This is a genomic window from Modicisalibacter sp., from assembly GCF_055145905.1.
On sequence record NZ_JBSREH010000029.1, the window covers coordinates 1 to 54,066 of the forward strand.

General features: G+C 68.0%; 57 protein-coding genes and 1 other RNA gene (1 of these 58 only partly in view). 26 read left to right on the forward strand and 32 right to left on the reverse strand.

Annotated features, from left to right (window positions below):
- Positions 1–372 precede the first annotated feature (372 nt).
- Both ACTCB7_RS09470 and ACTCB7_RS09475 read left to right on the forward strand, forming a co-directional pair.
- The gene (locus tag ACTCB7_RS09470) at positions 373–825 is read left to right on the forward strand and encodes a helix-turn-helix domain-containing protein (protein WP_224416317.1); all 453 of its coding nucleotides are present in this window, start codon (positions 373–375) and stop codon (positions 823–825) included.
- Positions 825–998, forward strand: a complete 174-nt coding sequence (locus tag ACTCB7_RS09475) for a hypothetical protein (protein WP_463006472.1) — start codon at positions 825–827, stop codon at positions 996–998. The genes ACTCB7_RS09470 and ACTCB7_RS09475 overlap by 1 nt, the downstream gene beginning before the upstream one ends.
- A 288-nt stretch (positions 999–1,286) precedes the next feature.
- Here ACTCB7_RS09475 and ssrA read toward each other — a convergent pair.
- Positions 1,287–1,665, reverse strand: a transfer-messenger RNA (tmRNA) gene (gene ssrA, locus ACTCB7_RS09480).
- Between the two features lie 58 nt (positions 1,666–1,723).
- Entirely contained in the window at positions 1,724–2,203 is a 480-nt protein-coding gene (smpB, locus tag ACTCB7_RS09485; RefSeq protein ID WP_224416315.1) for an SsrA-binding protein SmpB, read from the reverse strand.
- Positions 2,204–2,332: 129 nt separating this feature from the next.
- Here smpB and ACTCB7_RS09490 point away from each other — a divergent pair, with 129 nt between their 5' ends.
- Both ACTCB7_RS09490 and ACTCB7_RS09495 read left to right on the forward strand, forming a co-directional pair.
- Positions 2,333–2,770, forward strand: coding sequence for a type II toxin-antitoxin system RatA family toxin (locus tag ACTCB7_RS09490; protein WP_463006473.1), 438 nt, complete (start codon positions 2,333–2,335; stop codon positions 2,768–2,770).
- The gene (locus ACTCB7_RS09495) at positions 2,763–3,062 is read left to right on the forward strand and encodes an RnfH family protein (RefSeq protein ID WP_463006474.1); all 300 of its coding nucleotides are present in this window, start codon (positions 2,763–2,765) and stop codon (positions 3,060–3,062) included. The genes ACTCB7_RS09490 and ACTCB7_RS09495 overlap by 8 nt, the downstream gene beginning before the upstream one ends.
- 1 nt (position 3,063) lies before the next feature.
- On the opposite strand, the gene ACTCB7_RS09500 is transcribed toward ACTCB7_RS09495, so the two are convergent.
- Positions 3,064–3,543 (reverse strand): outer membrane protein assembly factor BamE, encoded by a 480-nt coding sequence (locus ACTCB7_RS09500; protein ID WP_463006475.1) that lies wholly within the window; start codon positions 3,541–3,543, stop codon positions 3,064–3,066.
- Positions 3,544–3,615: 72 nt separating this feature from the next.
- Between ACTCB7_RS09500 and fur the strand changes: the two genes are divergently transcribed.
- A complete protein-coding gene (gene fur / locus ACTCB7_RS09505; RefSeq protein WP_463006476.1) occupies positions 3,616–4,047 on the forward strand; it encodes a ferric iron uptake transcriptional regulator in 432 nt (143 codons plus the stop codon).
- A 120-nt stretch (positions 4,048–4,167) separates the two neighbouring features.
- On the opposite strand, the gene ACTCB7_RS09510 is transcribed toward fur, so the two are convergent.
- Positions 4,168–4,362, reverse strand: a complete 195-nt coding sequence (locus ACTCB7_RS09510; protein WP_463006477.1) for a hypothetical protein — start codon at positions 4,360–4,362, stop codon at positions 4,168–4,170.
- A gap of 251 nt (positions 4,363–4,613) precedes the next feature.
- On the opposite strand from ACTCB7_RS09510, the gene ACTCB7_RS09515 reads away from it, so the two are divergent.
- On the forward strand, positions 4,614–4,826 hold the full coding sequence (locus ACTCB7_RS09515) for a hypothetical protein (RefSeq protein WP_463006478.1): 213 nt from the start codon (positions 4,614–4,616) through the stop codon (positions 4,824–4,826).
- A 39-nt stretch (positions 4,827–4,865) separates the two neighbouring features.
- Here the strand turns inward: ACTCB7_RS09515 and ACTCB7_RS09520 are convergent, their stop codons facing one another.
- Positions 4,866–5,063 (reverse strand): hypothetical protein, encoded by a 198-nt coding sequence (locus ACTCB7_RS09520; protein WP_463006479.1) that lies wholly within the window; start codon positions 5,061–5,063, stop codon positions 4,866–4,868.
- A gap of 299 nt (positions 5,064–5,362) precedes the next feature.
- Between ACTCB7_RS09520 and ybiO the strand changes: the two genes are divergently transcribed.
- Positions 5,363–7,720, forward strand: a complete 2,358-nt coding sequence (gene ybiO / locus ACTCB7_RS09525; protein WP_463006519.1) for a mechanosensitive channel protein — start codon at positions 5,363–5,365, stop codon at positions 7,718–7,720.
- A gap of 89 nt (positions 7,721–7,809) precedes the next feature.
- Here the strand turns inward: ybiO and ACTCB7_RS09530 are convergent, their stop codons facing one another.
- From ACTCB7_RS09530 to hemC, 5 genes are all read right to left on the reverse strand, one after another.
- The gene (locus tag ACTCB7_RS09530; RefSeq protein WP_463006480.1) at positions 7,810–9,177 is read right to left on the reverse strand and encodes an NCS2 family permease; all 1,368 of its coding nucleotides are present in this window, start codon (positions 9,175–9,177) and stop codon (positions 7,810–7,812) included.
- A gap of 223 nt (positions 9,178–9,400) precedes the next feature.
- Positions 9,401–10,624, reverse strand: a complete 1,224-nt coding sequence (locus ACTCB7_RS09535) for a heme biosynthesis HemY N-terminal domain-containing protein (protein WP_463006481.1) — start codon at positions 10,622–10,624, stop codon at positions 9,401–9,403.
- Positions 10,621–12,036 (reverse strand): uroporphyrinogen-III C-methyltransferase, encoded by a 1,416-nt coding sequence (locus tag ACTCB7_RS09540; protein WP_224420242.1) that lies wholly within the window; start codon positions 12,034–12,036, stop codon positions 10,621–10,623. Before ACTCB7_RS09540 ends, ACTCB7_RS09535 begins: the two co-directional genes overlap by 4 nt.
- A gap of 6 nt (positions 12,037–12,042) precedes the next feature.
- On the reverse strand, positions 12,043–12,831 hold the full coding sequence (locus tag ACTCB7_RS09545) for a uroporphyrinogen-III synthase (RefSeq protein ID WP_463006482.1): 789 nt from the start codon (positions 12,829–12,831) through the stop codon (positions 12,043–12,045).
- On the reverse strand, positions 12,831–13,796 hold the full coding sequence (gene hemC / locus ACTCB7_RS09550) for a hydroxymethylbilane synthase (protein WP_463006483.1): 966 nt from the start codon (positions 13,794–13,796) through the stop codon (positions 12,831–12,833). Before hemC ends, ACTCB7_RS09545 begins: the two co-directional genes overlap by 1 nt.
- Before the next feature lie 268 nt (positions 13,797–14,064).
- Between hemC and argH the strand changes: the two genes are divergently transcribed.
- The 7 genes from argH to ACTCB7_RS09585 are packed head-to-tail and all read left to right on the forward strand — an operon-like array spanning position 14,065 to position 20,210.
- Positions 14,065–15,471 (forward strand): argininosuccinate lyase, encoded by a 1,407-nt coding sequence (gene argH / locus ACTCB7_RS09555; protein ID WP_463006484.1) that lies wholly within the window; start codon positions 14,065–14,067, stop codon positions 15,469–15,471.
- Positions 15,468–15,683, forward strand: a complete 216-nt coding sequence (lptM, locus tag ACTCB7_RS09560) for an LPS translocon maturation chaperone LptM (RefSeq protein ID WP_463006485.1) — start codon at positions 15,468–15,470, stop codon at positions 15,681–15,683. The genes argH and lptM overlap by 4 nt, the downstream gene beginning before the upstream one ends.
- Before the next feature lie 5 nt (positions 15,684–15,688).
- Positions 15,689–16,957: a diaminopimelate decarboxylase gene (gene lysA, locus ACTCB7_RS09565; RefSeq protein ID WP_463006486.1), complete on the forward strand. Its 1,269-nt coding sequence runs from the start codon at positions 15,689–15,691 to the stop codon at positions 16,955–16,957.
- The gene (gene dapF, locus ACTCB7_RS09570) at positions 16,957–17,793 is read left to right on the forward strand and encodes a diaminopimelate epimerase (RefSeq protein ID WP_463006487.1); all 837 of its coding nucleotides are present in this window, start codon (positions 16,957–16,959) and stop codon (positions 17,791–17,793) included. Before lysA ends, dapF begins: the two co-directional genes overlap by 1 nt.
- 59 nt (positions 17,794–17,852) lie before the next feature.
- Positions 17,853–18,572 (forward strand): DUF484 family protein, encoded by a 720-nt coding sequence (locus tag ACTCB7_RS09575; protein WP_463006488.1) that lies wholly within the window; start codon positions 17,853–17,855, stop codon positions 18,570–18,572.
- Positions 18,556–19,485, forward strand: a complete 930-nt coding sequence (locus ACTCB7_RS09580; protein WP_463006489.1) for a tyrosine recombinase XerC — start codon at positions 18,556–18,558, stop codon at positions 19,483–19,485. The genes ACTCB7_RS09575 and ACTCB7_RS09580 overlap by 17 nt, the downstream gene beginning before the upstream one ends.
- Before the next feature lie 20 nt (positions 19,486–19,505).
- Positions 19,506–20,210, forward strand: coding sequence for an HAD family hydrolase (locus ACTCB7_RS09585; protein ID WP_224416300.1), 705 nt, complete (start codon positions 19,506–19,508; stop codon positions 20,208–20,210).
- A 51-nt stretch (positions 20,211–20,261) separates the two neighbouring features.
- On the opposite strand, the gene yihA is transcribed toward ACTCB7_RS09585, so the two are convergent.
- The gene (gene yihA / locus ACTCB7_RS09590) at positions 20,262–20,846 is read right to left on the reverse strand and encodes a ribosome biogenesis GTP-binding protein YihA/YsxC (protein ID WP_463006520.1); all 585 of its coding nucleotides are present in this window, start codon (positions 20,844–20,846) and stop codon (positions 20,262–20,264) included.
- A 443-nt stretch (positions 20,847–21,289) separates the two neighbouring features.
- Between yihA and ACTCB7_RS09595 the strand changes: the two genes are divergently transcribed.
- The 4 genes from ACTCB7_RS09595 to ACTCB7_RS09610 all read left to right on the forward strand — a co-directional run bounded on the left by ACTCB7_RS09595 (position 21,290) and on the right by ACTCB7_RS09610 (position 24,915).
- Positions 21,290–21,922, forward strand: coding sequence for a thiol:disulfide interchange protein DsbA/DsbL (locus tag ACTCB7_RS09595; RefSeq protein WP_463006490.1), 633 nt, complete (start codon positions 21,290–21,292; stop codon positions 21,920–21,922).
- A 69-nt stretch (positions 21,923–21,991) separates the two neighbouring features.
- Entirely contained in the window at positions 21,992–22,801 is an 810-nt protein-coding gene (locus ACTCB7_RS09600) for an endonuclease/exonuclease/phosphatase family protein (protein ID WP_463006491.1), read from the forward strand.
- Between the two features lie 150 nt (positions 22,802–22,951).
- Positions 22,952–23,509, forward strand: a complete 558-nt coding sequence (locus ACTCB7_RS09605; protein WP_463006492.1) for a TRAP transporter small permease subunit — start codon at positions 22,952–22,954, stop codon at positions 23,507–23,509.
- Positions 23,509–24,915: a TRAP transporter large permease gene (locus ACTCB7_RS09610; protein WP_463006493.1), complete on the forward strand. Its 1,407-nt coding sequence runs from the start codon at positions 23,509–23,511 to the stop codon at positions 24,913–24,915. Before ACTCB7_RS09605 ends, ACTCB7_RS09610 begins: the two co-directional genes overlap by 1 nt.
- Positions 24,916–24,966: 51 nt before the next feature.
- On the opposite strand, the gene nuoN is transcribed toward ACTCB7_RS09610, so the two are convergent.
- From nuoN to ACTCB7_RS09680, 14 genes are all read right to left on the reverse strand, one after another.
- On the reverse strand, positions 24,967–26,415 hold the full coding sequence (gene nuoN, locus ACTCB7_RS09615; RefSeq protein WP_463006494.1) for an NADH-quinone oxidoreductase subunit NuoN: 1,449 nt from the start codon (positions 26,413–26,415) through the stop codon (positions 24,967–24,969).
- Positions 26,412–27,959, reverse strand: a complete 1,548-nt coding sequence (gene nuoM / locus ACTCB7_RS09620; protein WP_463006495.1) for an NADH-quinone oxidoreductase subunit M — start codon at positions 27,957–27,959, stop codon at positions 26,412–26,414. The genes nuoN and nuoM overlap by 4 nt, the downstream gene beginning before the upstream one ends.
- 67 nt (positions 27,960–28,026) lie before the next feature.
- The gene (nuoL, locus tag ACTCB7_RS09625; protein WP_463006496.1) at positions 28,027–29,886 is read right to left on the reverse strand and encodes an NADH-quinone oxidoreductase subunit L; all 1,860 of its coding nucleotides are present in this window, start codon (positions 29,884–29,886) and stop codon (positions 28,027–28,029) included.
- Positions 29,887–29,896: 10 nt separating this feature from the next.
- Positions 29,897–30,205 (reverse strand): NADH-quinone oxidoreductase subunit NuoK, encoded by a 309-nt coding sequence (gene nuoK / locus ACTCB7_RS09630; protein WP_163649662.1) that lies wholly within the window; start codon positions 30,203–30,205, stop codon positions 29,897–29,899.
- Positions 30,202–30,747 carry an NADH-quinone oxidoreductase subunit J gene (nuoJ, locus tag ACTCB7_RS09635; RefSeq protein ID WP_463006497.1) on the reverse strand — a complete coding sequence of 182 codons (546 nt, stop codon included), beginning with the start codon at positions 30,745–30,747 and terminating at the stop codon, positions 30,202–30,204. The genes nuoK and nuoJ overlap by 4 nt, the downstream gene beginning before the upstream one ends.
- A 21-nt stretch (positions 30,748–30,768) precedes the next feature.
- Positions 30,769–31,308, reverse strand: a complete 540-nt coding sequence (nuoI, locus tag ACTCB7_RS09640; RefSeq protein ID WP_463006498.1) for an NADH-quinone oxidoreductase subunit NuoI — start codon at positions 31,306–31,308, stop codon at positions 30,769–30,771.
- 16 nt (positions 31,309–31,324) lie between these two features.
- Positions 31,325–32,305 (reverse strand): NADH-quinone oxidoreductase subunit NuoH, encoded by a 981-nt coding sequence (gene nuoH / locus ACTCB7_RS09645; protein ID WP_163649659.1) that lies wholly within the window; start codon positions 32,303–32,305, stop codon positions 31,325–31,327.
- Positions 32,302–35,049, reverse strand: coding sequence for an NADH-quinone oxidoreductase subunit NuoG (gene nuoG, locus ACTCB7_RS09650; RefSeq protein WP_463006499.1), 2,748 nt, complete (start codon positions 35,047–35,049; stop codon positions 32,302–32,304). Before nuoG ends, nuoH begins: the two co-directional genes overlap by 4 nt.
- 45 nt (positions 35,050–35,094) lie before the next feature.
- The gene (nuoF, locus tag ACTCB7_RS09655; RefSeq protein WP_463006500.1) at positions 35,095–36,453 is read right to left on the reverse strand and encodes an NADH-quinone oxidoreductase subunit NuoF; all 1,359 of its coding nucleotides are present in this window, start codon (positions 36,451–36,453) and stop codon (positions 35,095–35,097) included.
- Positions 36,450–36,953: an NADH-quinone oxidoreductase subunit NuoE gene (gene nuoE, locus ACTCB7_RS09660; protein WP_163649656.1), complete on the reverse strand. Its 504-nt coding sequence runs from the start codon at positions 36,951–36,953 to the stop codon at positions 36,450–36,452. Before nuoE ends, nuoF begins: the two co-directional genes overlap by 4 nt.
- 2 nt (positions 36,954–36,955) lie before the next feature.
- Positions 36,956–38,734, reverse strand: a complete 1,779-nt coding sequence (gene nuoC, locus ACTCB7_RS09665) for an NADH-quinone oxidoreductase subunit C/D (protein WP_463006501.1) — start codon at positions 38,732–38,734, stop codon at positions 36,956–36,958.
- Between the two features lie 44 nt (positions 38,735–38,778).
- Positions 38,779–39,459 (reverse strand): NuoB/complex I 20 kDa subunit family protein, encoded by a 681-nt coding sequence (locus ACTCB7_RS09670; RefSeq protein ID WP_463006502.1) that lies wholly within the window; start codon positions 39,457–39,459, stop codon positions 38,779–38,781.
- 95 nt (positions 39,460–39,554) lie between these two features.
- Complete coding sequence (locus ACTCB7_RS09675) at positions 39,555–39,962, reverse strand: NADH-quinone oxidoreductase subunit A (RefSeq protein WP_224416286.1); 408 nt, start codon at positions 39,960–39,962, stop codon at positions 39,555–39,557.
- 200 nt (positions 39,963–40,162) lie between these two features.
- Complete coding sequence (locus ACTCB7_RS09680; RefSeq protein WP_463006503.1) at positions 40,163–40,594, reverse strand: YqaA family protein; 432 nt, start codon at positions 40,592–40,594, stop codon at positions 40,163–40,165.
- 63 nt (positions 40,595–40,657) lie between these two features.
- Between ACTCB7_RS09680 and thiD the strand changes: the two genes are divergently transcribed.
- The 3 genes from thiD (at position 40,658) to dtd (ending at position 42,938) form a co-directional block, all read left to right on the forward strand.
- The gene (gene thiD, locus ACTCB7_RS09685; protein ID WP_463006504.1) at positions 40,658–41,470 is read left to right on the forward strand and encodes a bifunctional hydroxymethylpyrimidine kinase/phosphomethylpyrimidine kinase; all 813 of its coding nucleotides are present in this window, start codon (positions 40,658–40,660) and stop codon (positions 41,468–41,470) included.
- Between the two features lie 111 nt (positions 41,471–41,581).
- The gene (locus ACTCB7_RS09690) at positions 41,582–42,427 is read left to right on the forward strand and encodes a universal stress protein (RefSeq protein WP_463006505.1); all 846 of its coding nucleotides are present in this window, start codon (positions 41,582–41,584) and stop codon (positions 42,425–42,427) included.
- Positions 42,428–42,500: 73 nt separating this feature from the next.
- A complete protein-coding gene (dtd, locus tag ACTCB7_RS09695; RefSeq protein WP_463006506.1) occupies positions 42,501–42,938 on the forward strand; it encodes a D-aminoacyl-tRNA deacylase in 438 nt (145 codons plus the stop codon).
- A gap of 106 nt (positions 42,939–43,044) precedes the next feature.
- On the opposite strand, the gene ACTCB7_RS09700 is transcribed toward dtd, so the two are convergent.
- Positions 43,045–44,964, reverse strand: coding sequence for an ABC-F family ATP-binding cassette domain-containing protein (locus tag ACTCB7_RS09700; RefSeq protein ID WP_224416281.1), 1,920 nt, complete (start codon positions 44,962–44,964; stop codon positions 43,045–43,047).
- A 48-nt stretch (positions 44,965–45,012) separates the two neighbouring features.
- Here ACTCB7_RS09700 and ACTCB7_RS09705 point away from each other — a divergent pair, with 48 nt between their 5' ends.
- The 3 genes from ACTCB7_RS09705 (at position 45,013) to ACTCB7_RS09715 (ending at position 47,653) form a co-directional block, all read left to right on the forward strand.
- On the forward strand, positions 45,013–45,564 hold the full coding sequence (locus ACTCB7_RS09705; protein ID WP_463006507.1) for a TIGR02444 family protein: 552 nt from the start codon (positions 45,013–45,015) through the stop codon (positions 45,562–45,564).
- A 139-nt stretch (positions 45,565–45,703) separates the two neighbouring features.
- Entirely contained in the window at positions 45,704–46,330 is a 627-nt protein-coding gene (locus tag ACTCB7_RS09710) for a TRAP transporter small permease (RefSeq protein WP_463006508.1), read from the forward strand.
- 39 nt (positions 46,331–46,369) lie between these two features.
- A complete protein-coding gene (locus ACTCB7_RS09715; protein ID WP_463006509.1) occupies positions 46,370–47,653 on the forward strand; it encodes a TRAP transporter large permease in 1,284 nt (427 codons plus the stop codon).
- Positions 47,654–48,037: 384 nt separating this feature from the next.
- On the opposite strand, the gene dctP is transcribed toward ACTCB7_RS09715, so the two are convergent.
- A complete protein-coding gene (gene dctP / locus ACTCB7_RS09720) occupies positions 48,038–49,063 on the reverse strand; it encodes a TRAP transporter substrate-binding protein DctP (protein ID WP_463006510.1) in 1,026 nt (341 codons plus the stop codon).
- A 190-nt stretch (positions 49,064–49,253) separates the two neighbouring features.
- Between dctP and ACTCB7_RS09725 the strand changes: the two genes are divergently transcribed.
- Positions 49,254–50,018 carry an FKBP-type peptidyl-prolyl cis-trans isomerase gene (locus tag ACTCB7_RS09725; RefSeq protein WP_463006511.1) on the forward strand — a complete coding sequence of 255 codons (765 nt, stop codon included), beginning with the start codon at positions 49,254–49,256 and terminating at the stop codon, positions 50,016–50,018.
- A gap of 53 nt (positions 50,019–50,071) precedes the next feature.
- Here the strand turns inward: ACTCB7_RS09725 and ACTCB7_RS09730 are convergent, their stop codons facing one another.
- A complete protein-coding gene (locus tag ACTCB7_RS09730) occupies positions 50,072–50,593 on the reverse strand; it encodes a hypothetical protein (protein ID WP_463006512.1) in 522 nt (173 codons plus the stop codon).
- 124 nt (positions 50,594–50,717) lie between these two features.
- Here ACTCB7_RS09730 and ACTCB7_RS09735 point away from each other — a divergent pair, with 124 nt between their 5' ends.
- Positions 50,718–51,635, forward strand: coding sequence for an AEC family transporter (locus tag ACTCB7_RS09735; protein ID WP_463006513.1), 918 nt, complete (start codon positions 50,718–50,720; stop codon positions 51,633–51,635).
- Between the two features lie 238 nt (positions 51,636–51,873).
- Here the strand turns inward: ACTCB7_RS09735 and trmB are convergent, their stop codons facing one another.
- The 4 genes from trmB to ACTCB7_RS09755 form a co-directional block, all read right to left on the reverse strand.
- A complete protein-coding gene (gene trmB / locus ACTCB7_RS09740) occupies positions 51,874–52,602 on the reverse strand; it encodes a tRNA (guanosine(46)-N7)-methyltransferase TrmB (RefSeq protein ID WP_463006521.1) in 729 nt (242 codons plus the stop codon).
- A 13-nt stretch (positions 52,603–52,615) separates the two neighbouring features.
- Positions 52,616–53,413, reverse strand: a complete 798-nt coding sequence (locus tag ACTCB7_RS09745) for a thiazole synthase (RefSeq protein ID WP_463006514.1) — start codon at positions 53,411–53,413, stop codon at positions 52,616–52,618.
- A gap of 77 nt (positions 53,414–53,490) precedes the next feature.
- Positions 53,491–53,691, reverse strand: a complete 201-nt coding sequence (thiS, locus tag ACTCB7_RS09750; RefSeq protein ID WP_463006515.1) for a sulfur carrier protein ThiS — start codon at positions 53,689–53,691, stop codon at positions 53,491–53,493.
- Positions 53,692–53,769: 78 nt separating this feature from the next.
- A protein-coding gene (locus ACTCB7_RS09755) for an alanine/glycine:cation symporter family protein (RefSeq protein WP_463006516.1) crosses the window boundary here: on the reverse strand, positions 53,770–54,066 show its 3' end. Its footprint extends 1,185 nt past the window's final position; only the last 297 of its 1,482 coding nucleotides appear in the window; its start codon lies off the right edge, out of view; it ends in the stop codon at positions 53,770–53,772.

Below are 54,066 nucleotides of genomic sequence, written 5' to 3' on the forward strand. Positions count from 1 at the left end.
TCGGCGCTGTATTGCCTGCGTTTCCTGCTCATGATCAGGTTCTCCTGTCGGAATGATCAGAGCTTAGCGCCTGGTCCGAATTTCGGGGTCCACTTCAGGTGTGGCTGTCCGAACAACCGCCCTCGTGTTTACCTGGTGGAGCTGATGACCGCCCCCCTTGAAGGGAGAAGATTCCCAATTTACCGAAGACCGGACAGGGAGACTTGCCCAGGCCGTGGCTCCCTGTGTGAATTCACTTCCCTGAGCATGCCAGCCAGGCGACCAATCGCTCGTTTCGGATATTGCGAATTTTGTTTATTTCGAATAGCCTGGCAAGTAACGCTAGAACACGAAACGGCAGCCAGCAGTAGCGGGCTGCGTGGAGGTCATGCCATGAACACCGCCACCCAAGATACAGTGCCCGACAACCTCGAGCTCACCCGTCTGGCCAGGGCCAGCGCCACCGAGCTCAGCCAGCTGCTCCGCGAGCGTCCCGAGAGTGACCGGGCGCATATCAAGCTGGATGGAGCAGACCTGGTGCTGCCCCGTCAGGCGCTGGTGCTGCTGCGTGACCTGCTGACCGAGATGGCCCAGGGCAATGCCGTGACTATCCTCCCGACCCATGCCGAGGTGACCACCCAGGAAGCCGCCAACATGCTCAATGTCTCGCGGCCGCATCTGGTCAAGCTGCTCGAGGAGGGCGTGATACCCTTTACCCGGGTGGGCACGCATCGCCGGATTCGCCTGCAGGATCTGCTGGCCTACAAGCGCCAGCAGGAGGAGGCCTCCGAGGCCGCCCTGCAGGAACTGGCCGACCAGGCTCAGGATCTGGGCATGGGCTACTGATGCGCTTCGTGGTCGTCTACGACGCCTGCGTGCTCTATCCCGCGCCCTTGCGGGACCTGCTGATGCGCCTGGCCACCACGGGGCTGTTCGCCGCACGCTGGACCGAGCAGATCCACGATGCGTGGACGCGCAACCTGCTCAAGAAGCGCCCCGAACTGGAGTTCGTCTCCTGAGCCACCGAAGTACTCAGAGTGGCGCAATCATCGCGTCAGCGATCACATTCTGACCACCCCAGGTTGAAGTTTGAAGTGGTCCAATTGGAGCCACGGCCCCGGCTGGCGCGGTTACTGGCGGGGCTGGGGGCATCAGGGTATCGACTTCGATGTTGCGCCCCCAGATACGCCCCCTTGCATGGGGACATGTCAAGAAGTGCCATGAAACGTCCAGACACAAGAAAGGGGCCCGGAGGCCCCTTCTCATGCGGTTTCTGAAGTTTTGTGGCACCTTCTGAAACCCTTGTTTGGTGGAGGCGGCGGGAATTGAACCCGCGTCCGCCGGCACTCGCCCATTGGCTCTACATGCTTAGTTCCGTCTTTTGTTTTAGCGTTACTAGCTCCGACGGGCAGGATCCAGCAACGCGAGCCTTCTTAAGTTTGACGATTGACGTGAAGGCGCCGCCAATCGCGATCCCATTACTTTGCGCTCATCTCCCGTCCACGATGAATGGGCACATCGCTTCGGGGCCAGGCTAACACCAGCAGGTTTTAAGCTGCCAGCGCGCCCTGAGCGTAGTTTTCGTCGTTTGCGACTATTTAATCGTGATGTTGGATTTACGAGATACATCACGCTCTCGGCATGCACCGCAGGGATTGCAACCGGCGTCGAAGCCATGTCGCCCCCGTTGAACTTTCGTACTCTAGCAGATGGGGACCCGGTCACGCCAGTTCAAGGGGCGCGATCAATTGTTTTCGCGCATGATCCGCGCCTTCTGGCGGTTCCAGTCGCGCTGCTTCTCGGTGGCGCGCTTGTCGTGGAGCTTCTTGCCCTGCACCAGCGCCAGCTCGCACTTGACGAGGTTCTTCTTCCAGTACAGCTTGAGCGGCACGCAGGTGTGGCCCTTGTCCTGGGTGCGCGAGAAGATCCTGGCGATCTCCTTGCGGTGCAGCAGCAGCTTGCGGGTCCGCGTCGGGTCGGCCAGCACGTGGGTACTGGCGGTGTTGAGCGGCGTGAAGTGACTGCCCAGCAGCCAGGCCTCGCCATCCTTGATCAGGATGTAGGTGTCGGTCAGCTGGGCCTTGCCGGCACGCAGACTCTTGACCTCCCAGCCAGCCAAGGCCAGGCCGGCCTCGAAGGTCTCTTCGATGTGATACTCGAAGCGTGCCTTCTTGTTCAGGGCGATGGTGTTGCCGCCCGGCTTGTTGGCTTTCTTTTTGGCCATGGGTCCTCTGTGTTCGCTGAGTCCTGTCGACAGCCCTCCAACATGGGGCAAGGCGTGTTACCATTCAAGGGCTTGGCGTGATGATTCCCATGATACGCGCAAGCCCGAGTCAAGTCAGCGGAGAGGTGCATGCCCACGGTCAATCGGTCCGCACTGGTGCGGCATTCCGCCCAGGCCATGTTCGATCTGGTCAACGATTTCGAGCGTTACCCGGAGTTTCTGCCCGGCTGCCGCCGCGCGCGGCTGATAGAGAGCGACCAGGAGCACCTGGTCGGCGAGCTGACCCTGGCCAAGGCCGGCGTCGAGCAGAGCTTCACCACCCGCAACGACCTCTATGCGCCCGAGCGCATCGAGCTGTCGCTGGTCAGCGGCCCGTTCCGGCGCCTGCAGGGCCAGTGGCTGTTCATGCCCATGGGCGAACAGGCCTGCAAGGTGGCGCTGGAGATGAACTTCGAGTTTTCCAACCGCCTGCTCGGCATGGCCTTCGGCAAGCTGTTCAGCCAGATGGCCGGGCAACTGGTGGAAGCGTTCACGCGCCGGGCCGACGAGGTCTACGGACGTGGCTGATGCCGTGCGGGTCGAGGTGGCCTTCGCCCTGCCTCAGCGCCAGGTGATCGTGCCGCTGACGCTGCCGCCGGGCACCTCGGCGCGCGAGGCGGTGCGACGGGCGCATCTCGAGAGCCACTTCGCCGACCTGCCGACCGAGACGTTTTCCGAGGCCGAACTGGGCATCTTCGGGCGGCGCCTCGACGCCCCCGAGCAGTACACGCTGACGAACGGCGACCGCGTCGAGCTCTATCGCCCTCTGCGCATCGATCCCAAGCAGGCGCGCCGGCTGCGCGCCGCCCGCAAGCGCTGATTCATTCGGCGGCGGGCGTGGCCCCCTCGACCGCCCCGGTCGCCGGCTCGCCGCCCTGCGGCACGCGGTTGGGCGTGGTGTCGAGCAGATTGCCGGGCAGGGCGTCTTCCTCGATGGCCGGCCCCGCACTCGACTCGGCCTTGAGCTCCACCTCCTTGTCGATGTCGCCGCTGGTGCGCATGTCGACCAGCCGATCGTCGGCGAAGGTCAGGGTCAGGCGCTTGTAGACCTTGCCGCCGTAGGCCTTGTCGAGCAGGAAGACGTAGTCCCACTGGCTGGCGCTGAACGGCGTCTCGAGCAGCGGGCTGCCCATCACGTACTGGACCTGCTTGCGGGTCATGCCCGGCTTGAGCTGGGCCAGCATTTCCTGAGTGATGAGATTGCCCTGTGGCAGGTCGCGCTTGTAGACGCCGAAGTAGCTGCAGCCGGCCAGCAGCCCCAGGGCGAGCGAAAAGATGACTATTTTGATCAGGTTTTGCATTTGGCCCCGTTCTTCACTATCGTTGCTCTGGCCGATCATACCCGACCCACCACGATACTGCGAAGAGTTACCATGGCCGATCAGAACCATGAGCTGCGCCGTGCAGGCCTGAAGGTCACCCTGCCGCGCGTGAAGATCCTGCAGATTCTCGAGCGATCGAAGGACATGGAAACCCACCTCAGCGCCGAGGACGTCTACAAGGCGCTGCTCGATGCCGGTGAGGATGTGGGTCTGGCCACGGTATACCGCGTTCTGACCCAGTTCGAGGCCGCCGGCCTGGTGGTGCGCCATCACTTCGACGGCGGCCACGCCCTGTTCGAGGTCTCCCAGGAGGAACACCACGACCACATGGTGTGCCTGGAAAGCGGCAAGATCGTCGAGTTCTTCGACGAGGCCATCGAGCGCCGCCAGCAGGAAATCGCCGAGGAACACGGCTACGAGCTGGTCGACCATGCCTTGGTGCTGTACGTGCGCCCCAAGGACGCCGAGGCCCCCCACCAGTAGGCAGCAGGCCGGCCATCCCCCGGCAGGTGGCGGGCCGCTCACGCGCGCTTGCCTTGATCCTCGCCGGGGCACCCCCACTGTCTATCCCGCTCGACCCCACCGATGACGGCCAAGCCGGTGTCACCGCGACAGATCCGTCCCCAGCAAATGCCCCAGCGCCTGCGTGTCACAGGCCGCGTGCGGCACCACGACACTCTCGAGATCCACCGCCCGGCAGCGCGGGCAGGGCTGCACGCCCCGCGAGCCGCGCCGCTCCACATAGACCAGCGCCTGACAGTGGCGGCACAGAAACAACGCCCGGCGTGATTCGATCATGACACCTCCCCCTGACACCATCCCTTGTTCATGCCGGTCTCGGCCGGCTTGATATCTTCAGTGTGTCAGGCCCCGTGCGGGCGTCGAGATGAAAACCGTGACGCCGGCGACATGAACCGAATCGACTTATTACCTGTCGCAGGACTGAGAAGGGTGGCTGCGTCGGCATGATCGACGCTCGCCCGGCGTTCAATGGCCCGGCGCGGATATGCCACACTGTTCCCGAACCGTCATGGAAGGAGTTCGCCATCATGCTCAAGAAAACGATCACCTGGCGTGAGGTGCCGGGCGCCGGCGACAGCGAGCCGCGTTACGAGGTCTACGACAGCGATACCGGCACCGTCATCGGCCTCTACGACAGCCGCGAGGCCGCCCAGGCCGAAGTGGAGTCCATGAACCAGTCCGATGTGGAAGGCCGGGGAAGCGGCCATCGCAAGCAGGAAGCCGATCCCGCCGGCGGCTGACGGCGAGTGGCCGGGCATTCCCCGGCCCTCTGGGGGCGATCAGGAGGCGGCACGTCCCGCCGTTTCGCGCCAGGGCGCCTTGCCCGCCGCCATGACCTTCTCGAGATCATCGCCGTGGCACTTGAAGGCCCGACAGTCGGCACAGCGAATCTCCTGTTCGCTGTCCGCGGGCATCGGCAGCAGGAAGCGCTCCCCGCCGCACACATTGCATTGCAGTTCCAGCGTTACCGTCAGCATGGTCATCCCTTTCCGTTGTTGATGTGTCGCGTCCCTGGGTACGGCGCAGTCGGCCGTCCATTCCCGCCAACCCGCCACGCGACGGGTTGAACTCGGCGGCCCTACGTACAAGAATTGTACAATATACAGCCAAACGGGCCCCTTCGCTATCGCCGCCAGTATCCCGACGCCCCGTGACAGGGCCGTGAAACCCGCGATCGTGGCTCGGGCCGAGGGGGCGGCGATGTTATCATCAGGGCCTGCTAATTCCACAAGACAAGAATGGCGAGACGCGCCACTTCACATGGAGGTTCGACGTGCTGAAACCATCCCTGCGTTCCTGGCTGGGGTACGGCCTGTGGCTGGCCCTGGTGCTGTTCACGCTACCGGCGCTGGCTCAACCAGCGGCGTCGGCATCCCCCGATGCCGACGCCGGTCCGGCCTACAGCACCCTGGCCGACCTGCTCGAGAATGATGCCTCGCGCCAGCAGCTGATCGAGGAACTGCGCCGCCTCGCCGACACCACCGGGGCCGCCGGGCAGGCGTCGGGAGCAGCGACAACCTCGCCCGCCGCGGCGCCCGAGAACGTCAGTCTGGCCCGGCATATCGCCGAGATGACCAGCGACATAGCCAGCGACGCCGGCACCCAGCTCCATAATCTGGGCCGGGCACTGATGGGCATTGTCTCGCCACAGGATCATGCCGGTCCGGGTATCGACCTGGCGGCGCTGAGCAGCGCGGCGATCAACCTGACCCTGGTGATCGTCGCCACCTTCGCGGTGTTCTTCCTGCTGCGCCGGCTGATGCATCCGCTGTTCGTGCGCATCAGCCACTGGTCCCAACAGGGCGAAGGCCGCAGCGCCCTGCTGCGCCTGGTGGTGGCCGTGGCCATCGCCGCGCTGGTCGACGTGGTGGTGATCGCCCTGGGCTATGTCGGCGGCAACCTGATCGCCACCTTCGCCATCGGCGAGAGCGGCAGCCTCTCCACCCAGGCCTCGCTGTTCCTCAACGCCTTCCTGGTCATCGAGCTGGTCAAGGCCGCCCTGCGCATGCTGCTGTCGTCGCACTACGACGGCCTGCGGCTGATTCCCACCAACGCCGCCACCGCCGCGCACTGGAACCGCTGGCTGGCCACGCTGACCGGCTTCGTCGGCTACGGCATGCTGGTGCTGGTGCCGATCGTCAACTTCAACCTGTCGCCGGCGCTGGGCAAGGGGATCGGCCTGCTGGTCATGATCCTGGCCTTCATCTATGCCACCACCATGGTGCTGCGCAATCGCCAGGCGATGCGCGAGGCGCTCGACGCCAAGGCCGAACAGGCCACCATGAGCCCCAGCCGGGTCGGCCTGCGGCTGCTCGGCCGGGTCTGGCACTGGCTGGCCATCGCCTACTGCCTGATGGTGCTGCTGGTGAGCATCGTGCGCCCCGAGTCCGCCCTGCCCGACGTCGCCATCGCCACCCTGCAGTCGCTGGTCATCGTCGGCGTGGGCCTGCTGATCTCGGGCAGCCTGACCCAGATCATCGGCCGGCGCATTACCCTCTCGGATGAACTGCGCCGCCGGCTGCCGCTGCTCGAGGTGCGTCTCAACGCCTACATTCCCACCTTCCTCAAGGTGATCCGCACCATCATCCTGGTCGTGGTGGCCATGCTGGTGCTCAATGCCTGGGGCGCCTTCGACCTGGCCGCCTGGTACGCCACCGAGGCGGGCCGCGGCATCGTCAGCAAGGTCATCGACGTCATCGTCATCCTCGCCGTCGCCGCGGCCGTGTGGATCGCCCTGGCCAGCCTGATCGAACATCGCCTCAATCCGGAAACCGGCAGCGGCGAGCCCTCGGCCCGCGCCAAGACCCTGCTCAGCCTGTTCCGCAACGCCCTGGCGATTGCCCTGGTTACCATGACGGCGATGATCGTGCTCGCCGAGATCGGCATCAACATCGGCCCGCTGATCGCCGGTGCCGGGGTGATCGGCCTGGCCATCGGTTTCGGCGCCCAGAAGCTGGTTCAGGACATCATCACCGGGGTATTCATCCAGGTGGAGAACGCCATGAACACCGGCGACGTGGTCACCGTGGGCGGCGTCACCGGCACCGCCGAGCGCCTGAGCATCCGCTCGGTGGGCATCCGCGACCTGGCCGGCACCTACCATATCGTGCCCTTCTCCAGCGTCGACACCGTCTCCAACTACATGCGCGAGTTCGGCAACCACGTCGGCGAGTACGGCATCGCCTACCGCGAGAGCATCGACGACGCCATCGCCCAGCTGGAACTGGCCTTCGAGGATCTCAAGGCCAGCGAGCACGGCAACAAGCTGCTGGCGCCGCTGACCGTGGCCGGCGTGACCGCCCTGGCCGACAGCTCGGTGAACATCCGGGTGGTGATCAAGACCACGCCGGGCGACCAGTGGGGCATCGGCCGGGCCTACAACCGCCTGGTCAAGCTGCGCTTCGACGCTGCCGGCATCGAGATCCCCTTCCCGCACACCACGCTGTATTTCGGCGAGGACAAGGACGGCAGCGCCCCGGCGGCCAACATCCGTCTGGTCGAGAATCGCCGCCAGGCCGCCGACACCACCCGCAGCGAGCCCGCGACCGACGACAACGCCCCGGTCTACCGGGTCAGCGATCCCTCGCACAAGAAGCCGGACGAGGACGACGTGGACTCGCCGCAGGAGCGTTGATCACGCCGACCCGGCCATCACATCGACCCAAAAAAGGGGCTGCCTTCGGGCCGCCCCTTTTCATTGTCCACCCGGTGTGGCGCGCCAGGTTACTGAGTGGTCACCAGCATCACCGCGCTGAGAATCGCGGTGACCCACATCGCCGGCTTGATCGCCGTCAGCCGCCCGGTACACAGCTTGATGATCACGAAGCTCAGGAAGCCGAAGGCGATCCCCAGAGTGATCGAATAGGTCAGTGGCATCAGGATGATCGCCAGGAAGGCGGGGAAGGCCTGGTCGAACTTCTCCCATTCGATCTGGCGTACCGGCGCCATCATGAACAGCCCGACCATTACCAGCGCCGGCGCGGTGGCGACCGCCGGCACCAGCGACAACAGCGGCGAAAGGAACAGAAACGGCAGGAACAGCAGGCCGATGACCACCGCCACCAGCCCGGTACGCCCGCCCTGGGCAACGCCGGCGCCGGACTCGATGAAGGTCTGGGCGGCGCTGGTGCCCAGCGGCGCGGCGATCATCGAGGCGAAGGCGTCCACGGTCATCGAGCGCTTGAGGTTGCGTGGATTGCCGTCCTCATCCTTGAGATCGGCGGACTCCGCCAGCGCCAGGAAGCACGACAGCGAATCGAAGAAGTTGGTGAACAGCATGACGAAGATGAACGGCAGGTAGCCCACCTTCAGCGCCCCCCACACATCGACCTGCAGCACGGCGCTGAAGTCCGGCCACGACGCCAGGCCGTTCCACTGCACCACGACGTCACCGCCCCACAGCCGCCCCATCGGCAGCGCCAGCAGGGTGGTGAAGGCAATCCCCAGGATCAGCGCGCCGTTGAGGCGCAGGATGGTGAAGATCGCCGTGGCCATCATGCCCAGGAAGAAGGTGATCAGCGCCGGGTCGAGATCGCCCAGCGAGACCAGCGTCGCCGGGTTGGCGACCACGAAGCCGGCGTTCTTGAAGCCGATGAAGGTGATGAACAGCCCGATGCCGCAGGTAATGGCGAAGCGCAGCGAATCGGGGATCGCCTCGATGATCGCCTTGCGGACGTTGAACATCGCCAGCACCGCGAACATCACCCCGGACCAGAACACGCAGCCCAGCGCCGTCTGCCAGGGCAGCCCCGCCCCCTGGACCAGGGTATAGGTGAACAGCGCGTTCATGCCCATCCCCGGCGCGACGAGAATCGGATTGCGCGCATAGAGCCCCATCGCCAGGCTGCTCATGAAGCTGATCATCACGGTGGCGGACAATGCCGCCGAGAACGGGATACCGGCATCGCTGAGGATCGCCGGGTTGACGACGATGATGTACATCCCCGCCAGAAAGGTGGCCAGGCCGGCCAGCAGTTCGGTCCTGAGCGTCGATCCACGACGCTCGATGTTGAAGTAGCGCACCAGGAAGGACGTGCGCCGCGAGTCGAGGGAACGAGACGCCTCGAGAGACGCCGAAGTGCCTTGTTGCATGGGTCGGGTTCCATTGTTGTTGTCGATCGGATGCAAGAGCGCCTTACAGCGTATGCGATATTTGACCATTTGGACAAACAAAGGGCACAGACTTTCGTATACAAACATCGCGACGATCTGGTGGCGGCCCACCCCGGGAATGACGAGGGCGCCCGGGCAAGGAGGGGGCTGAACAAAAAAGGGCGCCCACGAGGGGCGCCCAGGAGAGCAATTCGCGGTCGCGTCAGGGGTTCTGGTCGCTGGGCTGCGGCAGCGCCGGCAGCGACTTGTCGAGCAGCTCGACGCTCTGACGGTAGTAGAGCTGGCTCTTGTTGTGGTCGCCAAGGTTGGCGAACAGCCGCGCCAGCTCGGCGCACACCACGCCGCTGGGGCGCTGGCGCTGGCTGGCCTCGAAGTACTCCTGCGCCTTGCCCCAGTAGGCGTTGCGCAGCGACAGGCGCCCCAAGGTCAGCAGCAGGTCGGGGTCATTGGGCCGTTCCTGCAGCCACTTCTCGGCATAGGCTAGCTGGCGGCCGGCATCGACGTTGAGCAGGCCGTAACGCAGCACCAGACGGCTGTCCCAGTGCTCCTTGAGGGTCTGGCGCAGCAGGCGCTCGGCGATGCCCTCCTCCTTGCCGCGGACCAGGGCTTCGGTATACAGGCCGACCAGCTCCACGTCGCCGCGCAGGTAGTCGGGCATCTCCGCCCACAGGTTGCGCACCCGCTCGACATCGCCGGGCCGGCGGGCCGCCTGCAGGATCAGCTCGCGATAGGCGCGCTGCTCCATGTGGCGGCGCTCGTCGTCGCCGACCAGCTGCTGACGCGCCAGGCGCGGCATCAGGCGACGAATGCCGTCCCAGTCGTTGACGCTCAGGTAGGCCTGCTTGAGCAGCTTGAGCACCTGCGGATGATCGGGCAGCTGCTTTTCCAGGCGCGTCAGGGTGGCCAGCGCCTCCTCGAACTGCTGGCGGTCGAGCATCAGCTGCGCCTGGACCAGCCCCACGGCGGCATCCGAGCCCTCGGTGCTGAAATGAGCCCGCTTGAGCAGCGCGTCGGCCTGGTCGTGGCGCCCCTGGTAGTGAGCCGCCAGGGCCGCCGAGAGGTAGTTGACCAGCGGCGTGCTGGAGTCGTCCGCCGCCTTGGTCAGGGACTTCTCGGCCCGCTTCCAGCGGCCCTCGGCGAGCGCCACCAGACCGCGCACGGTGCGGCGCATGGCGTTGCGCTGACGGGTGCGGGTGTTCCACACCTTGAGCCGGCTGACCGGACGCCGCAGGCGCATCAGCAGGCGCAGCACGAAATGCAGCACCACGAACACGGCGAACAGCAGCACCAGGCCGAACCAGAACGAGGTCTGGAAGGAGGTATCACCCACGCGCACCAGCCAGTAGCCGGGCACCGACTGCATCAGCTGGCCGAACAGCGCACCGATCGCCAGGCCGAAGACGACGACGAGAATCAGTTTCCTCATGCCGCGCCGCTCCCGGCGTCATGACGACGCTCCATGAAATCGCGCAGCTTCTGCAGCGAGGCGCTGATGTCCGGCAGTTCCGGGCGAATGGTCTTGTCGCCGAGCGAGCCGAGCTGATCCAGCGCGCTGCTCACGCCCTGGTTGCCGGTGTCGTAGTAGCCCTGAATCAGCGAGCGCGCCTTGTCCAGGCTGGCGCGGTACAGCTTGGGATCGCTCTGCAGCAGGGCCAGCTGGGCCTGCTCGAGCTGGAGACGCACGTTCTGGCGCAGGTAGGACTCCTGCTCCGGCGTGATCAGCGCCTCGAGTGCCTGATCGTGCTTGCGCACCACCACCAGGTCCTTGAGCTCCTTGCCGAAGTGCACCAGTTGCTGCTGCCAGCCGCCCTTCACCGGCGAGGTGTCGCCGGCCTGAGCCGCCTGCTGCTGGATATCCTGTTCCAGCGGCAGCTTGGCCAGCTGCTCCTGCAGCGCCATCAGCGTCAGGTAGACACCGGTGCGGTCGATCTGCGGCACCGAGTTCAGTTCACCGAGCTCCGACTGGATGGCGCGACGCACCGGGGTCAGCGCCGGATTGTCGAGCTGGGCGAGGCGCTTGTCGGCGGTCTGCAGCAGCGAGACGGCGCCCTTCACGTCACGCTCGAGCTGCAGGCGCTGATTGGCCAGGCCCAGCAGGTATTCCACCTCGGCGAAGCGCCACTCGCTGGCGTCGGTCTGCTGCTTGCTGGCCAGCTGGGCCAGCACCTTGTCGAGGGTGGCGTTCATTTCCTGACGGTACTGCTGGAAGTCGTCGCGGATCGCCTGCACGGCCTGGCCGCGCTGGCTGTCGCGCTGCTCGAGCTGGCTGCGCAGATCATCGAGCCCCTGGCGGTTCTGCGACACCTGGTCGAGCGCACTCAGACGCTGCTGCTGTTGCTGAAGCTGCTGCCAGCCCCACCAGCCGCCGACGCCCACACCGGCCGCCAGCACCACCACCAGCGCCAGGGCGATGCCGCCGGCCTTGCCGCCGCTTCCGCCGCCCGAAGACCGCGCAGTACCGCCATTGCCGGTAGGCGGCGGCGTAGCCTTGCCGTTGCCGGCGGTCTTGCCGCTCTCGCCCTTCGCCGGGGTCTGTTTCGCGCCCTGCGATGAGCCGCTGGACTTGCCGCCCGATGCCTTGTCCGCGGCGGCTTTTCCGTTCGAGGCGCTCTTGGCGTTGTTCGTCTTGCCCGCGGCAGACGTGTTCGTCGAGGCCGGCTTCGTCGACGACGACGCGGCGGCCTTGTCGCGACCACGGTCGGACGAGGCCCGCTCGGCCTTGCCATTGCCCGGCGCGGCGGACGTGTCGCCGGACGGCTGGTCACCGCCGGCCGCCGTGTCCTTGCCCCCGCCGGACGGCGAACGCGGTTCGTCCTGATCGTGTTCTTGCTTGCTCATCTGTCGCTAGCCCTTTTCAAGATCATCATGATCGGCGCCATTGAGGTTGCAGACGTCGGCCACGGCGGCTGCCAGCGCGGCCGGCGAGGCGCCTTTCGCCATCACGGGGCGCAGGAAACCCAGGTTGTCGGCCAGTGTAGCCAAACGTCGACTGGAAACGATTAGCGGTTGGTTCAACGCTGCCTTGTGACACCATCCTGCCAGATGTTCGAGCAGTTCGCCGCTGGTCACAACCAGCGCCGCGAAATCCCCCTCGCGCAGTCGTGCCTGCATCGCCGGCTCGGGCGGCCGTAACTCGCGGCGATACAGCGCCAGCCGGGTGACCCGCGCCCCGCGCTGCGACAAGGTGTCGCCCAGGGTGGGCCGACCGCCCTCCCCGGCCGCCAGCAGCACCCGCTGGCCCTCGAGAGAAGCCAGCGAGGGCAGCGCCAGCAGTGCCTCACTGGTAGTGCCCGCCGCGGCCGGCGGCAGGTGGACGCGCACGCCGAGCTCGCGATGCAACACCTCGGCACTGCCGGCGCCGAGCGCATAGAAGCGCGGCCCCAGCGGCAGCTGTGGCCAGTAGCGGTCGAGCCCCTCGGCCAGGCAGCGGGCCGCGAACGGACTGACCACGATCACCCGGTCCATGTTGTCGAAATCGAGCCAGGCCTGGCGGGCCACCGGCGTCTCGGGCAGGGCCTCCAGGCGCATCGCCTCGAGCCTGACCGGTTCGGCGCCGCGCGCCTCGAGCGCCCGGGCCAGCGGCACCGCGCGCTCCCCCGGCCGGGTGATCAGCACACGCGGGCGTGCCGCCATCAGGGTTCGCCGTAGACCTGGGCCAGAATCTCGCCGGCGCCCTGGTCGAGCAGCTCCTCGGCGATGCGGATGCCGAGCGTTTCAGGCTCGGTGGCCGCGCCACGGCCCTCGGTACGCAGCACGCGAGTGCCGTCCGGGGTCCCCACCAGCGCACGCAGCCACAACGTACGTCCGTCGTCCTCGAGCACCGCGTGGCCGGCGATGGGCACCTGGCAGCCGCCCTCGAGGCGCGTGTTCATGGCCCGCTCGGCGCGCACCCGGGTGGCCGTCTCGGCATGGTCGAGCGGCGTCAGCAGCGCCAGCAAGTCCGGGTCATTGGTGCGGCATTCGATGCCCAGCGCGCCCTGGCCGCAGGCCGGCAGGCTGATCTCGGGCGGCAGCTCGCGGGTGATCCGCTCGCCGAGCCCCAGCCGGCGCAGCCCGGAGGTGGCGAGGATGATGGCGTCGAACTCGCCGGCATCCAGCTTGCCCAGGCGCGTCTGCACGTTGCCGCGCAGGTTGAGAATCTCGAGGTCGGGGCGTGCCTCGCGGATCTGCAGGCCGCGGCGCAGGCTGGAAGTGCCCACACGCGCCCCCTCGGGCAGGGCGTCGAGGTCGGTGTAGTCGTTGGAGACGAAGGCGTCGGTGGGCTCGGCCCCCTCGAGGATCACCGACAGCCCCAGCCCCTCGGGGAAGTGCATCGGAACGTCCTTCATCGAATGCACGGCGATATCGGCGCGGCCGTCGAGCATGGCGTCTTCCAGTTCCTTGACGAACAGCCCCTTGCCGCCGACCTTGGCCAGCGGCGCGTCGAGGATCTTGTCGCCCCGGGTGGTCATCGCTACCAGCTCGACGTCGAGCCCCGGGTGCAGCGCCTGGAGCCGCTCGCGCACATGTTCGGCCTGCCACAGGGCCAACCGGCTCTGGCGTGTGGCGATGCGAAGGGTCTGGATCGCGGGCACGGTGATCTCCCTGAAAGTCGGCATGATTCGGTGGGCAATGCGGCGGTCACGGCGGCACGCTCGGCGCCATGCCGTCACCTCGGCCCAAACTGTCATCATAAAGCAGTCGCGGGACAAGGAAAAATGCGCCGGGGCGAGCGGTCGCGCGCCGGGGTGATCGCGGCTTGCCGCCAGGTCAGCCCCGCGCCCGCTCCCCCGGCTTCGCCAGCCCGCGGGGCGCGCTCGCCAGGCGCGCTGACTCTGGTACACTCGGTGCCAGACTTTCACGCAATCAAGCAGGATCGCATCCCCGATGAGTCAGCAGACCAATCAATCCTGGGGGGGGCGCTTCAGCGAACCCACCGACGCCTTCGTCGAGCAGTTCACCGCCTCGGTGAACTTCGATCGCCGCCTCTTCCATCACGACATTCGCGGCTCGATCGCCCACGCGACCATGCTCGCGCGGGTCGGCGTGCTGACCCTCGACGAACGCGACGCGATCATCCAGGGCCTCGGCGAGATCGAGCGCGAGATCGAGGAGGGCGCCTTCCCCTGGTCGGTGGCGCTCGAGGACGTGCACATGAACATCGAGGCACGCCTGACCGAGAAGATCGGCATCACCGGCAAGAAGCTGCACACCGGGCGCTCGCGCAACGACCAGATCGCCACCGACATCCGCCTCTACCTGCGCGACGAGATCGACGCCATCGATGCCGAGCTGGCGCGCCTGCGTGACGGGCTGATCGAGCTGGCCACCCGCGAGGCGGACACCATCATGCCCGGCTTCACCCACCTGCAGACCGCCCAGCCGGTGACCTTCGGCCACCACCTGCTCGCCTGGCAGGAGATGGTGGCCCGCGACCACGAGCGCCTGCGCGACTGCCGCAAGCGGGTCAACGTCATGCCGCTGGGTGCCGCGGCACTGGCCGGCACCACCTACCCCATCGATCGCCACGTCACCGCCGAACTGCTGGGCTTCGAGCGTCCGGCCGAGAATTCGCTGGATGCGGTCTCGGATCGCGACTTCGCCATCGAGTTCGCCGCGCTGGCCAGCCTGCTGCTGATGCACCTGTCGCGGATGAGCGAGGAGCTGGTGCTGTGGACCAGCGCCCAGTTCGACTTCATCGACCTGCCGGATCGCTTCTGCACCGGCAGCTCGATCATGCCGCAGAAGAAGAACCCCGACGTGCCCGAACTGGTGCGCGGCAAGAGCGGCCGGGTCTACGGTCACCTGATGAGCCTGCTGACGCTGATGAAGTCCCAGCCGCTGGCCTACAACAAGGACAATCAGGAGGACAAGGAACCGCTGTTCGACACCCTCGACACCGTCAAGGGTTGCCTGCGCGCCTTCGCCGACATGATTCCGGCGATCGAGGCCAAGGCCGACAGCATGTACGAGGCGGCCCGCCGCGGTTTCTCCACCGCCACCGACCTGGCGGACTACTTGGTGCGCGCCGGGGTGGCCTTCCGCGACGCCCACGAGATCGTCGGCCAGTCGGTGGCCTACGGTATCGAGCAGGGCAAGGATCTCTCCGAGATGACCCTCGAGGAGCTGCGCCAGTTCTCGGACGCGATCGGCGAGGACGTCTTCGAGGTACTGACGCTGGAAGGCTCGGTGGCCGCGCGCAACCACATCGGCGGCACCGCGCCGGACCAGGTCCGCGCCGCCGCCCAGCGCGCCCGCGACGCCCTGAGCGCGCTCATGGAGGAGCGGGCGTGACGGCCCGGCGCCTGACCGCGGCACTGCCGGCGCTGCTGCTGGCCGCCGGGGTGCTGGCGGGCTGCGGCCAGAAGGGGCCGCTGTATCATCCCGGCGACGAGCAGGCCGCCCGGCAGTACGATCCGGCGGACGCCTACACCCCGGACGACGAGACCCAGGCACCGGACGCCGCTCCGGACTCCGGTGCATCGAGCGAACACAGCGGGACATAAGCAGCATGGATCATTTCGACTACCGTGACGGCCAGCTTCATGGCGAGGACGTGCCGCTGGCGACAATCGCCCAGCGCTTCGGCACACCCTGCTACGTCTACTCCCGGGCCACGCTGGAGCGTCACTTCCGCGCCTACAGCGAGGCGCTGGCCGGGCACCCGCACCTGATCTGCTACGCGGTGAAGGCCAACTCCAACCTGGCCGTGCTCGACGTGCTGGCGCGGCTCGGCGCCGGTTTCGACATCGTCTCGGTGGGCGAGCTAGAACGGGTGCTGGCCGCCGGCGGCGACCCGTCCCGGGTGGTGTTCTCCGGCGTCGCCAAGGAACGCCACGAGATGGCCCGCGCGCTGGAAGTGGGCATCAAGTGCTTCAACGTCGAGTCGCTGCCCGAGCTGGAGCGCCTCGACGAGGTCGCCGGCGAGTGCGGGACGATCGCGCCGGTGTCGCTGCGCGTCAATCCCGATGTCGACGCCCGCACCCATCCGTACATCTCCACCGGGCTCAAGGCCAACAAGTTCGGCATTCCCGTCGACGACGCGCCGGCAGTCTACGCCCGCGCCGCCGAGCTGCCCAACCTGCGGGTGGTGGGGCTGGACTGCCACATCGGCTCGCAGCTCACCGAGATCGCCCCGTTCCTGGACGCCCTCGACCGGCTGCTGGTGCTGCTCGAGCGGCTCGAGGCCCAGGGCATCACCATCGAGCACCTCGACCTGGGCGGCGGCCTGGGCGTTCCCTACCAGGGCGAACAGCCCCCGGCCCCGTTCGACTATGCCCGCGCCCTGCTCGAGCGCCTGGCCACCTGGAAGGAAGGCCGGGACCTGACCCTGCTGTTCGAGCCGGGGCGCTCCATCGCCGCCAACGCCGGCGTGCTGCTGACCCGCATCGAGTATCTCAAGCCCGGCGAGACCAAGCATTTCGCGATCGTCGACGCCGGCATGAACGACCTGATCCGCCCGGCGCTGTACCAGGCCTGGCAGGCGATCCTGCCGGTGGACACCCGCGCCCCCCGCGAGCGCGCCACCTACGACGTGGTCGGCCCGGTCTGCGAGACCGGCGACTTCCTGGGCAAGGATCGCGAGCTCGCCGTGGCGCCGGGCGACCTGCTGGCGGTACGCTCGGCCGGGGCCTACGGCTTCGTCATGGCCTCCAACTACAACAGCCGCCCGCGCCCGCCCGAGGTCATGGTCGACGGCGACCGCAGCCATCTGGTGCGGCGCCGCGAGACCCTCGAGGAGCTGTGGGCGGGCGAGGCACGACTGCCGGAGAATCGCTGATGCGGGTGTACTTCACCAAGATGCACGGCCTGGGCAACGACTTCATGGTGGTCGACCTGGTCACCCAGCGGGCACGCTTCGACGCCGAGCAGATCCGCCGGCTCGCCGATCGCCACTTCGGCATCGGCTTCGACCAGTTGCTGCTGGTCGAGCCGCCGCGCGACCCGGAGATGGACTTCCGCTACCGGATCTACAACGCCGACGGCAGCGAGGTGGAGAACTGCGGCAACGGCGCGCGCTGCTTCGCCCGCTTCGTGCGCGACCAGCAGCTGACCCACAAGCGCGAGATCCGCGTCGAGACCCTCGGCGGTCCGCTGACGCTGCTGGTCACCGAGGACGAGCGCGTGCAGGTCGACATGGGCGCCCCGCGCTTCGCCCCCGAGGCGCTGCCCTTCACGGCCGACGCCGACCGGGTGCTGCATGCCCTCGAGGTGGACGGCGAGCGTCTCGAGATCGGCGCGGTCTCCATGGGCAATCCCCACGCCGTGCTGCGGGTCGATGACGTCGACAGCGCACCGGTGGCCCGCCTGGGGCCCCGGATCGAGCATCACCCGCACTTCCCGCGCCAGGTCAACGTCGGCTTCATGCAGGTGGCCTCGCGCCACGAGATCCGCCTGCGCGTGCATGAGCGCGGCGCCGGCGAGACCCTGGCCTGTGGCACCGGCGCCTGTGCCGCCGTGGCCAGCGGCATCCGCCAGGGCCTGCTGGAGAGCCCCGTGACGGTACACCTGCCGGGCGGGTCGCTGACCATCGAGTGGGCCGGCGATGAAACGGCGCCACTGCTCATGACCGGGCCCGCCGAGCGCGTGTTCGACGGCCGCGTGAACCTGCGCTGATCCTGCGCGGCAGGATCGCAACGCCCCGACTTTCCGCGAAACTGACGAGGACGCCACCCATGCCTCCCGCGAAAGCGCCCGAACCCCGGCAGACCCTCGACCCCGATATGGTGGCGCAGTGGCTGGCCCGTCACCCCGACTTCTTCGTCGGCCGCGAGGGTCTGCTGCAGCAGCTCAAGGTGCCGCACCCCGACGCCCGTAACGGGGCCGTCTCGCTGCTCCAGCGGCTGGTGCTCGACCTGCGCGAGCGGGCCGAAGGTGCCGAGCGCCGTCTCGAGCAGCTGCTCGATTCGGCCCGCCACAACGAGTCGCAGTACCGGCGGACCCGTGAGCTGATCCTGGCGCTGCTCGAGGCCGAGGACAGCGACGCCCTGGGCGAGACCCTGGCCACCCAGCTGGCCGAACGCTTTCGCACCCAGGCCGTGGCGCTGTGGTGCGCCCCCTCGCTCACCGACTGCGACCCCGCACCGCCGCAGCCGCCGCGCTTCGTGCTCGACGAGGCCAGCGGTGCCCGCCTGGCGGCGCTGCTCGACGGCCGGGCCAGTCGCTGCCGGCGCCTCTCGCGTACCGACTGGAAGCGCCTGCTGCCGCATATCGACCCGCCCTCGCAGGCCGGCTCCTGTGCCGTCACCCGGCTGACGCTGGGCGAGCCGCAGGGTTACCTGATCCTCGCCAGCCATGACGCCGAGCACTTCCGCGCCAGTCTGGACACCCTGTTCACCGAGTACCTCGGCGAGGTCGTCACGCGACTGATGGTGGCCCATGCCCGCCCCGACTGACGACCTGGACGCCGCCGTCGAGGACTTCCTGCAGGCCCTGGCGCGGGAGGCCAGCCCGGCCACGGTGGACGCCTACCGGCGCGACCTGGCGGCGCTGACCGCCTTCGTCCGCGAGGCCGGGCTCGCCGACTGGGCCGAGCTGGATCGTGACCAGATCCGCCGCTTCCTGGGCCGCGAGCGCGCCCGCGGCCTGGCGCCACGCAGCCTGGCCCGGCGCCGGGCGGCACTGTCGCGCTTTACCCGCAGCCTGCACGATCAGGGTGTCCTGACCCACGACCCGGTCCGCCTGACGCGCACGCCCCGCGCCCCCGCGTCCCTGCCCCGGCCGCTGGACGTCGATCAGCTGTCGCGTTTCCTCGACACCCCGCACGACGGCTCGCCGCTGGCGTGCCGCGACCAGGCGATGTGCGAGCTGTTCTACTCCAGCGGCCTGCGTCTGGCCGAGCTGGCCGGCCTCGATCTCGACCACCTTGCCGCGCATCGCGTGCGCGTGCTCGGCAAGGGCGCCAAGCCCCGTCAGGTGCCAGTGGGGCAGCGCGCCGCCCAGGCCCTGGACGCGTGGCTGGCAGCCCGCCCGGCCCTGGCGGCGGCCGGCGAACCGGCGCTGTTCGTCGGCCGCCGCGGCGCCCGCCTGGGGCACCGCGCCATCCAGCAGCGCCTGTCGCGGCTCGCCGTCGAACGCGGTCTGCCGGAACACCTGCACCCGCACCGCTTGCGCCACTCGTTCGCCAGCCATCTGCTCGAGTCCAGCCAGGACCTGCGGGCCGTTCAGGAACTGCTCGGTCACGCCAACCTGTCGACCACCCAGATCTATACCCGGCTGGACTGGCAGCACCTGGCCGGCGTCTACGATGCCGCCCACCCCCGAGCGCGCCGGCGCACGCCGGATGCCGACGACCAACAGCCGGACTGATCCCGCAAGGAGCCCCGCCGATGCGCCCCATCACCGCCCTGACCTTCGACCTGGACGATACCTTCTGGGACAACGCGCCGGTCATGGCGCGCACCGAAACCGGCCACTACGACTGGCTGCACGAGCGCGTCGGCCATGCCGGGCATTTCCCGCTGGAGGAGTACCAGCGCCGCCGGCTGGCCTTCGCCGAGCGCCACCCCGTGCGCCGTGGCGACTTCACCTGGGTGCGTCGCGAGACGCTGCGCGAGATGCTTGTCGAGTTCGGCCTGGAGGCGGCCGACGCGGCGCACTGGGCCGAGGCCGCCATCGAGCGGATGCTGGCCCTGCGCCACGAGATCGAGGTGTTCGAGGAGGTGCCGGCGATGCTCGACGCGCTGGGGCAACGCTACCGGCTCGGCGCGATCACCAACGGCAATGTGGACCTGACGCGCCTGGCGATCGGTCGCCATTTTCCGGTGATCATCAACGCCGGCGAGAGCCTGGCGCCCAAGCCCGATGCCCGCCCCTTCCTCGCGGCGCTGGCGCGACTCGGCCCGGTGCCGCCCTCGCAGGGCCTGCATGTCGGCGATTCCTGGCGTGAGGACGTGCTGCCGGCGCGGCGGCTGGGCATGCGGGTGGCCTGGATCGACAAGGATGACGAGCGTCCGGCGGCGCTGCCCGAGGGCGTGTATCGCCTGGGGCATATCCGCGAGCTGCCGGCGTTGCTGGAAAGACTGGAAGGCTGACGACGCGGCTTTTCCGGCGCCCGTCTGCCCGGGCGCCGGCGTATCCCGCTCTCAGGTTTCGACGGCGTCGAGCAGCCAGGCGTCGAGCCGGGCCTCCAGGGTATCCAGTCCCTGGCGCTTGAGCGACGAGAACAGCTGGATGCTGACCAGGTCCTCCCACTCGCGCAGCTGCGAGCGCACCTTGGCCAGTGCGTTCTTCGCCGCGCCGGGCTTGAGCTTGTCGGCCTTGGTCAGCAGGATGTGCACCGGCATGTCCTGCTCGTCGGCCCAGCCCAGCATCATCTCGTCGAACTCGCTAAGCGGATGGCGCACGTCCATCAGCAGCACCACCCCCTGCAACGAACCGCGCCGCTGCAGGTAATCGGCCAGGTGACGCTGCCACTCGCGCTTGACCGCTTCCGGCACCTTGGCGTAGCCGTACCCCGGCAGGTCAACCAGTCGGCAAGCCTCGTCGCCGCCGAGACTGAAGAAGTTGATCAGCTGGGTGCGCCCCGGTGTCCGGGAGGTCCGGGCCAGCGCCTTCTGCCGGGCGAGGGTGTTGATGGCGCTCGACTTGCCGGCGTTGGAACGGCCGGCGAAGGCCACCTCGCGACCCTCGTCGGCCGGGCACTGGCCGAGCGTGGGGGCGCTGGTCATGAAATGGGCGGTCTGGTAGTTGAGACGGGTCACGGCTTGCCTCGTCGGGCTGGGCGGAAATCGGCTTGACCGGCGATTGTAGCACTCCCGTCCGGCGGCTGTGAGCCTCGCACCCGGCTAGCCAAGGCCATCGCCGTTGGCTCTGACGAGGGCGCCAGGGGCAGGTTGGAGAGGGGGTTTTTGGCCATGGCCGGAAAAATGTTCCTTTCCATATCCGGCATTCCCGCCATCCATGGCGGTCAGATAGCCCAAGTAGCGCCCAGGGAGGGGTCTATAGCGCCCCTCGGAAACCTGCCGACGGATCAGCCCGAGTCATGTTGCAGCTATCTACGATTGCCCCACCCGACGGCATCACCGGAACCTCCGCGCCCGCGACGACTCCAACACGCCGACGAATCTGATACCTTTAGACGCATTGCCATCATCGAAAGGAGAGTGGGCGCATGTTGAAACAGTGGATCGCGGCCGTCGCCGGCCTGGGCTTCTCCGCGCTGGTCATGGCTGCACCGCCGGTGGCCGGCGAGGATTACAAGGTACTCGACACCCCGGTGGAAACCTCGGTGCCCGACGGCCAGATCGAGGTGACCGAGGTCTTCTGGTACGGCTGCCCGCACTGCTACGCCTTCGAGAAGCCGCTCAACGCCTGGGTTGCCGAACTGCCCGACGATGTCACCTTCGTGCGCGTTCCGGCCACCATGGGCGATACCTGGACGGCCCATGCGCGTGCCTTCTATGCCGCCAAGTCACTGGGCATCCTCGACAAGGTTCACGACGACTTCTTCGACGCCATCCACAAGGACGGTCGGCACCTGACCGACCCGGAAAAGGTGGCCGAGTTCTTCAGCCACTACGGCGTCACCAAGGACGAGGCACTCAAGGCGCTCGACTCCTTCGGCGTGAAGAGCGAACTCAACCAGGCCCACGCGCGGATGCGCGGCTACCAGATCATGGGCGTGCCGGCGCTGATCGTCGACGGCCACTACGTGATCACGCCGAAGTCCGCCGGCAGCCTGGAAAACATGCCCAAGGTCGCCGACGCGCTGATCGACAAGGTACGTGAGCAACGCAGCCAGTAAGCCACCGGCAAACGAGGTGGGCGTTCCCGGCGCCCACCAGATCGGGAGTCTGGAAATGACCGCCAAGCCATGACACAGGTGCATGCCTTCCACCCCGGCTCCACCGCGACGCTGCGCCTGCTGACCTTCAACCTGCAGGTGGGCATCTCGACGTCGGCCTATCACCATTACCTGACGCGCAGCTGGCAGCACCTGCTGCCGCACCCCGACCGTCAGCAGCGCCTGGCGCTGATCAGCGACGTGCTCAAGGGCTATGACATCGTCGGCCTGCAGGAGGCCGACGGCGGCAGTTTCCGCTCGGGCAACGTCAATCAGGTGGACTATCTGGCGCAGCACGCCGGTTTCGCCCATCACTACCAGCAGCTCAACCGCAACCTGGGCCGCTTCGCCCAGCACAGCAACGGCCTGCTGTCGCGCCTCGCGCCCACCCACATCGAGGAACACCGCCTGCCGGGCACCCTGCCCGGGCGCGGTGCGCTGCACGCCCGCTACGGCGACGGTCCGGACGCCCTGCATATCTTCATCGCCCACCTGGCGCTCAGCCATCGCGGCCGGGTGCGCCAGCTCGACTACCTGAGCGAGCTGGTCGCGCCGCTCAAGCATGTGGTGGTGATGGGCGACCTCAACTGCACCCCGGAGCAGCTCCACAGCCACTCGCGCTTCTGCAGTGCGCTGCCGCTGCGCCCGGTGCGCACGTTATTGAGTTATCCTTCCTGGCAGCCACGCCGGGCACTGGACCATATCCTGCTGTCGTCGTCGCTGGAGGCGGACAACCTGCAGGTCCTCGACCAGCTGTTCTCCGATCACCTCCCCCTGGCCGTCGACATCCACCTGCCGCCGCGTTGTCAGCAGGCGGTGGGCATCCCGTCAGACCAATGACCCATTGCCGCCGCCCCTGCCCCCGGTCACTCTGAGCGGCGTTCCGGCGTTCCGGCGCTCCGGCGTGGCCGTCACGCCGCCGCTAAAGTTGGCGGCCGGCGTGTCGATACGACAGCAACCGACAAACAACGCCACGCAAGCGAGGGTTTCATGAATCGAGGTCCATCCCTGCCAGCCCCCCTGGCCTGGATCGACGCCATCACCGAACGGCTGGGCAAGGCGCTCGCCTGGCTGGTCATGGCCATGATGCTGATCCAGTTCCTGATAGTCGTGCTGCGCTATCTCTTCAATTTCAACAGCATTCCCATGCAGGAGTCGGTGATGTACATGCACGCCACCCTCTTCCTGCTGGCCGCCGGCTACACGCTCAAGCATGACGGGCATGTGCGGGTGGATATCTTCTATCGCAACTTCTCGCCGCGAAGGCAGGCCTGGGTCGACCTGCTCGGCACCCTGCTGCTGCTGCTGCCGTTCATGGTCTTCGTGATCGCCACCAGCCTGGGCTACGTGGGCAAGTCCTGGGCGATTCTCGAGGGCTCGCCGGACACCGGCGGCATCCACGGGGTCTTTTTGCTCAAGACGCTGATCCCGCTGTTCGCCGGCCTGATGATCCTGCAGGGCATCGGCGAGGTCATCCGCAAGAGCCTGATCATCGGCGGCCGGCTGCCGCCGCAGGAAGGCCACGACCATGCCGAGGAGCGCCTCTGATGCTGGAGTTCATGCCGCTGGTGCTCTTCGCGCTGATCTGTATCGTGCTGATGGCCGGCTTCCCGGTCGCCCTGACGCTGGCCGGGACCTCGCTGGCCTTCGCCGGGCTGGGCATGGGCCTGCAGGCGCTGGGCATCGATGCCAACTTCGATGCCAGCTTCCTGGCGGCCTTCCCCAACCGCCTCTTCGGCACCATGACCAACCAGACGCTGCTCGCCGTGCCGCTGTTCGTGCTGATGGGCGTGCTGCTGGAGAAGTCCAAGGTCGCCGAGACCCTGCTCGACGCCATGGCGCTGCTGTTCGGCTCGCTGCGTGGCGGCCTGGGCATTTCGGTGACCATCGTCGGCATGCTGCTGGCCGCCTCCACCGGCATCGTCGGTGCCACCGTGGTAACCATGGGCCTGCTGTCACTGCCGACCATGCTCAAGCGCGGCTACAGCCAGTCGCTGGCCACCGGGACGATCTGCGCCACCGGCACCCTGGGTCAGATCATCCCGCCGTCGATCGCCCTGGTGCTGCTCGGCGACGTGCTCTCCTCCGCCTACCAGCAGGCCCAGCTGTCGATGGGCATCTGGAGCCCCAAGACCGTCTCGGTCGGCGACCTGTTCATCGGCGCGCTGATCCCCGGGATGATCCTGGTCGTGCTGTACATCGCCTACGTGGCGTTCATCGCCTGGCTCAAGCCCGAGTCCGCCCCGCCGGCCGATCGCCGCGAGCTGATGGCGGAACTGGGCCACAACGGCAGCCTGTGGACCCTGCTGCTCAAGGGGCTGGTGCCGCCGATGGCGCTGATCGTCGCCGTGCTCGGCTCGATCCTCGGCGGCTTCGCCACGCCCACCGAGGCCTCGGCGGTGGGCGCCTTCGGTGCGCTGGTACTGGCGCTGGCCTACCGCAAGCTGGACCGCGCCACGCTCACCGATGTGGTGCGCTCGACCACCCATGTCACCACCATGGTGTTCTTGATCCTGGTGGGCGCGGCACTGTTCTCGCTGGTCTTCCGCGCCTACGGCGGCGAGGCGCTGGTCAAGGATATCTTCAACAACATGCCCGGCGGCGTGGTGGGCGCGACGCTCATCGTCATGCTGGTGATCTTCTTCCTGGGGTTCATCCTCGACTTCATCGAGATCACCTTCGTGGTAGTGCCGATCGTCGGCCCGGTGCTGCTGGCCATGGGCCTCGACCCAGTGTGGCTGGGCATCATGATCGCCATCAACCTGCAGACCTCCTTCCTGACGCCGCCCTTCGGCTTCGCGCTGTTCTACCTGCGTGGCGTGGCCCCGGAGTCGGTGCCCACCACGGCGATCTATCGCGGCGTGATCCCGTTCATCGTGCTGCAGATCGCCATGCTCGTCGCACTGACCTTCATTCCCGAGCTGGCCACCTGGCTGCCGGCGCAGTTCAAGTAGGTGCCGGACCGAGTGCCCCGCGCCGGCCGGCGCGGGGCCCTCGTCACCCGGTCAGCCCAGCATCATGGCGCTGACCACCCGTACGCCATCGATCATCGGCGCCGGATAGATCCCCAGCACGATCACCAGTACCGCCACGACCAGCACCATCAGCCCGCCGGCCTGGACCGCCCAGTCCTCGGGGGCGTCGCGACGCTGCATGCCGGCCTCGGCCAGGTACAGGGTGACCATCACCCGCAGGTAGTAGAACAGGCCGATGGCGCTGCCCGCGATCACCGCGCCGACCAGCCACCAGCGCCCGGCCTCGACACCCAGCGCGACGATGTAGAACTTGCCGATGAAACCGGCGGTGAAGGGGATGCCCGCCATCGACAGCATGGTGATCGTCAGCACCGCCGTCAGGTAGGGACGCCGCCAGAACAGCCCGCGATAGTGGTGCAGCGCCGCCGCGTCCGAGCCGCCGTAGGGGCTCGAGATCAGCGTCACCACACCGAAGGCGCCCAAGGTGGTGAGCATGTAGGTGACCAGATAGACCCCGGTGGCCTCGACCGACAGGCCGTCGCCGATTACCAGCGCGGTCAGCAGGTAGCCGAAGTGGGCGATCGACGAATAGCCCAGCAGCCGCTTGAGGTTGGACTGGGTCACCGCCAGCAGGTTGCCCACCAGCATGGTAAGCACGGCGAGCACCGCCAGCACAGTGTGCAGGGCGCTGGCCTGGAAGGCCGGAGACGCCATCACCAACCGCAGCAGCACGGTGAACACCGCCACCTTGCTGGCCGTGGCCAGGAAGGTGGCGGCCGGCCCCGGCCCGCCCTCGTAGACGTCCGGCGTCCACATGTGGAAGGGTACCACCGAGAGCTTGAAGCCCAGGCCGATGATCATCATCGCGGCCCCCGCCAGCCCCCAGACACCGATGTCGTCGCCGAGCCCGGAAACCAGGCCGGCAAAGTCCAGGTGGCCGGTCTCGGCGAACAGCAGCGCCATGCCGAACAGCAGGAAGGCGGTCGCCGCCGCCGACAGCACCAGGTACTTGACCCCCGCCTCCAGCGAGCGACGCTCCCGATAGGTGTAGGCGAGCATCCCGTAGAGCGGCATCGACACCAGCTCCAGACCGAAGAACAGCGTCGCCAGGTGGGTGCTCGCCGACAGTACCAGCCCGCCCGCCGTGGCGCACAGCAGCAGCAGGTAGAATTCCTCGCGCGGGCCGCCGTAATGGGCCAGGTAGGCGTGTGCCAGGGTCGTGCAGGCCAGTGCCGCGACCAGAATCAGCGCCGCCGAGAACAGGGCCAGCCCGTCGATGGCCAGCAACGGCGTGGTCAGCGGCGCCATGAACCACACGCCGATCAGCGCCAGCAGGGCCAGGTTGAGCCCTACCGCGGTGAAGGTGGCGATGGCGGTGTGATGGCGCCGCCAGGCGATCGCCAGCATCACCCCGATGGCCGTGGCGCAGACCAGGATCAGCGGCATCAGCGCCATCAATTGCGTCGCGGTCAACGTCATGGGGCCCCCGTCAGCAGAAGAGTGGTCGACTGTGAAACGACACCGAACAGGCGCTGCACCTCACCCATGGCCGCGCCCGTGGTATCCAGCAGGGGCTGGGGATAGAGCCCGAACAGCAGCACCAGGCCCACCAGCGACAGCATCATCAGGTATTCGCGCCGATCCAGGTCGGCAAACACGCCTTCACCCTGGGCCGGGCCGAAGTACACGCGCTGCATCAGCAGCAGCGAATAGACGGCCGCCAGCACGAAGCCGAAACTGGCCACCACCACGAAACCGGGTGCCACCGGGAAGCTACCGAACAGGATCAGGAACTCACCGAGGAAGTTGGCGGTGCCCGGCATGCCCAGCGAGGCGGCGACGAAGCACAGCGAGAAGCCCGGCAGGCTGCCCAGGCGCCCCCAGAGCCCGCCCATCTGGCGCATGTCGCGCGTGTTCAGGCGCTCGTAGAGCTGGCCGCTGAGGATGAACAGCCCGGCCGCCGAGAAGGCGTGGGCCACCATCATCAGCACCACGCCCTGCAGCGCCAGCTCGGTGCCGGCGTAGATGCCGATCAGCACGAAGCCCATGTGGGCGATGCTGGTATAGGCGATCAGCCGCTTCATGTCCTGCTGGCCACAGGCCAGGATCGCGCCGTAGAAGATGCCGATCACCCCCAGGGTCATCGCCACCGGCGCGAACGCCTGGGAGGCATCGGGGAACAGCGGCAGGGCGAAGCGCAGCATGCCATAGGCCGCGGTCTTGAGCAGGATCCCCGCTAGATCGACGCTACCCGCGGTGGGCGCCTGGGCGTGGGCGTCGGGCAGCCAGCCGTGGACCGGCACCACCGGCAGCTTGACGGCGAAGGCGACGAAGAAGCCCAGCATCAGCCACATCGCCGTGCTCTCCGACAGCGAGGTCTGCATCAGGGTGGCGTAGTCGAAGGAATACTCGCCGGTATTGGCGTGGTGGACGAACACCAGCCCCAGGATCGACACCAGCATCAGCAGCCCGCTGGCCTGGGTGTAGATGAAGAACTTGGTCGCCGCGCGGATGCGGGTCCGCCCTTCCGAACCGCTGTGCCCCCACAGCGCGATCAGGAAGTACATCGGCACCAGCATCATTTCCCAGAAGAAGAAGAACAGGAACAGGTCGATCGACAGGAACACCCCGACCACGCCGCCGAGGATCCACAGCAGGTTGAGGTGGAAGAAGCCGACCCGCTTGACGATCTCGTTCCACGAACACAGCACGGCGAGCATGCCCAGGAAACCGGTCAACGCGATCAGCACCAGCGACAGGCCGTCGAGCGCCAGGTGCACGTCGATGCCGAAGCGTGGAATCCACGGCACGCGCCACTCCATCGACCAGCGCACCGCCTCGCTGGCCGTGCCGGCGTTGGCCAGGTGGTATTCCCCCTGGAACCACAGCCCCAGCGTGATCAGCAATTCGATCAGCATCGTCCCCAGGGCGATCCAGCGGGGGGGCATAGGGCCGAAGCGTTCGGCCTGCCAGCACAGCAGGCCCCCGATGAAGGGGATCAGGATCAGCCAGAGCAGCGTCATAAGCGGTGGATTCCCTGTCGTTGAAACATCAGCGGCGTTGTCCCGCGCGCGCGGACCGATGGCATCGTCATCCCCCCAGTACCAGTACCAGCAAAATCAGGGTCGCCCCGGCCGCCATGGTGGTGGCATAGAGCCGCAGCTTGCCGGACTGGGTCAGGCTCAGGCCGCGATGCAGCGCCCAGGAGAGCCAGGCCGGCAACAGCAGGGCACGGTCGATGACGTCGCTGCGCAGCAGCCGCACCAGCCACCGATAGGGCCGCACGAACAGCCGGTCGTAGGCGATGTCGAAGCCCCAGGCCTGATTCCAGAACCACCAAAGGCGCGCCTCCCAGCCGCCGGCCACGCGCTCGGCCAGCCAGCGCTGGCGCCGCAGGAACAGCCAGGCGGCGACGACCAGCCCGCCCAGCGACACCAGCGCCGCGACGACGCCCAGCACGGTATGGCCGGCGCCGTGGGCATCGGCCCCGGGGCCGGCCGGCAGCACGCCCTCGAGCGGCGGGTGGATCCATGCCCCGATGAAGGTGGAGAGCACCGCCAGCACCACCAGCGGCAAGCCGTGGACCGGCCCGCGCCCCGGCTCGGCATGGCGGGCATTGTCGCTGCCCGGCTCGCCGTGGAAGGTGCCGATGATCAGGCGCAGCGTGTACAGCGAGGTGAGGAAGGCGCCGACCAGCCCGGCCAGCATCAGTCCGCCATGGCCGGAGGCCAGCTCCTGCCAGAGGATCTCGTCCTTGCTGAAGAAACCGGCCGAGACCAGCGGCAGCGCCGAGAGCGCCGCCCCGCCGATCACGAAGCCGGCGTAGGTAAGCGGCAGCTTGCGCCACAGCCCGCCCAGCCGGCGCATGTCCTGCTCGTGGTGGGTACAGACGATCACCGAGCCGGCGGAGAGGAACAGCAGCGCCTTGAAGAAGGCGTGGGTCATCAGGTGGAAGATCGCCGCATCGTAGGCACCGACACCCAGCGCCAGGAACATGTAGCCGATCTGGCTCATCGTCGAATAGGCCAGCACGCGCTTGATGTCGGTCTGCGCCAGCGCGGCGAAGCCGGCGAGCAGCAGGGTCAGCGCGCCGATCACGCCGACCAGGTAGAGCACCGCGGGGGCCAGCTCGAAGACGCCGTGCAGCCGGGCGATCAGGTAGACCCCGGCGGTGACCATGGTCGCCGCATGGATCAGCGCCGAGACCGGAGTCGGGCCGGCCATGGCGTCGGCCAGCCAGGTATGCAGCGGCAGCTGCGCCGACTTGCCCAGCGCCCCGCCGAGGATCAGCAGCGACGCGACCTGGGCCTGCCAGGCGCCCTCGGCCCACACGTCGGGAGCCCGGGCGAGGATCTCGGTGATGTCCAGCGTGCCCAGTTCGCGGAACATCAAAAACAGGCCGATCGCCAGGAAGACATCACCCAGCCGGGTGATGATGAAGGCCTTGAAGGCCGCCCAGCCGTTGGCCGCGGTCTCGAAGTAGTAGCCGATCAGCAGATAGCTGCACAGCCCCACGCCTTCCCAGCCCAGGTAGAGCAGCAGCACGTTGTCGCCGAGCACCAGCAGCAGCATGCTGAACACGAACAGGTTCATGTAGGCGAAGAAGCGAAGCCTCCCGGCCTCGTCCTGCATGTACCAGGCGGCGAACAGATGGATCAAAAAGCCGACGCCGGTGATGATGCCCATGAGCGTCAGCGACAGCCCGTCCAGGTGCAGCCCGATGGTCGGCCGGAAGTCGCCGACCGTCACCCAGGTCCACAGGGTCATGTCGATGCTCGTCTCGCCGGACGCCAGGAAGCGCCAGCCGACCCAGGCGGCGACCAGCGCCGCCAGGCCCACGCTGGTCACCCCGACCACCGAGCTGGCGCGCGGCGACAGCCGGCCTCGCGACAGCGACAGGATCAGGGTGCCGGCCAGCGGCAGCAGGAAGGTCCAGGGCAGTAACGTCATTGGCGGCTCCTCATCCGTTCATGCGGCTGGCCGCATCCACGTCCAGCGTCTTGAAGCGATGGTGCAGCTGGATCAGCAGCGCCAGGCCGATGCTGGCCTCGGCCGCGGCCAGGGTGATCACCAGCAGGAACATCGCCTGGCCCTCGGGCTTGCCCCAGCCGGTGCCGGCGACGATGAAGGCCAGCGCCGCGGCGTTGAGCATGATCTCCAGGCTCATCAGCACGAACACCATGTTGCGCCGGCAGACCAGCCCGGCCAGACCCAGGGTGAAGAGCATCGCGGCCAGCACCAGGCCGTGCTCCATGGGGATACCGCTCATGAGGCCTCCTTGCGGGCTCCGGATTCACGACTGACGGCGGGCTTGTCCGGCTCCGGCAGCCGCCCCACGTGCGACGCGGTGACCAGCGCCGCCAGCAGCAGCATGGCCGCCAGCTCGACCACCAGCAGCCAGGGGCCGAACAGCAGGCTGCCCACGGCCCGGGCGGTCAGCGTCTCGCCCCCGATGACCCGCCCGGCATCACCGCCCCACAGCGTGGCGATCAGGGTCAGCATCAGAATACCCGCCAGCACCGAGGGCCCCAGCCAGACCCGGGGGCGCATCCAGGCGCGCTCCTGGGCGACCACCGTCTCGCCGAGGTTGAGCATCATCACCACGAACACGAACAGCACCATGATCGCCCCGGCGTAGACGATCACTTCCAGGGCCCCGGCGAACGGCGCCCCCAGGGCGAAGAACACCATCGCCACGCTGATCAGCGAGATGATCAGGTAGAGCAGCGCATGCACCGGGTTGGTGTTGGTGATCACGCCCAAGGTCGCCAGCACCGCGACCAGAGCACTCAGATAAAAGGCGATTTCCATGTCATTCCCTTCGCGTGCGGTTCAGGGGAGCAGCGTCTTGACGTCGATCGGCTCGGCCTCGTTGCGCGCCTTGCCCTTGTCCTTGCCGGCGATCGCCAGCCCCGCGACCTTGTAGAAGTGATAGTCATGGTCCTTGCCGGGGCCGTTGATCAGCAGGTCGTCCTTCTCGTAGACCAGTTCCTGGCGCCGGAACTCGCTCATCTCGAAGTCCGGAGTGAGCTGGATCGCCGACGTCGGGCAGGCCTCCTCGCACATGCCGCAGAAGATGCAGCGCGAGAAGTTGATGCGGAAGAACTCGGGATACCAGCGGCCGTCCTCGCGCTCGCCCTTCTGCAGCGAGATGCAGGCTACCGGGCAGGCCACCGCGCACAGGTTGCAGGCCACGCAGCGTTCCTCGCCGTCCGGGTCGCGGGTCAGCACGATGCGCCCCCGGTAGCGCGGCGGCAGCGGCACCGGCTCGTCGGGGTAGTTGAGCGTCTCCCGCTTGCGGAAGCTGTGCATGAAGACCATGCCCAGCGTGCGCAGCTGGGAAACGGTGCCTTTGATCACGTTCATCAGCATGGGCATCGCTCCTCGGTCACAGCGGGTCGGCGATCAGGATCACCGCCCCGGTCACCAGCAGATTGATCAGGGTCAGCGGCAGGCAGACCTTCCAGCCGAAGCTCATCACCCGGTCGTAGCGCGGTCGTGGCAACGAGGCGCGCAGCAGCACGAACAGCACCAGGAAGGCCGCCGTCTTGAGGGAGAACCAGACGATCGGCGGCAGCCAGGGGCCGTGCCAGCCGCCGAAGAACAGCGTGACGATCAGCGCCGAGACCAGCACCATGCCCACGTACTCGCCGATGAAGAACATGCCGAACTTCATGCTCGAGTACTCGACGTGGTAGCCGTCGGCCAGCTCCTGCTCGGCCTCGGGCTGGTCGAAGGGATGGCGGTGGGTCACCGCGATGCCGGCGATCAGGAAGGTGCAGAAGCCGAAGAACTGCGGCACCACGAACCACAGCCCCTCCTGGGCGTTGACGATCTCGCGCATGTTGAACGAGCCGGCCATGGCCACCACGCCCATCAGCGCCAGGCCCATGAACACCTCGTAGGAGAGCGTCTGCGCCGAGGCGCGCATGGCGCCGAGCAGGGCGTACTTGTTGCCGCTCGCCCAGCCGCCGAACAGCACCGCGTAGACGTTGATGCCGGCCAGGGCGAGGAAGAACAGCAGCCCGATGTTGAAGTCGGCCACGCCCCAGCCCGGAGTGATGGGGATGATCATGAACGACAGCAGCAGCGAGGCCATGGCGATGCCCGGGGCCAGCACATACAGCGTGCGGTCGGCGAAGGGCGGGATCCAGTCCTCCTTGAAGAAGATCTTGATCATGTCGGCGATCAGCTGCAGCGAGCCGAAGGGCCCCACCCGGTTGGGGCCGTAGCGGTCCTGCCACAGCCCCAGCAGGCGGCGCTCGACCACCGTCATCACCGCCCCCAGCAGTACCGCGCCCAGCAGGATCACCAGCGCCTGGAGCATGGCGATCAGGCTGGCGGCGACGGGCTCCGACAACCAGTTCATGCGCGCCCCTCCTCGTTGGCTTGCGTTGCGGCCACGGCCAGAGTCACCGCTTCACCGCCGGCCGGCCACGGCTCGATCCCCGCGGGCACCCCGATGGTGCCCGCCGGCCAGCTCGCCTCGCAGCGCGCCGGCAGCACGAGTGCACCGTGCTCGCCCGCGACGCGCAGCGGCTGGCCGTCGCGCACGCCCAGCCGGGCGGCGTCATCGGCCGCCAGCCTCACGACCGGGGCGCCCGCCCGGGTCTGGATCGGTGCGGCGCGGGCCGAGGTCTCGTCGCCGCCGAACAGCCGCGGCAGCACCACCACCTTCCACTCATCCTCTGCGGGGCGATGGACCGCGGGGATGGCGTCGGCATAGCGATAGCCGCCGGGCCGGGGCGCCAGCAGGCGCACCCCCGGGTCGCCGGCGCGCAGATGGCCGCCGACCTCGTCGGTGAACTTGTTCCAGGCCTGGGGCGAGTTCCAGCCCGGCGCCCAGGCGAAGGCGACCTCCTCGCGGGGCCGGTCGAAGCCGTTGTAGCCCTCCATCGAGAAGGTGAAGGCCGAATCCGGGTCCTGCGGGGCACGCGGCTCGCTGACGTTGATGTGGGCGCGCATGGCGGTGCGACCGCTGTAGCGCTGCGGCTCGCGGGCCAGCTTGAGCCCGCGGACCCGGTAGTCGGCCCCCGGCGCGGCATCGATGATGGCGGCCAGGTCGGGATAGTGGCGGGCGCAGTCGCGGGTCACCGCATCCAGGGCGATGTCGCCGACGTCGTGGCGCAGCACGTCGGCCCGCAGCACGTGCAGCCAGCGCCAGCTCTCGCGGATGCGCGTCTCCGGGCGCATGTAGGCCGGGTCGAAGACCTGGAAGAAGCGCTGGGCGCGCCCCTCGAGGCTGACCAGGGTGCCGTCGGCTTCGGTGAAGGCCGCCGCCGGCAGGCCCAGGTGGGCCCGCTCCCAGGTGGCGGTGCGCTGGTGATCGAGCACCACCACGGTCTCCGCGGCATCCAGCGCCGTCTCGATGCGCGCACTCGGCAACCGCTGATGGAGATCGTTCTCCAGGATCACCACGGCGTCGGCGCGCCGGCTCTCGAGTTCGTCGAGCGCCCATTCCAGCGGCGCGCCGCCCATCAGCGCCAGCCCGGTGCTGTTGGCCTCGCGCCGCACCAGCATCAGGCTGCCCCGGCACGCCCGGCGGGCCAGCGCCCGGGCCACATTGCCGGCGGCTTCGACGATGGCTTCCGAGCCCAGCGAGCCGCCGCTGATCACCAGCGGCCGCTCGGCGGCCAGCAGGCTGGCGGCGATCTCGCGGGCCGCCTCGCGGGTGGCGGCGTCGAGATGGTCGACCGCCGGCGCCGCGGCGTCGATCTCGTGGGCCACGGCGAAGCCCAGCCGGGCGATGTCATCAGGCGCCAGCGTCCAGCCGCCCGCGGTGATGTCGTCCAGCTCGGTGGCGGCGGGATAGGCGATGAACACCGGATGGTAGCGGTCCTGGCCCAGGGTGCGCACCGCGGCGTCGTTCCAGGCGGGGATGCCGCGCTCGGCGGCCAGCGCCTCGCGCCGCGCCTGGGCGGCCTGGCGCACGGACAGGGCGACCCGGGCGGCGCTGGCGATCAGGTCCTCGCCGAGAATCAGCACCGCATCGTGATGCTCGACGTCACGCAGCGTCGGCGTGGGCAGGCCGCATTCACGGTTGAGCGTCTGCATGCGCGCCAGCAGGCGCTGCTCGGCGGCGGCGATGCCGGTCGAGAAGTTGCCCTCGCCGACCAGAGCACGCAGCTGGTGGTTGCTCTCCAGGCTGGCGCGCGGCGAGCCGATGCCGATCACCCGGCGGGCGCTGCGCAGGCGGTCGGCCCCCCGGTCCAGGGCGGCATCCACTTCCAGGGTGACGCGCTCGTCGCCCCGGTCGCTGCGCCATTCCGGCAGGCGCGGCCGGTCGTCGCGGTTGACGTAGCCGTAGCCGAAGCGCCCGCGGTCGCAGAGAAAATAGCGATTGACCTCGCCGTGGTAGCGGTTCTCGATGCGCCGGATGTCGCCGTAGCGCTCGCCGGGGCTGATGTTGCAGCCCACCGCGCACTGATGGCAGAGGCTCGGCGCAAACTGCAGGTCCCACTTGCGGGTGTAGCGCTCGGAGTGGGTCTGGTCGGTGAACACCCCGGTCGGGCAGACCTCGGTCAGGTTGCCGGCGAAGGGGCTTTCCAGCACGCCCTCCTGATGGCGGCCGAAGTAGATGTTGTCGTTGGCGCCGAAGGCGCCCAGGTCGGTGCCCCCGGCGTAGTCCCGGTAGAAGCGCACGCAACGGTAGCAGGTGATGCAGCGGTTCATCTCGTGGGCGATGAACGGCCCCAGGTACTGGTTGCGGTGGGTGCGCTTGCGGAAGCGGTAGCGCCGCCGGTCGTGACCGGTCATCACCGTCATGTCCTGCAGGTGGCAGTGGCCGCCCTCCTCGCAGACCGGGCAGTCGTGGGGGTGGTTGATCATCAGCCACTCGACGACGCTGGCGCGGAACTCACGGGCCTCGTCATCATCGATCGAGATCCAGGAACCGTCGGACGCCGGCGTCATGCACGACATCACCAGCTTGCCCCGGGTGTCGTCTTCATCCTTGAACTGCTTGACCGCGCACTGGCGGCAGGCGCCGACGCTGCCCATCGCCGGGTGCCAGCAGAAGTAGGGCACGTCGAGGCCCAGCGACAGGCAGGCGTCCAGCAGGTTGTCCGCCCCGTCCACGTCGTAGCGCTGCCCGTCCACGTGAATCGTCGCCATGCCCTTACCTCGCCTCGCAGTGAATGGATCGATGCCGGTAACGCCTCATATCTGGCCCACCGGGATGGGGTCGGCGTGCGCGGTACGCGGCGGATGCGTCACGCCGCGCTCGAACTCGTCGCGGAAGTACTGGAGCGCCGACGCCAGCGGCATCGCCGCCCCCGGGGCGTGGGCGCAGAAGGTCTTGCCCGGCCCCAGGTCGTCGGCCAGCTTGTCGAGCAGCTCGACATCGCCGCGCTCGCCCTCGCCGCGCTCCAGCGCCTGGAGGAGCTTCACCGTCCACGGCAGGCCGTCGCGGCAGGGGGTGCACCAGCCACAGGACTCGCGGGCAAAGAACTGCTCCAGGTTGCGCACCAGCGACAGCACGCTCTGGTCCTCGTTGACCACCGTCAGCAGTCCGGTGCCCAGGCGGCTGCCCAGCTTGCCGATGGTGTCGAAGTCGAGTGCCGAATCGAGATGCTCGGGCAGCAGGAAACCGGTACTCCCGCCGCCGGGCAGCCAGGTCTTCAGCGCCTTGCCGTCGCGCAGGCCGCCGGCGCGCTCGAGCAGCTCGCGCCCCGGGGTGCCGATCGGCAGCTCCCACAGCCCGGTGCGCTCGACCTTGCCCGAGACACCGAACAGCTTGGTGCCGCCGTCGTTGCTCAGCTCGCCGGACAGATCCTGGTACCACTTGGCGCCGTGGGCCATCACCGCCGGGGCATTGCAGAACGTCTCGACGTTGTTGACCACGGTCGGCTTGCCCCAGGCGCCGGACTGGCCGGGAAACGGCGGCTTGGCGCGGGGGTTGGCGCGCTTGCCCTCCAGCGAGCTGATCAGCGCGGTCTCCTCGCCGCAGATGTAGCGCCCGGCGCCGGTATGCAGGGCGATGTCGAAGTCGAAGCCGCTACCGGCGATGTCGTCGCCCAGCCAGCCGGCCTCGCGGGCCTCGTCGAGGGCCTGCTGCACGGCGCGGGCGGCCTCGACGTACTCGCCGCGCAGGAAGATGTAGCCGTAGCGGGAGTGGTTGGCGTAGGCGCCGAGGATCATGCCCTCGATCAGCAGGTGCGGCTGCTGCTCGAGCAGCAGGCGATCCTTGAAGGTGCCGGGCTCCATCTCGTCGGCGTTGCACACCAGGTAGCCGCGCGGAATGCTGCCCCCCTTCATGGTCAGGCTCCACTTCATGCCCGCCGAGAAGCCCGCGCCGCCACGCCCGCGCACGTTGGCCTCCTTCATGGTGGCGACCACGTCGTCGGGGGACTGCCGGTTGAGCACCTCGCGCACGGCGGCGTAGCCGTCCTTGCCGACGTACTCGTCGAGCCCGATCCGGGCGCCGTCGTCGCGCAGCCGCCAGGTCAGCGGGTGCGTCTCGGCACGACGCTCGGCGGCGCTCTGGCGAAGCTGGCTGTGATAGCGCGTCACGCTCATGCGAAGCCCTCCAGCAGGTCGGCCACGTCGCCGGGGGCGACGGGGCCGTAGGTGCAGTCGTCGATCATCAGCGTCGGGCCGCGATCGCAGGCCCCCAGGCAGCACACCGGCAGCAGCGTGAAGCGGCCGTCGGCGGTGGTCTGGCCGAAGCCGATGCCGAGCTCGGCCGACAGCGCGTCGCGCAGTTCCTCGTAGTCGTTGAGAAAGCACGAGCTGCTGTCGCAGACCAGGATCACGTGGCGCCCCACCGGCTGGCGGAAGATCAGGCTGTAGAAGGTCGCCACGCCCTCGACGTCGGCGGGCCCCACGCCCAGTACCTCGGCGATCGCCGGGATCGCCGCGTCGGGCACCCAGCCGTGGCGGCGCTGGACGATCTTGAGCGCCTCGATGCAGGCCGCCTGGGGCTGCTCGTAGTGGTCGCGTTCGTGCTCGATGGCGCGACGGTCCTCGGGCTCGATGACGAAGCCGTCGCGGGCGATGGTGCGTGCGGTGTCGTTCATGTTCAGCGATCCACGTCGGCCATGACGAAGTCGATACTCCCCAGGTGGGCGATCAGGTCGGGCACGAAGCCGCCGCGCATCACCGCCGGGATCTGCTGCAGGTGCGGGAAGCTCGGCGTGCGAATGCGCGTGCGGTAGCTCATGGTGTTGCCGTCGCTGGTCAGGTAGTAGCTGTTGATGCCCTTGGTCGCCTCGATCATCTGCAGCGACTCGTTGGGCCTGAGCACCGGCCCCCAGGAGACCTGCAGGAAGTGGGTGATCAGCGTCTCGATGTGCTGGAGCATCTTCTCGCGCGGCGGCGGCGTGGTCAGCGGGTGGTCGGCCTTGTAATCGCCCGAGGGCATGTGGTCGACGCACTGCTGGATGATGCGCAGGCTCTGGCGCATCTCCTCGATGCGGATCTGGCCGCGGTCGAAGACGTCGCCGTTGCTGCCCAGCGGCACCTCGAAGTCGAAGTTCTCGTAGCCGCCGTAGGGGCGCTTCTTGCGCAGGTCGAAGTCGCAGCCGGTGGCGCGCAGGTTGGGGCCGGTGACGCCCCAGGCCAGCGCCTCGCGGGTGGTGTAGGCGGCGATGTGACGGGTGCGCTCGCGGACGATGGCGTTCTCCATCATCGCCCGCTCGTACTCGACGAGCCGCTTGGGCATCCAGTCGAGGAAGCCCTGGACCAGGGTATCCCAGCCTTTGGGCAGATCCATCGCCGTGCCGCCGATGCGGTACCACGCCGGGTGCATGCGGAAGCCGGTGATCGCCTCGATCACCTCGTAGCCCTTCTGGCGGTCGGTGAAGGTGAAGAACACCGGGGTCATCGCCCCCAGGTCCTGCAGGTAGGTGCCCAGGAACAGCAGGTGGCTGGTGATGCGGAACATCTCGGCCATCATCACGCGGATGGTCATGGCGCGCTCGGGCACCTCGATGCCGGCGAGCTTCTCCACCGCGAGGATGTAGGGCAGGTTGTTCATCACCCCGCCGGTGTAGTCGATGCGGTCGGTGTAGGGGATGAAGCTGTGCCAGGACTGGCGCTCGCCCATCTTCTCGGCGCCGCGGTGGTGGTAGCCGATGTCCGGCACGCAGTCGACGATCTCCTCGCCGTCGAGCTGCAGCACGATGCGAAACGCGCCGTGCGCCGAGGGGTGGTTGGGCCCGAGGTTGAGGAACATGAACTCGGTGTCCTCGTTCTCGCGGCGCATGCCCCATTCCTCGGGCTTGAACTGCAGCGCCTTCTGCTCGACGTCCTGGCCCTCGACGGTGAGCGTGTAGGGGTCGAACTCGGTGGCCCGGGCGCCGTGGTCCTTGCGCAGCGGATGGCCGTTCCAGGTCGGCGGCATGAGAATCCGCGTGAGGTGCGGGTGGCCGGCGAAATCGATGCCGAACATGTCCCACACCTCGCGCTCGTACCAATTGGCGTTGGGGTAGAGCGAGACCACGCTGGGGATCTTCAGGTCACGCTCGTCGAGCGCCACCTTGAGCATCACGTCGCGGTTCCGCGAGATCGACATCAGGTGATAGAAGACCGTGAAGTCCGAGGCCGGCAGGCCGCGGCGGTTGGCACGCAGCCGCTCGTCGACCGCCGACAGGTCGTAGAGCATCTCGAACGGCTCGGGCATGTCGCGCAGGAACTTGAGCACCTCGGTGAGCGACTCGCGGGGGATCCACACCACCGGCATGCCGGTGAGCGTGGCCTGCTCGAGGACGGCGTGTTCGCCAAGTCGCTGGCGGAGCGCGCCGACGATCGGGTCGTCGGCGGCGGCCGCATGATCGGGGGTCGGTGTGTCAGCGCTCATGAGCGTCGGCAAACTCCTGCGGCGAAAGAAAAACGGTCGCGGTGTCAGATGCTGTCGGGCGTGCGCAGCTCGGTGGCCTGGATGCGCCGGTCGCGGTACTTCTCGCGCTGCGAGGGCATCTCGGCGCGGTAGACGCCCTGGTCACCGACCACCCAGGACAGCGGGCGACGCTCCTCCTGGATCGAGTCCTGCAGCAGCTGCAACCCCTGCAGGAAAGCCTCGGGACGCGGCGGGCAGCCCGGCACGTACACATCCACCGGCAGGAACTTGTCGACGCCCTGCACCACCGAGTAGATGTCGTACATGCCGCCCGAGTTGGCGCAAGAGCCCATCGAGATCACCCACTTGGGCTCGAGCATCTGGTCGTAGAGCTGCTGGATCACCGGCGCCATCTTGATGAAGCAGGTGCCGGCAATGACCATGAAGTCCGCCTGGCGCGGGGAGGCGCGAATCACCTCCGAGCCGAAGCGGGCGATGTCGTGGGGCGCGGTGAAGGCCGTGGTCATCTCCACGTAGCAGCAGGAGAGCCCGAAGTTATAGGGCCACAGGGAGTTCTTGCGCCCCCAGTTGACCGTCGCGTTGAGGACCTCGTCGAGCTTGCCCATGAAGACATTGCGATGCACCTGCTGCTTCATCGGGTCGTCCTCGAGGCGCTGGCGCTCACCGAGCGGATAGCGGGCGTCCGCTGCCACAGCGTCTTCTGCACGCGTCAGGGTATAGGGCATGCGATTCCTCCAGCGAACGTTATGCGACTACGTACTGCATCTTGGGCGGTCGGGGCGGCGTGAGGGTGCCGGACCCGACCGCAGCGGCCGGCGACTCAGGAGCCGGGGTCGCGCATCTTGCGCTTGGGTGCCCACTCCAGGGCCCCCACGCGGCTGTCGTAGACCAGACCGGCCAGCAGGATGGCGATGAACACCGCCGCACCGGCGAAGCCGGCCCAGCCCACCTCGCGGACCGACACGGCCCAGGCGAACAGGAACACGGCCTCGATATCGAAGATCACGAACAGCATCGCGACCAAGTAGAACTTGACGGAGAAGCGCTGGCGCGCGCTGCCGGCACCGATGATGCCGGACTCGAAAGGCAGGGATTTGCTGCGCCCCTTGCTGCGGCCACCCAGCAGGCTGGAGGCGCCCATCATGAAGACACACAGACCGATGACGGCGATGACGAACAGTCCCACGGCCCAGTGCTGGGCGATGCTCGAAGCGGCGTCCTGGTTCATACACTCCCTCGTCCAGACCATGAAAGGTCGGCGGGCCGAGCTGCCACGACGCCGGAAAGCGCTGGGGTCGGCCTGACCAACCAGTACGCGTTAAGCATAGGAGAGCATTAGAGAATTGTCAGAAACAAGCCGTACTTTCGGCGTACCCGGGTGAACTGAGAATCGTTTCTGCAGCGCAGCAATCGCACCAGCTGCCAATTTCAGCCGCAATACGCGGCCAGCCAGCGCTCCGCCAGCCACAGCACCACCGCGTAGCGCGCCCCCTTGCCGACCAGGATCAGCAACGTCGCCTGCCCGAACGGCAGCCGCAGCACGCCGGCGACCACGGTGAGGGCGTCGCCCACCACCGGCAGCCAGGCCAGCAGCAGGCTGAACCGCCCCAACCGGGCATAGGTGCGCTCGCCGCGCGCCAGCGCCGCCTCTGACACCGGAAACCAGCGGCGTCCGGCCAGATGGCGGGCGTAGCGCCCCAGGGCGACATTGACCAGGCTGCCCAGGGTGTTGCCGAGGGTGGCCACCAGCCACAGCAGCCACACGGCTTCGCCCCGGCACCACTGGCGCGCCAGCCAGACCTCCGAGCCGCCGGGCAGCAGAGTGGCGCTGGCCAGAGCGACGAGAAACAGGCTCAGCATGGCCGCCCCGCCACCGGATCGGCTAGGCTGTAGCCCCGTTCACAGTTGAGGATTCGCGTGACGATGTCCGACGCCTCCCGCATTGCCAATGTCCTGACCATCGCCGGCTCCGACCCGTCGGGCGGCGCCGGCATCCAGGCCGATCTCAAGACCTTCTCGGCCCACGGCACCTACGCTACCAGCGTGATCACCGCGCTGACCGCGCAGAACACCTGCGGTGTCACCGGCGTGCACCCGGTACCGCTCGACTTCATCGCCGCCCAGCTCGACACCCTGCTCGACGACGTGGCCATCGACGCGGTGAAGATCGGCATGGTCGCCGACCGCGAGGTAGCCGCGACGATTCGCGAGCGGCTCGAGCGCCGCCGGCCGCGCTGGATCGTGCTCGACCCGGTGATGGTCGCCAAGAGCGGCGACCTGCTGGTCGACGACGCCGGTATCCGCGCGGTGCGCGACATTCTCGTGCCCCTGGCCGACCTGATCACGCCCAACCTGCCCGAGGCCGCGGTGCTGCTAGGCGAACCCGAGATAGCCTCGGCCGACGCGATGGAGGCGCTGCAGCCCGCCCTGCGCCGGCTCGGCGCGCCCCACGTGCTGCTCAAGGGCGGCCACCTGGCCGGCGGGCGCTGCCCCGATCTGCTGATCTCGCCCGAGGGCGCCAGCTGGCTCGAAGCCGAGCGCATCGCCACCGACAACCTGCACGGGACCGGCTGCTCGCTGTCCTCGGCGATCGCCGCGCGCCTGGCCCGCGGTGATACGCTCGTCGGCGCCGTGCAACATGCCAAGGTGTGGCTCAGCCAGGCCCTGCATGAAAGCCACCGCCTCGACGTCGGCCGGGGGCGCGGGCCGGTCCATCACTTCCACGCCTGGTGGTAGGCGGAACGCCGCACTTGCGGGGGCCCGCGGGGCGCACCATGCTGCAGTGACGGGTAACGTCCGCTTCGGCAGCCGGGTCTGCCGGAGCCAACTTCACGGGAGGATACCGCCATGCCCCGGACGCTGCTCTTCGCCTGCGACCTGTCCGCCGAAAACCGCGCCGGCTTCGCCCGAGCCATTCGCCTGGCCGCGGAAAACGGCGCCCGCCTCGACGTGCTGCATGTCCTCGACCCCCACCTGCCCCGCCAGGCGCTGCACGACCTCGAGAGCGCGGTGGTGGCCGAGATGGAGCGCACCCTGACCGACCTGCGCGAGGACTACGCCCTCCCGGCACCGGACACCCTGATCCAGACGGTGGCCGGCACCCCCTATGCCGAGGTCGTCCGCGAGGCCCACGAGCGCCATGCCGACCTGATCGTGCTCGGCACGCATCGCAAGCGCGGGCAGCCCGACCTGGTCGCCGGCACCACGCTGGCCCGGGTGATGCGCAACGCGCCCTGCCCGGTGTTCTCGATCAGCCATCCGGCCCATCAGGAGTGGCACGACATCCTGGTGCCCATGGACTTCTCGCTGCCCTGCCGGCACACCCTGCGCGAGGTCATCACCCGCTTCCCCGACGCCCGCCTGACCCTGCTGCACGCCTGGTGCATCCCCGGCGAGCGCGAGCTGGCCTCGAACAGCGACTACGCCCGCTGGCGCGAGCACGAGGTTGCACGGCTGCGCGAGCGCCTGGAGAGCGAGGTCGACCAGCTGATGGGCGAAGTGGGCGGCGTTCCCGAGCTCGAGCTGGTGCTCGAGCAGGGCGAGCCGCTCGAGGTGCTGATGGGTCGCCTGCGGCGCCAGCCCCCCGACCTGCTGGCATTGAGCAGCCAGTCCCGGCTGGGCCGCCAGAGCCCGCTGACCGAGCAGCTGCTCGCCGAACCGCACTGCGACCTGATGGTGTGCCGCGCCTGGTAGCGATCCTGATGTTGCGCCCACGCGGCGTCTGGGGCAGCGTAACCCCGACCCAGACACACAGGACGACACTCGCATGCGGGCACTCATCCAGCGCGTCACCCACGCCGGTGTCAGCGTCGACGGCCACACGATCGGCGCCATCGACCACGGCCTGCTCGCCCTGATCGGAGTGGAGCGCGGCGACGACGAGGCGCGCGCCGACCGGCTGCTGCACAAGCTGTTGCACTACCGGGTCTTCGCCGACGACACCGGGCGCATGAACCGCAACCTGCAGCAGGCCGAGGGTGGCCTGCTGCTGGTCTCGCAGTTCACCCTGGCCGCCGACACCCGCAAGGGGCTGCGCCCCGGCTTCTCCAGCGCCGCTGCCCCCGAGGAGGGCGACCGGCTCTTCCACTACCTGCTCGACCGCGCCCGGGCCGCCTGGCCGCATGTCGCCAGCGGCGAGTTCGGCGCCAACATGCAGGTCGAGCTGGTCAACGACGGCCCGGTGACCTTCCTGCTGGAAACCTGACTCGAGCCCCCATGGCCGCTGCCCGCCCCGCCACGGCGGCGGCCGGCGGCCTCACCGTCGGTGGACAGCGGCAGGATGATCTACGCGCGGTGAGGCCCGCCCCGGCTCAGGCGCCGTCGGCCGCGAGCGTCTGTTCCAGCGCCTCGAGGGCTTCCTCGGCCTCGAGCCAGCTCTGCTCGAGCGTCTCGACCTCGCCCTTGAGTTCGCCCTGACGGGCCAGCAGGTCGGTCAGTTCCGCCTTGCGCGCGGCATCGGTGTAGAGGTCGGGATCGCCCAGTGCGCCTTCGAGCGTCGCCAGCCGTGACTGGGCCTCGGTCATGCGCTTCTCGACCCGGTCGCGCTCGCGCTTGAGCGGCCGCAGCTTCTCGCGCAGCGCGGCGGCCTCGCGCCGCTGCGTCTTGCGATCCGGTGCGGCGCTGTCAGCGGCCTTGTCGGCCCGGTTCTCGCGGCGCTCGTCCTCGACCCGCGCCTTGAGCCAGGCCCGGTAGTCGTCGAGGTCACCGTCGAACGGTGCCACCGTGCCGTCGGCGACCCGCCAGAACTCGTCCACCGTGGCGCGCAGCAGGTGGCGGTCGTGGGAGACCACGATCACCGTGCCTTCGAAGCCGGCCAGCGCCTCGGTGAGGGCCTCGCGCATCTCCAGGTCGAGGTGGTTGGTGGGCTCGTCGAGCAGCAGCAGGTTGGGCTTCTGCCAGGCGACCAGCGCCAGCGCCAGGCGCGCCTTCTCGCCGCCGGAGAAGCGTCCCACCTCGCCGAACACGTCGTCGCCGCGAAAACCGAAGCCGCCGAGGAAGTTGCGGATCGCCTGCTCGCTGGCCGTCGGCGAGAGCCGCTGCACGTGCAGGAACGGCGTGGCCTTGAGGTCGAGCCCCTCGAGCTGGTGCTGGGCGAAGTAGCCCACCGCCAGGTGCTCGCCGGGCACGCGCTTGCCGGCGATGAGCGGCAGCGCGCCGGTCAGCGACTTGATCAGCGTCGACTTGCCGGCGCCGTTGGGGCCGAGCAGGCCGATGCGCTGCCCCGGCAGCAGGGTCAGCTTGACGTCGCGCAGCAGCGGCTCGGCATAGCCCAGCTGGGCCTCGTCGAGCACCAGCAGCGGGTGCGAGGTCTTGTCGGCGACCGGCAGGGTGAAATGGAACGGCGAGTCGACATGCGCCCCGGCGATGGTTTCCATGCGCTCGAGCATCTTCAGCCGGCTCTGGGCCTGGCGGGCCTTGGTGGCCTTGGCGCGAAAGCGCGCCACGAAACGCTCGATCTCCTCGCGACGGGCCTGTTGCTTGGTGGCCTCGGCCTGCTGCTGGGCCAGCTTCTCGGCACGGGTGCGCTCGAAGGTGGTGTAGTTGCCGCTGTAGAGGGTCAGCCGGCGCTGCTCCACATGCACGATGTGGTCGCACACCGCGTCGAGGAAGTCGCGGTCGTGGGAGATCAGCAGCAGGGTGCCCGGGTAGCGGACCAGCCACTGCTCGAGCCACAGCAGGGCGTCGAGATCCAGGTGGTTGGTGGGCTCGTCGAGCAGCAGCAGGTCGGAGGGCCGGAACAGCGTCTGGGCCAGGTTGACGCGCATCCGCCAGCCGCCGGAGAACGCCGACAGCGGGCGATCGAGGTCGGCCTGGGTGAAGCCCAGCCCGACCAGCAGCCGCGCCGCCCGCGAGGGGGCACTGTAGCCATCGAGCGCCTCGAGCCGGCCGTGCAGCTCGGCCTCGCGATGCGCCTCATCGCGCTCGCGGGCGGCATCCAGTGCCGCCTGGGTGGCGCGCAGCTCACGGTCGCCGTCGAGCACGTAATCGAGAATCGAGCGCTCCAGCGACTCGACCTCCTGCGCCATGTGGGCGATGCGCAGGCCGCCGGCCAGGCTGACCTCGCCCCGGTCGGGGCCGAGCTCGCCGAGCAGCAGCTTGAACAGGCTCGACTTGCCGGTGCCGTTGGCCCCGACGATGCCTGCCTTCTGCCCCGGATACAGGGTCAGTTCGGCCGCCTCGAAGAGCGGTTGCGTGCCGCGTTGCAGGTCCAGTTGACGCAGTGCGATCATGCCTGTCTCCCATCGTTTCGTCGCTGAAGGCCGCGCCGCTCGTCGACCATGACCGCCCATTCTACCCAATCCGTCGCCGCTCTGGCCGCCCCCGAGGCACTCTGGCATTACGCCTGCGCCTGCTACGGTGCGCCCGGCGTCGCCGATGCCTGCCTCGCGGCCCAGGATGACCTGGGCGCCGATGTCTGCGAGCTGCTGTGGCTCGCCTGGTTGTATCGGTTCGGCCTGACCCCGACGGCTGACGCCCCGCGCGCCCTGGCACCGGTCCGCGCCCATCAGGCTCGCCACACCCGGCCCCTGCGCGAGCGGCGACGCGCGCTCAAGCCACTGGCCCGGCCGGGCTCGGCACTCGAGACGTGGCGCGAGCAGCTCAAGCGTGCGGAACTCGCCGCCGAGCACGCCGCCCTGGGCATGCTGCAGACGCTGGCCCGGCGCGGTGACGGCGTGCGTGCCCGCCGGGCCGAGGACGGCGATCTCCGCACGATCCTCCAGCATCACCTGGGCCTCCCCACCGAGCGTGACGACCCCGTGCTGGCGCGGCTGGCCCGGGCGCTGGAAGCCATGAGCGAAAGCGCTCACTTCCCCCCCAGAGACGAGTAGCACTGGCGCCGCAAAGCCTGTAAGTTCGAGAGTAGGGCAAGGCGCCTGGTCAGGCCCCCGCCTGTCTGTCACAACCCGGAACGAGGGCTCGCCACCCTCGGCTAGCGAATCCCTGCAAAAATAAAGGAAAGCTTGCAACATGACCCAATCCTCCACTCCCCCCGGCGATCGCGCGAAGCGCCCCAACGGCCTTCTGCGAGCCCTGAATGCTCTCGACCGTGGACTGGGCATTGTTGAGCGCGTCATCGTGGCGGGCAGCATCCTCGTCATGGCCGCGTTGATGAGTGCTCACGTCGTCGGCAACCTCCTGTTTCAGCACGGCATCAGCGGTACCTATGAAGTCACCGAAATGCTGATCGTCATCATCACCTTCGTCGGCGTCGGCTACGCGACCCGCAACGCCCGCCACATCAGCATGTCGGCGATCTACGACCAGCTCGGCGGCCGGCTGCGAAAGGGTCTGCTGATCCTGATCTGCCTGGGCACCGCGGTACTGATGTTCTACTTCGCCTTCAAGTCCGCCGAATACGTCATGACGATCTACGGCCGCGGCCGCGCCAGCGCGTCGCTGCACATCCCGTTGTGGATCATCTATCTTGCCCTGCCGGTCGGCTTCACCCTGGCGGGCGTGCAGTACCTGCTGACGGTGGCCCGCAACCTGGTCAGCCAGGATATCTACCGCTCCTTCAACGAGAAGGAGGCCTATGCCGAGGTGCCCGACGACCTCGAAACCTCCAGCGACGACGACGCATCACGCGGCGCCTGACGATTCAACAAGACCAAGACCGATACGAGGATTTTCTTCATGCTGATCTGGCTAGGCGTGATCATGCTCGTGCTGCTGCTGCTGGGATTCCCGATGATGGTTCCCCTGGCGGCGGGCATGCTCTACATGATGTTTACCGGAATGACGTTCTTCGGCCCCGACCAGGCCGTGAGCTGGATGATCAATGGGGTCGGCAGCTGGGTGCTGGCGGCGGTGCCCATGTTCATCTTCGCCGCCGACATCCTCACCAAGGGCCACACCGCCAACCGGCTGCTGGACGTGGTCGACGTCTTCACCCGCCATGTGCGCGGCGGCCTGCCCATCACCACCGCGGCCTCCTGCGCGCTGTTCGGCGCGGTGTCCGGCTCCACCCAGGCCACGGTGGTGGCGATGGGCGGGCCGATGCGCCCGCGTCTGCTGGCCAAGGGCTACAGCGATGACTTCACGCTGGGGCTGATCATCAACGCCAGCGACATCGCGCTGCTGATTCCGCCGAGCATCGGCTTCATCATCTACGGCGTGGTGATGAAGACCTCGATCGGCGACCTGTTCCTGGCGGGCATCCTGCCCGGCCTGCTGATCCTGGCGATGTTCGCCCTTTATTGTTACATCTACTCGCGCGTCAAGGGCATCGAGGCGGAGCCCAAGGCGTCCTGGAGCGAGCGCTTTCGCGCCATTCGCCGCGTGATCCTGCCCATGGGCTTCCCGGTGCTGGTGGTCGGCGGCATCTATGGCGGCTTCTTCAGCGCCGTCGAGGCCTCGGCGGTGGCGGTGGCCTACGCGCTGATCCTCGAGGTCGTCATCTATCGCCAGGTGTCGATCCGCGACCTGTGGGGCCTGGCCCTGTCCACCGGCATGATCACCGCCGTGGTGTTCATCCTGGTGGCCATCGGTGCGGGCTTCTCCCAGACCCTGGGCACGGCCGGCGTTCCGGAGAAGATCCTCGGCCCGCTGATCGACGGCATCGGCGACAATCAGTTCCTGGCGCTGCTGCTGATCGCCGTGTCCTTCTTCGTCGGCTGCATGTTCGTCGACCCGATCGTGGTCATCCTGATCCTGGTGCCGATCTTCAAGCCGCTCGTGCAATCCACCGGGCTGGATCCGGTGCACGTCGGCGTCATCGTCACCCTGCAGGCCGCCATCGGCTCGGCCACGCCGCCGTTCGGCTGCGATATCTTCACGGCCATTGCCGTGTTCCGCCGCCCCTATATGGACGTGGTCCGCGGCACGCCGCCGTTCATCGCCATCCTGGTGGTGGCGACCCTGGTGCTCATCCTCTTCCCGCAGATCTCGCTGCTGCTGCCCTCCCTGGGCGGCGACTGAGCTTGCGGTTCCACCCTGTCGGCCCGGCTTCGCGCCGGGCCGTTTTCTTTCCCCCGCCGTACTCCACGCCGCCGCTTCCGGCGCTGCCTCTTCCCCTATATCGTCCGGGCTGTCTTCTCGCCACGTTCTCGCCACTGGTGGGGCCCTGTTGTCGCCATCGTTCCGACCTGGCTCGCCGGGGCGGCACTCGGCCGTCGCCGTTAGCCCGCCAGGCGGCGCCCGCCGAGGTCGCCCCGTGCAGTGGCGGAGCCTATCCACAACCCGCTCCGGGAGGAAGTCGGCCGAAGCCTGCGCACAAAAACGCCCGGGAGCGCAGGCTCCCGGGCGATACGGTGGGGCATGGTACCGGGCGGAGGAGATTACCCCACCGCCACGGCGTCGGCCTTACTGGCTCTTGCTGTCGGCCTTGTTGATCTGGTCGAGCAGGATATCCAGGGATTCCTTGCCGCGCTCGCCAACCATGTCGATGTAGGTCTGGCGCACCGGCTTGGCCAGCTTGCGGAAGGCGTCACGCTCCTGTTCATCCAGGTGAATGATGTTGATGTCGCTCTTTTCCTTGATGGTATCGAGACGCTCGGAGTTGAACTGGGTCTGGATGTCGTGGCCCTTCTGGACCATTTCACCGAGCACCGAGTCCAGCATCTTCTGCTGGTCGTCGGAGAGCCCTTCGTACCAGTCCAGGTTGCCGATCAGGTTGGCCACGAACTGCGACTGATCGGCGAAGATCATGTAGTCCTGCACTTCGTAGAAGCCCATGTTCTCGTGGGCGAAGACCGGCTGGATGTTGCCTTCCGCCTGGCCCTGCTGCAGGGCGCTGTAGAGCTCGCCGTAGGCGATGGTGATCGGCGCGGCGCCGTAGGCTTCGTAGGTCGCGCGCAGCAGACTGTTGTCCATGACGCGGATCTGCAGCCCCTTCATGTCCTCGGGGGTGCGGATTTCCTTGTTGGCGGTCCACACCTGATAACCCTCGGGTAGCGCGCCCAGGGGAACCAGCCCGCGCTTGCGGAACGACTGCTGCCAGGGATCGCTCTTCAGGAACGCATCGGAGTTGAGGATCTTCGCCGTCTCGAGCTGATCGTTCGGCATGACGAAGTTGAGGCTCATCAGCTGGCTTTCCGGCACCGTGCCGCCCAGGAAGCCGGAGCCGAAACCGATCTGGATGGCGCCGTTCTGGATGGCGTCGTAGAGCGCCGAATAGTTCGACCCCCAGGCACCATAGGGAAGCAACTGTACGGTGACGTCACCGTCGCTCTTTTCCTCGATGAGCTTCTTGAATTCCTCGGCGTAACCATACTGGACACTGCCCTCGGTTTCCTCGAGGCCGAAGCGCCAAGTCTCGGCAAAGGCCGACGAAGCCATGCCGACCATGCCCATGGCGGTAACACCGATCACGATATTGCGCAGTTGCATTGTGCTTGTTCCCCTTGTTGTCGATGTGAGTCCAGAAAAGAGCAAAGGCCGTGCAATGTCAAGATTCCACACGTCGTATGCCGGGTGCGGAACAGAAAGGCCCCTGTTAGAGTCACAATAGGCGTTTGGCGCCATTTCTGCTCGCCAACCGACAAGAACGCTTGCCGTACCAACCATTCGAGGAGTTTTCATGAAAACCCGGTTAACCGCCGTTGCTCTGACACTGCTGTCGACCGCTCCGCTGGCGCTGGCCGCCCCGCAGAGCGATCAGGAAAAGCTCAGCTACAGCATTGGTGTGACGCTCGGCCAGAGCCTTTCCCAGGACATCAAGAACCTGGATATCGACAGCTTCACGCAGGCCATTCAGGACGTCTACGGTGGCAACGATCTGCAGATGAGCAAGAAGGCGATGACCGAAGCCCTCACGGCCTTCCAGAAGCAGAAGATGGCCGAGCGCAAGGCCGAGGCGGAGAAAGTCGCCAAGCAGAACAAGGCCGAGGGCGAGAAGTTCCTGGCCGAGAATGCCAAGAAGGACGGCGTCAAGGTCACCGATTCCGGTCTGCAGTACAAGGTCATCGAGTCCGGTGACGGCGCGAGTCCCGATGCCAACGATCAGGTCAAGGTCAACTACGAGGGCAAGCTGATCGACGGTACCGTCTTCGACAGCTCCTACAAGCGCGGCGAGCCGGTCGAGTTCCAGGTCGACCAGGTCATCCCCGGCTGGCAGGAAGCGCTGAAGAAGATGCACGTCGGCGACACCTGGATGATCTACCTGCCTTCCGACCTGGCCTACGGACCGGCCGGCACCGGCGGCCCGATCGGCCCCAACGAGGCGCTGACCTTCAAGGTCGAGCTGCTCGACGTCACCAAGAAGCCCAACGACGCCAAGGCCGACGCGGGCGACAAGGCCGCCAAGCAGGACGAACAGGCTGCAGGCGACACCGCCAAGAACTGACCCTTCGCGTCACCGGCCGCCCGCGGGCGGCCGGCCCCACCCGATAGCGCCCGTCAGGCGCCGCTGCCGGCACCCGGTCGGCGCACATCGAAGTCGAACCAGCTGCCACGCCGCCCTTCCGGGGTCGTCACGATCACCTCCGCCCGCCAGCGCGTGACCGATTCGTCGTCGACGCTGTTGACGCTCAGCACCCCCTGCCCGTGAAAGTCCCCGTCGCCCCGCCCCTGGAGCACATAGCGGCGCAATCCCATGTTGCGGTTGCGACCGATAAAGGCCACCACCACCCGCTCGGGATTCAGGCCGTCGACATGCACGTCGAGCGGCAACGGCCGCAGGGGCACGATGGCATCACCCAGCGACAGCGTGACCCGGGCGTCCCCGCCGATGCCGGCGTGACAGGGCCCCTGATGCAGCCGACAGACACCGTCCGGCGGGTACCAGACGACGTCGTTGCTGCCGCCGCGCAGGTAGTAGTGCGCCAGGTAGCCGACGGCCACCACCATCGTCACCAGCGTGACAGCAATCAGCAGGTTGAGAAGCGGCGAGCGGGCGTTGTCGTCGTCGGCATAGGGCATGGTCGGGCGGCGGGCCTCATCGACAGGCGGGACAATCCGGGTAAGCTTACCAGTTCGCACTCGGGCGTGACGCGCGTAAGGTTGTCGCAGCGCCCTCGTCATGCACGCGACAAGGAGATTCGCCATGTCCGGCGTCCAGGCGGCTCTGGGCCCTTTGTTCCTGTTGATCCTGCTCGGCGCCCTGCTGGGGTGGCGTCGCCTGCCTGCGGATACCTTCTGGCCGGCGATGGAGCGGCTGATCTACTTTTTGCTGTTTCCCGCCATGCTGGTATCGACCCTGGCCACCGCCGACGTCTCGCGGGTGCCGATCGCCCAGGTGGCGACCGTTCTGCTGGGCGGTATCGCCGCCTTCGCCGCACTGCTGTGGTGGATCAAGCCGCGACTGGGGCTCGACGCGCCCGCCTTCACCTCGGTCTTCCAGGGTGCGCTGCGCTTCAACACCTATGTCGGCGTTGCCGGCGCCGCGGCGCTGCACGGCCAGCCCGGCGCCACCGTGGCCGCGGTGGCGGTCGCCCTAATGGTGCCGACCATCAACGTGCTGTGCGTGGCCAGTTTCATCGCCGCCGGCACCCTGGGCCCGTCCAGCCTGTCGAAGAGCCTCGCCGCCCTGACCCGCAACCCGCTGATTCTGGCCTGCGTGGCCGGTATTGTGCTCAACCTGAGCGGCATCGGCCTGCCGGGCTGGAGCGAGCGCGCGGTGTCTCTGCTGGGCCGCGCCGCCCTGCCCCTGGGGCTGGTCGCCGTCGGCGTGGCACTGCGTCCACGGGCGCTGCTGCGCCTGGACCGCGGCGTGTGGAGCGCCAACCTGGTCAAGCTGGTGCTGATGCCGGCGGTGGTGCTGGCGCTGGGCGCGCTGGTCGGCCTCGATCCGGTGAGCCGTGATGTCACGCTGCTGTTCGCCGCCCTGCCCACCGCGACCTCGGCCTACATCCTCGCCCGCCAGCTGGGCGGCGACGCCGAGCTGATGGCCGCGCTGATCACCGGGCAGACCCTGCTGGCGATGCTCAGCCTGCCGCTGTGGCTGAGCCTGGCGGGCGGCTGATCGTCGGCCACCGCTTCATTTGAAAATGATTCGCGAAAAGCTTGACGCCACAAATGAGAATCAATATTGTTAACCACGTGGTGTTCGTCAGGCACCACACCGGGCAGGCGCCGCGGGTGCCTGCCATGGTTATCTCCTCATCAAGCTAGTCACGGTCCTTGCGGCGGCTCATCGAGCCGCCGCCTTTCTGTGCGCGGGTGTCAAGCTGGGGCGGGAACGCAACGGAGGGCGTGGCGACTCAGGCGTCGTGGCGCTCGAAGATCAGGTCGAAGACGCCGTGGCCGAGCTTCTCGCCGCGGCTTTCGAACTTAGTCAACGGGCGGAAGGCCGGGCGCGGCACGTAGACGCCCTCGCTCGCGGTGTTGCGCCACCCCGGCGCCGCGACCATCACCTCGGCCATGTGCTCGGCGTAGGGCTCCCAGTCGGTCGCCATGTGCAGCCAGCCGCCGGGCCGGAGCCGCGAGCGCACCAGCTCGACGAACGCCGGCTGGACGATGCGCCGCTTGTGGTGCTTCTTCTTCGGCCAGGGGTCGGGGAAGAACAGCTGCACGCCGTCGAGCCCGGCCTCCGGCAGGCAGTGGCGCAGCACCTCCAGGGCATCCTCGCGGTAGACGCGCAGATTGGTGAGACCGCGCTTGTCGGCCTCGTCGAGCAGCTTGCCCACGCCCGGAGCGTGGACCTCGATGCCGATGAAGTCGGTATCGGGATGGGCCTCGGCCTGCTCGACCAGCGAGCCACCCATGCCGAAGCCGATCTCCACCACACGCGGCGCGCGGCGGCCGAACAGGGCGTCGAGGTCCTGCAGGCCGTCGGCCAGGCTGAGCCCCAGCCGCGGCCAGACCTCCTCGAGCCCGCGACTCTGGGCAGCGGTCATGCGACCGGCGCGCAGCACGTAACTTTTCACGCCGCGACGCGGCCGGGACTCACTGGACTGCGGGGTATCGACACTCACGCTGGGGTCACTCATGGTCATTGAAGGATCAGTCGTTGATACGGCCCTGGGTCGGCGAGGATGCCTGGGCATAGGCACGCCGCGGCATGCGCTCGGCCAGGAACGCCTCGCGCCCGGCCTCGATCGCCTTGCGCATGGCGCTCGCCATCGCCACCGGGTGGCGGGCATGGGCGATCGCCGAGTTCATCAGCACGCCGGCGCAGCCCATCTCCATCGCCAGCGCAGCGTCGGAAGCGGTACCGATCCCGGCGTCGACCAGCACCGGCACCGTGGCGTTCTCGAGAATGATCGCCAGCGAATGCGGGTTGAGCAGGCCGTGGCCGGAGCCGATCAGCGAGCCCAGCGGCATGACCGCCTTGCAGCCGCGATTCTCGAGCTCCTTGGCAACGATCGGGTCATCGCTGGTGTAGACCATCACGTCGAAGCCGTCGTTGACCAGCTCGTCGGCGGCCTTGAGCGTCTCGACCACGTTGGGATAGAGAGTCTTGTCCTCGCCGAGCACCTCGAGCTTGACCAGGTTGTGGCCGTCGAGCAGTTCGCGCGCCAGCCGGCAGGTCCGCACGGCGTCACGGGCGGTGTAGCAGCCGGCGGTGTTGGGCAGCAGCGTATAGCGATCGGGGGGAATCGCATCGAGCAGGTTGGGTGCATCGGCGTCCTGGCCGAGATTGGTGCGGCGCACCGCGAAGGTGACGATCTCGGCGCCGCTGGCGGCCACCGCGGCGGCGGTTTCATCGAGATCGCGATACTTGCCGGTGCCGACCAGCAGCCGCGAGGTGAATTCGCGGCCGGCGACGTGCCACGGCTGGTCCAGTTGGGGGTCGGTCATGACAACTCCTGGGCTGTTCGGGAAACGGGCCGCGTCAGGCCCGGCTGGCCTGCGCAGGACAGGGCGGGCGACGCCGCTCAACCGCCGCCGATGGCGTGCACCACCTCGACCCGATCGCCCTCGGCCAGTCGGGTGGCCTCATGCTGACTGCGCGGGACGATCTGCTCGTTGACCTCGACGGCGATGCGCCGCCCGGCCAGCCCCAGGGTGGCGATCAGGTCATGGATGGTCGGCTGGCCAGCGAGATCATGCCGCTCGCCGTTGAGCTGAATCTGCATGGCTGTCCCTCGGGTAGCGTCGAACGAAAAACGGCCCGTCGGGATCGACGGGCCGTCATTTTAACGCCAAAGCGAGGCTCAGACACCCTTGGGCGGCCAGACGTCGGCATCGACCTGGTCGGGGCGCTTGAGCACCTTGGGATCGAACACCGGCTCACTGACGCCGCTGTTGCGCTGGCGCTCGTAGTCCTGCAGCACGCGGATGGCGATCGGCGACATGATCAGGATGGCGAACAGGTTGGTGGTGGCCATCAGGCCCATGGCCAGATCGGCAAAGTGCCAGACGAACTCCAGCTTGGCCATGGCGCCGACCAGGGTCATCCCCAGCACCGCCCAGCGCAGCACATGCACCGCCTTCTTGGCATGGTGGCGGAA

Bases quoted from the DNA above. Each gene is read 5' to 3' on its own strand.
- ACTCB7_RS09510 (WP_463006477.1), bottom strand. From the start codon at position 4,362: ATGATCGAATCACGCCGGGCGTTGTTTCTGTGCCGCCACTGTCAGGCG.
- nuoE (WP_163649656.1), bottom strand. From the start codon at position 36,953: ATGAACGACACCGCACGCACCATCGCCCGCGACGGCTTCGTCATCGAG.
- smpB (WP_224416315.1), bottom strand. From the start codon at position 2,203: ATGGCCAAAAAGAAAGCCAACAAGCCGGGCGGCAACACCATCGCCCTG.
- ACTCB7_RS09585 (WP_224416300.1), top strand. From the start codon at position 19,506: ATGCGCCCCATCACCGCCCTGACCTTCGACCTGGACGATACCTTCTGG.
- hemC (WP_463006483.1), bottom strand. From the start codon at position 13,796: ATGCCGACTTTCAGGGAGATCACCGTGCCCGCGATCCAGACCCTTCGC.
- ACTCB7_RS09690 (WP_463006505.1), top strand. From the start codon at position 41,582: ATGCCCCGGACGCTGCTCTTCGCCTGCGACCTGTCCGCCGAAAACCGC.
- ACTCB7_RS09470 (WP_224416317.1), top strand. From the start codon at position 373: ATGAACACCGCCACCCAAGATACAGTGCCCGACAACCTCGAGCTCACC.
- thiD (WP_463006504.1), top strand. From the start codon at position 40,658: ATGTCCGACGCCTCCCGCATTGCCAATGTCCTGACCATCGCCGGCTCC.
- ACTCB7_RS09575 (WP_463006488.1), top strand. From the start codon at position 17,853: ATGCCTCCCGCGAAAGCGCCCGAACCCCGGCAGACCCTCGACCCCGAT.
- nuoK (WP_163649662.1), bottom strand. From the start codon at position 30,205: ATGAGCGGTATCCCCATGGAGCACGGCCTGGTGCTGGCCGCGATGCTC.
- ACTCB7_RS09735 (WP_463006513.1), top strand. From the start codon at position 50,718: ATGTCCGGCGTCCAGGCGGCTCTGGGCCCTTTGTTCCTGTTGATCCTG.
- ACTCB7_RS09705 (WP_463006507.1), top strand. From the start codon at position 45,013: ATGACCGCCCATTCTACCCAATCCGTCGCCGCTCTGGCCGCCCCCGAG.
- thiS (WP_463006515.1), bottom strand. From the start codon at position 53,691: ATGCAGATTCAGCTCAACGGCGAGCGGCATGATCTCGCTGGCCAGCCG.
- ACTCB7_RS09715 (WP_463006509.1), top strand. From the start codon at position 46,370: ATGCTGATCTGGCTAGGCGTGATCATGCTCGTGCTGCTGCTGCTGGGA.
- nuoH (WP_163649659.1), bottom strand. From the start codon at position 32,305: ATGAACTGGTTGTCGGAGCCCGTCGCCGCCAGCCTGATCGCCATGCTC.
- ACTCB7_RS09595 (WP_463006490.1), top strand. From the start codon at position 21,290: ATGTTGAAACAGTGGATCGCGGCCGTCGCCGGCCTGGGCTTCTCCGCG.
- ACTCB7_RS09745 (WP_463006514.1), bottom strand. From the start codon at position 53,413: ATGACCGACCCCCAACTGGACCAGCCGTGGCACGTCGCCGGCCGCGAA.
- nuoC (WP_463006501.1), bottom strand. From the start codon at position 38,734: ATGAGCGCTGACACACCGACCCCCGATCATGCGGCCGCCGCCGACGAC.
- trmB (WP_463006521.1), bottom strand. From the start codon at position 52,602: ATGAGTGACCCCAGCGTGAGTGTCGATACCCCGCAGTCCAGTGAGTCC.
- nuoL (WP_463006496.1), bottom strand. From the start codon at position 29,886: ATGACGTTACTGCCCTGGACCTTCCTGCTGCCGCTGGCCGGCACCCTG.
- ACTCB7_RS09605 (WP_463006492.1), top strand. From the start codon at position 22,952: ATGAATCGAGGTCCATCCCTGCCAGCCCCCCTGGCCTGGATCGACGCC.
- nuoF (WP_463006500.1), bottom strand. From the start codon at position 36,453: ATGAGCGTGACGCGCTATCACAGCCAGCTTCGCCAGAGCGCCGCCGAG.
- dtd (WP_463006506.1), top strand. From the start codon at position 42,501: ATGCGGGCACTCATCCAGCGCGTCACCCACGCCGGTGTCAGCGTCGAC.
- ACTCB7_RS09545 (WP_463006482.1), bottom strand. From the start codon at position 12,831: ATGGCGGCACGCCCGCGTGTGCTGATCACCCGGCCGGGGGAGCGCGCG.
- ACTCB7_RS09490 (WP_463006473.1), top strand. From the start codon at position 2,333: ATGCCCACGGTCAATCGGTCCGCACTGGTGCGGCATTCCGCCCAGGCC.
- ACTCB7_RS09580 (WP_463006489.1), top strand. From the start codon at position 18,556: ATGCCCGCCCCGACTGACGACCTGGACGCCGCCGTCGAGGACTTCCTG.
- ACTCB7_RS09700 (WP_224416281.1), bottom strand. From the start codon at position 44,964: ATGATCGCACTGCGTCAACTGGACCTGCAACGCGGCACGCAACCGCTC.
- fur (WP_463006476.1), top strand. From the start codon at position 3,616: ATGGCCGATCAGAACCATGAGCTGCGCCGTGCAGGCCTGAAGGTCACC.
- ACTCB7_RS09670 (WP_463006502.1), bottom strand. From the start codon at position 39,459: ATGCCCTATACCCTGACGCGTGCAGAAGACGCTGTGGCAGCGGACGCC.
- ACTCB7_RS09515 (WP_463006478.1), top strand. From the start codon at position 4,614: ATGCTCAAGAAAACGATCACCTGGCGTGAGGTGCCGGGCGCCGGCGAC.
- lysA (WP_463006486.1), top strand. From the start codon at position 15,689: ATGGATCATTTCGACTACCGTGACGGCCAGCTTCATGGCGAGGACGTG.
- ACTCB7_RS09680 (WP_463006503.1), bottom strand. From the start codon at position 40,594: ATGCTGAGCCTGTTTCTCGTCGCTCTGGCCAGCGCCACTCTGCTGCCC.
- ACTCB7_RS09725 (WP_463006511.1), top strand. From the start codon at position 49,254: ATGAAAACCCGGTTAACCGCCGTTGCTCTGACACTGCTGTCGACCGCT.
- nuoG (WP_463006499.1), bottom strand. From the start codon at position 35,049: ATGGCGACGATTCACGTGGACGGGCAGCGCTACGACGTGGACGGGGCG.
- ACTCB7_RS09520 (WP_463006479.1), bottom strand. From the start codon at position 5,063: ATGCTGACGGTAACGCTGGAACTGCAATGCAATGTGTGCGGCGGGGAG.
- ACTCB7_RS09530 (WP_463006480.1), bottom strand. From the start codon at position 9,177: ATGCAACAAGGCACTTCGGCGTCTCTCGAGGCGTCTCGTTCCCTCGAC.
- ACTCB7_RS09610 (WP_463006493.1), top strand. From the start codon at position 23,509: ATGCTGGAGTTCATGCCGCTGGTGCTCTTCGCGCTGATCTGTATCGTG.
- nuoN (WP_463006494.1), bottom strand. From the start codon at position 26,415: ATGACGTTGACCGCGACGCAATTGATGGCGCTGATGCCGCTGATCCTG.
- dapF (WP_463006487.1), top strand. From the start codon at position 16,957: ATGCGGGTGTACTTCACCAAGATGCACGGCCTGGGCAACGACTTCATG.
- nuoJ (WP_463006497.1), bottom strand. From the start codon at position 30,747: ATGGAAATCGCCTTTTATCTGAGTGCTCTGGTCGCGGTGCTGGCGACC.
- nuoI (WP_463006498.1), bottom strand. From the start codon at position 31,308: ATGCTGATGAACGTGATCAAAGGCACCGTTTCCCAGCTGCGCACGCTG.
- nuoM (WP_463006495.1), bottom strand. From the start codon at position 27,959: ATGACGCTGCTCTGGCTGATCCTGATCCCCTTCATCGGGGGCCTGCTG.
- yihA (WP_463006520.1), bottom strand. From the start codon at position 20,846: ATGACCAGCGCCCCCACGCTCGGCCAGTGCCCGGCCGACGAGGGTCGC.
- ACTCB7_RS09730 (WP_463006512.1), bottom strand. From the start codon at position 50,593: ATGCCCTATGCCGACGACGACAACGCCCGCTCGCCGCTTCTCAACCTG.
- dctP (WP_463006510.1), bottom strand. From the start codon at position 49,063: ATGCAACTGCGCAATATCGTGATCGGTGTTACCGCCATGGGCATGGTC.
- ACTCB7_RS09540 (WP_224420242.1), bottom strand. From the start codon at position 12,036: ATGAGCAAGCAAGAACACGATCAGGACGAACCGCGTTCGCCGTCCGGC.
- argH (WP_463006484.1), top strand. From the start codon at position 14,065: ATGAGTCAGCAGACCAATCAATCCTGGGGGGGGCGCTTCAGCGAACCC.
- ACTCB7_RS09475 (WP_463006472.1), top strand. From the start codon at position 825: ATGCGCTTCGTGGTCGTCTACGACGCCTGCGTGCTCTATCCCGCGCCC.
- ACTCB7_RS09600 (WP_463006491.1), top strand. From the start codon at position 21,992: ATGACACAGGTGCATGCCTTCCACCCCGGCTCCACCGCGACGCTGCGC.
- ACTCB7_RS09500 (WP_463006475.1), bottom strand. From the start codon at position 3,543: ATGCAAAACCTGATCAAAATAGTCATCTTTTCGCTCGCCCTGGGGCTG.
- ACTCB7_RS09710 (WP_463006508.1), top strand. From the start codon at position 45,704: ATGACCCAATCCTCCACTCCCCCCGGCGATCGCGCGAAGCGCCCCAAC.
- ACTCB7_RS09535 (WP_463006481.1), bottom strand. From the start codon at position 10,624: ATGAGGAAACTGATTCTCGTCGTCGTCTTCGGCCTGGCGATCGGTGCG.
- ACTCB7_RS09675 (WP_224416286.1), bottom strand. From the start codon at position 39,962: ATGAACCAGGACGCCGCTTCGAGCATCGCCCAGCACTGGGCCGTGGGA.